The following is a 57,671-nucleotide window of genomic DNA, read 5'->3' as shown; positions in this document are numbered from 1 at the left end:
AATTAAAACAGCACATAAAAAAGCCGCTATTAATATAGCGGTTTTTTTATGTCATCAATAAGCTGTCAATTATACGTAAAGTACAACGAACATCTCTAATTATGGCAACACTCTGTTGAAGTTCATAAAGCATTCGTTACCATCAGGGTCAGCGCACCATTGCATCTGATTGCCATCATGATTGATAAATGCAATTAACGCTTCATCAGTCTGGTCGATCTGATTGCCTGAACAATCTACTTCATTATTATCATAAACGGTCTTGATCGCAATCACTGGCAGTCCTTCTTCACGGTGGGTGACTAGATAGCGGCCGTATGTCCACTCTTTGCCACTGACAGACCACATCTCATTATCCGCACTAAAGTTATATAGCTCACGGCACTGGTTAGACTTGCCAACTGACGCAAGTAAGTTTTTACTAGTAGTTGGTTTAATGTTTAGAACCCGCTCTTCACTTTGAGTCAGTACGCCGCCATCCATGCCCGTCATCACCTTAGGCTCTACACTGCTAGACTGTTGCGCACTATTTGATGCAGACTTGTTAGCTTCCGCTTCCTTGGTCATCATGGCGTGAGTAGAAGGAGCGCTACTGTCCAAGTCTATTTCCCACTGTCCGGCAATGGCTGGACTAATATGAGTGGTGATTGTCGGCTTGGTAATAGCCTCACCATTCGCAGGTATTGAGGCCAAAATAGATGCCAGCGTGAATGAAGCAAATGAGATAGGTTCCATAATTAACCTTTTAATTATAATATTTTGATATATACATTAGCGTAAGTCTTAGACACTAAAAACACAAGTAACATTATGCTATTGCTAATAAATCTATAGTCGGAATTTCATAGCTATTTATAGCAAAAAATAACGCCATCGCTTTACTTGCTAAAGACAAGGAGCGATGGCGTTATTAGCATACAGAATTTTGCGTGATATCACTGACTACTTAACATCAAGCAGCTTCTGTATTTAGCGCTTGAGCAAAAGCTGATAACGCCCCTTTTAGCATGGCTGATACCGTACTGCTACAAGTACCGATGCCAGAGTATACCTCGCCATCTACATTAAGCTGTATATAAGCGGCAGCATTGGCATTGGTTTTGTTATCACTATTGGTATCATCATCGATACCATTACCGCTGTTATGATGCGGATTAATCGCATGCTCTGCATAGTTAATAATATGTAGTGATTTGCCAGTATGCTGTGCAAGTCCATCAATAAACGATGATAATGGGCCATTACCCGTGCCATCAATATCAATAGTGTCGCTATTCATCTGCACTTGACCACTAAAGTAAACCGCGCCGCCTTTGTTGTTGACGCTATAGTCTAGCAGCTCAAACTTGCCTTGCTGCAAGTAAGTATCTTCAAAGGTCTGCAAGATTTCATCATTCTGCAGCTCGCGTGCCGCCGCTTCAGCTTGCTTTTGTACCACACGGCTAAAGTCAATCTGCATCCAACGTGGTAAGTTGAAACCGTAGTTGCGCTGCAAGATATATGCGACGCCGCCTTTGCCCGACTGGCTATTGATACGTACCACATCTTGGTAGCTACGGCCAATATGCGCAGGATCAATGGGTAGATAAGCCACGTCCCAGACGTTGTCTGTTTCGCTCTGATTACTTTCATTGTAGTCGAGAGATTTTTTGATAGCATCTTGATGTGAGCCGCTAAACGCTGTGAAGACCAACTCGCCCACATAAGGATGACGCGGATGCAATGGTAAGTTATTACATTCGCTCACCACCTGTACGATTTCACTCATATTGCTAAAATCAAGCTCAGGATCGATACCTTGGCTAAATAAGTTCATGGCCATGACCATGATATCCATGTTACCTGTTCGCTCACCATTCCCAAGCAATGTGCCTTCGATACGATCCGCGCCCGCAAGCACGCCCAATTCGGCGGCAGCTACCGCACAGCCACGGTCATTATGCGTATGTAAGCTCACAATCACATGCTCGCGCTGGGCCAGATTACGGCAGAAGTACTCTACTTGATCAGCAAAGACATTGGGCATAGAAGCCTCAACCGTCGCTGGTAAGTTAAAAATAACTTCCTGACCCTGCTGTGGTTGCCACACGTCACACACAGCATCGCAAACCTCTACGGCATATTCAGTTTCTGTCTGGCTAAAGCTCTCTGGCGAGTACTGAAATACCCAATCTGTCTCAGGATACTTTGCCGCATATTCTTGTAATAGCTTAGCGCCTGCAATCGCAATCTCTTTGATTTCAGTTTTATCTTTGCCATAGACTTTTTCGCGTTGTACACGGCTGGTTGAATTATAGACATGGACAACCGCACGTTTTGCACCTTTTAACGATTCAAAAGTACGGGCAATCAAATGCTCGCGCGCTTGTACCAATACCTGTAGCGTTACATCTTCAGGTACGTGGTTTTCTTCGATAAGCTTACGCGCAAAGTCAAATTCTACCTGCGCCGCTGATGGAAAACCAATCTCAATCTCTTTAAAACCAACATCTACTAAAGTCTTAAAGAAGCGCATTTTTTGTTCAATGGTCATCGGATCAATCAGTGCTTGGTTACCATCACGCAGATCCACACTTGCCCATATCGGTGACTTCTCAATTGTTTTGCTTGGCCAAGTACGATCTGGCAGCGATGGCGCAAATGCAAATGGACGGTATTTACGGAAGTCAAAAGCGGCACTTTTTGGTGTGATCTTTGCAGTCCCTGTGGCTGCGGTGTGCGTGGCTTGGTCAGACATAATCAATCCTTAGATGATATGGTTATTTATATATTTAGCTAGGCGATTAGCTGTTGATTAGATCAGTATTTATCATACGAGATAACTAGTGTTCATACCATAATAATATCAAAGTTTAGCAGAGAGAAACCTGCTTTCTTTTACTTTATTTTCTGTTATTTTAGTGGAAAAACACAATTTAGACATTATAATCGAATAAATTCACTATTAAGGCTTGAGAAATGCCAGACAATCATATTGATAGTACAGGAACTGCAGATATAGACGAGATAGATAGACAGTTGCTACGCTTATTGCAAACACAGGCGCGTATGAGCATTACTGAACTCGCTGAGCGCGTCAACCTGTCTGCTACCCCTTGCGCACGTCGTATCAAGCGCTTAGAAGATGCGAACATTATCACCGGCTACCATACCAAAACCGATGCGCAAAAACTTGGCTATCCGCTAGCCGTGTTTATCGCTATTAGCATGGATCGACATACAGCAGAACGTTTTGAGCAGTTTGAACGCAAGGTTCAGAGTTTTGAGGAAGTCATTAGCTGTAGTATTGTCACAGGACGCACGGAAGACTATCTGATTAAGGTCAGGGTACGTGATATGACACATTACGAAGAGTTTTTATTGCATCGCCTCAATCGTATCGAAGGCGTGGCCCAAGTTCATACCAGTTTTGAATTACGAGAAGTATTTAGCCGCAGTATGGTTTAGACGATCTAAGCGGCCTTTAGCGACTGTCGACGGAACCATACCAATAGTACAAATCCGATCATCAATCCGATAGCAGCGACAAGCAACCCTGCGTTGAAATTACCATCCTTCCCTGCCAGTGCCACTGTCACCAAAGGTCCCAAAAACTGCCCCAATGCATAAGCCAACGTCGCTAGGGCAATCAGTAAATTAGAATAGGCCGGATTGATATTTTTAAACAGCGTGAGGGTCATCGCCACCATACCGACGAAGGTCAATCCTAAAATCGCAGCATTACCATATAAGCCAAGTGCACCATCAAACCATATCGGCAAGCACATCCCAAATGCTTGCAATACCGTCAGCCCCATTAAGGTTTTTATCTCACCGATACGTTTGGCAAGCGCGCCCCATAGGGGGTTTGACAACATCGCAAAAATACCAACAACCAACCAAATCATGAGTCCAGCATACATCTGTGTTGTTAGACGTTGTGCTGCCATGACGGGCAAAAAAGTTGCTGAGCTAATATAACCAAACCCTGCCAGTACGTAGCTGACAAAAAGCAAAGCAAGCGCTTTATGGTGCCCAGAGATGGCTTCATATAAGGAGCGCTTAAAGTTTACATAGGTCTGGTGCACTGACACGTGTTGTTTGGCATCAATCTGCTGTGAATCAACAGCCCGTACTTGTCTTGGCTTTATCGCATACAGTAGCCATACAAGCGGCAAACTGGTGACACCTGCGACTAGCCAAATTACATCGAAGTGATAGCCTAGTTTTAATAGCCACCACGTCACGATGGCAGAGGCGCTAATGCCAACGCCAATACCTGCATAATGGACTGCTGACAATACAGAACGGCGCTCAGGGCTGAGGTTTTGAATCACAAAAGATGAGCTTAGAATCATCGCCACGCCACTTGCAATACCTGCAATTAAGCGAATAATATACCATAGCGTGAGCGACATATTTGGTATGACGAGTAACATCGTGGTGACAACACTGATAATCGCCCACAGCGTCATCGCTTGCCATGTCGAGCGCTGAGGCACAAACATGGCGATAAGAGCGCCAATAAAGTAGCCGATATAATTGATTGATGCCAGCCAGCCTGCAATCGTCGTTGATAGCGACAATTGCACCATAATATCAGGTAAGGTGGCGGTAAAAAGAAAGCGGCCATAACCCATAACGACTGCCATGCAGTACATACCGATACAGGCAATGGCAGCTTCGTTGGTGATGGTCGGGACCATACGGCTTTTAAAAGCAGTCATCATGACAGAGCCATTTTTGCGGCAATTAGCACACAATCCTTTGTGTTAGACAGTCAGAAGCAGTAATAAATAAACGCAGACATAGAGAAGTTATTAGATATATTAATTCGTCATAAAGTACTAGAAAAACTATGATACATCTAACGCTGGCGTCTCTACCGTATCTTGCCCTAGCATTTGTACCCGCTGATCGCTAAACATGTCCATGTCTGGAGCTAGCGTACGCATAAACCGATCAAAGTACAACATCTGTTTGGTTAGTAGAGCAAAGTCGCGTGGGAAATGGATGCCATGACGTTTACCAACTTCGACAATCTCAAGCATCATTTTATTCAGCTCATCGGCTTGTTCTTTACTATTAAACGGTACACCACTGGTAAAGGTTTTATCTTCTGCCATGATAGCTGTCATCATACGCTGCAAGTCATTCCCTAGTGCAGTCACATCAACTTTATTGCCACCATGTGTCATCTCCATATCAATCATATGGCGAGCCATGGCTTGATAGTCACTGTCTTGCATGGCTTGCATCATGCCCATACATGCACGCCAGCTCTCAGCTTTGAGCTTACCGACAATACCAAAATCCAAAAATCCAATACGGCCGTCGGTCAATAGCATTAGATTGCCCGCATGCAGATCAGCATGGAAGCTGTTACACAGCATGAGGCTGGCAAACCATGTGTTCAAAGTGTCTGCCATGACTTGCGCAGGATCTGCACAGTATTGGCGCATGAGTGACTCATCGACCATAGAAACGCCATATAGACGGCTCATCGTTAGGACACGCTTGGTAGTCAGCTCTTCGTAGACAGTTGGTGCAACGACACGAGTATTACCTGATACCGCTAAGAACTGCTGAAAATCGCGAATATTCTGTGCTTCGGCGATAAAGTCCGTCTCGGCAAGCATACGCAGACGAATCTCGTCAATAATCGGCGCAATACTCGCAAACCTCATCGATGGCATCAGTATTTCGAGTAGCTTAGTCACACCATGCAATACACCCAAATCAGTCTGCATGATGGTCTCGACGCCAGGCTTTTGCACCTTTAGCACCACTTCATCACCATTGTGCAACCGTGCTGCATGCACTTGAGCGATAGAAGCTGATGCTAGTGGCTCTGAGTCAATATGCGCAAACGTAACATCAAGGGTCATACCATCAGTCGCTAGCTCCTCTCTTAGCACTTGCTCGATATAAGCATAAGACAATGGCGTGGTTTGATCCAAACAGCTCTGGAAAGCCTTAACATAATCACGTGGAAACAGCGACGGTGTACTAGCGATAAATTGACCGATTTTGATATAGGTCGTACCTAACTGCTCAAAGGTTTCTTTGAGCAGCATCGCGTCAGGTTTCTCACCTTTTGCCACTCTTAGCGCAGACAGACCTGCCACACTCGCTGTTTGGCGAACACGATTCATGACATTAAAAGTATGCTTTAATAAATGCGGACGATGAATTTTCATAAAAAACAACTATGGTAATAAGAAGGAGGTTTGAAGATAGGCAATACAATATAAAAATGCGTTAAAATCAGATTACTCAGTTATAGTCAGTTCAATATAATTTGGATGCAAGGAAGGCGAGTGAAAGTACTACAACTCGTAGACTAAGCAAGCCTGACACCTTATCCAATTTATAGAGGATTGACTATAGGACTGCTACAGACAGGACACTGTGGGTCTTTTCGATAACCCATCAGCCGCTGCTGCATCTGACTACCATCCCATATGAGCAGCTTGTTTGTCAGTAGATTTTTGGTTAATCCTAAATATTGCAGTGCAGTATTGGCTTGCAAATTGCCCATGACGGCAGTGGTACTGGCTAGCACACCAGAGTTGGCACACGTACGTTCGTCAGCGGCTTCGTCAAGCACTACTGAGCCAAACACGCAATGATAGCAACCAGTATCGAGCTGAGGTTCGAACAGTGCTAACTGCCCTTGCATCGCAATCGCTGAGGCAGATAACAAGGGAATCTGATAGCGTACACTAATACGATTGATGATGTCGCGCGTGGCAAAATTATCAGTACAGTCTAAGAGTAAGTCCGGCTTGCCTGCTGCCATATTAAGCAACTCATAGGCATTATCTTCATCTAACCGTGCCACTGTGCCGTAAGTCTTTATCAAAGGATTGATGCGCGCTAACATATGTGCCGCGGTCAGCGCTTTAGACTGACCAACATCTTCTGGCAAAAACAGCGTTTGCCGTTGTAGATTGCTCGCCTCAATCTCGTCATCATCAATCAGATGGACATGACCCACTCCAGCCCGTACCAATGTCTCAGACGCAGGACAGCCAAGGCCACCTGCCCCTATTATGACCACACGTGCTGCCTTTAATCGCAGCTGAGCATCCATATCCCAACCGTCTAATAATACTTGTCGAGTATAACGGAGCAGCTCATCATCCGATAGCTGTACCAGCTCGTCTACCATATTCATCTACAACCTATAATCAAAGAAATCTACTACCAAAAAACTACCTATTAAACTTGTCCTAGCGTGACACGATCATTACCACCGTAGTCTTTTACGGTATGTACTGATTCAAACCCATTGTCTAGAAACAGCTGCCGAACCGCATCACCTTGATCATAACCATGTTCAATGGCCAATAACCCACCTATACATAGATAGGTCGTTGCTTGCTGGACGATATGCTCTATATCAGCCAAACCCTGATTGGGTGCACTGAGCGCACTAATCGGCTCAGCTGTTAGACCTACCAAATGCTCGTCTTCCTCGTCGATATATGGTGGGTTGGACACGATTACATCAAACTGATGCTCATCGTTAGTAGGTAGCGCTTGATACCAACTGCTTTGAACAAACTCAACATTGGCAACATTATTGCTCATGGCATTGTATTGAGCAACTTTAAGCGCCTCTAGTGATAAATCAACCGCCACGACTTGCCAATTAGCTTTCTTAAGTTCATGGGCAAGACTGATCGCAATACAACCTGACCCTGTCCCTAAGTCTAGCAATCGCTTATTATTGAGTTGCACTGGCTGAACGTTTATCCAGTTTAATACCTGCTCGACCAGTACTTCGGTATCGGGTCTAGGAATCAAAGTATGCTCGTTCACTCTAAAGTTAAGCGACCAAAACTCCTGCTGTCCGGTTAGGTACGCAAGCGGTATGCCTTGCTGCATTTTTACCACGCCGTCATTGAACCGTGCGACCTCACTATCAGTGAGCTGATAATCTTCATCCGTCATCAACGCTATCGCAGGCTTATCAATGACATACAACAACCAATCCGTTAGCCAAAACGACGGTAGCCGATTATTTGACTCACCATTCGTCAGTTGTTGAATCTGCTGCTTGATTTGACGAATGGTCGATATGGTCATAGATAGCTCTTAAATAACAGTGAATGAATAAAGGTAAAATACTGTTTAGCCTACTCTGATGCGCGTGGTGGCTCTTTGGTATCGGTCAGGTTAGGATTGGTTTTGCTCAGTTTGTCACCTACCCCATTGCCGCCGCTACTATCATTATTGTCATCGCCATAAATATCATCGTTATCACCAATGACAATATGTCTATCGACAAAGTAAATCAGTGCCAGAATTGGAATACCGATAGCAAAGGTAAAGATAAAGAAAAACGGATAACCCATATTATCGACGATAGCACCAGAATAACCACCCATTACTTTGGGTATTAGCGTCATCAGTGAGGAAAAAATCGCATACTGTACCGCGGTAAAGCGAATCGATGTCAGTGCTGATAAGAAAGCGATAAATACAGCGCTCGCAAGGCCCGCAGCCAAGTTATCAAATATCACTGCCATATACATGATCGGCAGGCTACCTGGGTTGTATGTCAATACCACAAACAACAGGTTGGTCGCACACGCTAAAATCGCACCAATCATCATGGCATGCATGATACGGAAACGCTGAGCCAAAATCCCGCCCAAGAAGCCACCTGCAATTGCCATAATCACACCGACCAGTTTTACGGCATTGGCGATATCAGTTTTGCTAAAGCCCATGTCTTGATAAAAAACGTTGGAGATCACGCCTGCGACGATATCCGAGATACGGTATAGACCAATCAAGGCTAATAGTAGCAGTGCTTTTTTGCCATAACGTCGGAAAAAGTCTAAGACAGGCTCGATCCATGTTGCCATGGCCACTTCTTTTTTCACCAGTCCTACTTGTACCAGTGCATAACCTGCTGCCATCGCCGCGCCTAGGCTTACTAATAAGTGCAAGGTTTCTACAAAGAAACTAGAAAACGCGCCTTCGAACTCTGGCAGGACTTGCCCCATCAATATGTAAGCAGCGATAAAGGCAATCACTGAAAATACAAACAACGCTACCAGTCTGACGTAATCTTCACGAGTTTCAGCAACCAACGGGGCTTTGTTAATGATTTTTGGTTGGTTAATAATAAAGTACAGCAATAACAATGGTGCGCATGCGACCAATGCTAAAAAGTAAAACTTAATCGCTGGCATTACCATTAGTGGTATCAAGGCCACTGTGCTATCAAATATTGTATTGATCAAAATATTAATTAGGTAAATAACACCAAACAGCAGACCTGGGATAAGTAGTAACGCTGAATAAATCAGGAATACTTTTAAGTTACCCTTCTGCTTTTTACTTTGCAGGGTCTCAGCGGTTGGCTCATAACTGGCAAATGTCGTTAATACCCCTAACGTCATAACCCCTGCCATGATGTAATAGGTGTTGCGCCACGCTTCATAACTATAAAATGTCTCATTTGAGCCGAAATAATCAGCCAAATATAACGCGCCTGCCCCTGCGACAATCATACCGATACGGTAGCCTGACACATAGATAGAGGACAGAATAGACTGCATAGATGGCGGTGCAAGCTCAATACGGTACGCATCAATCACGATATCTTGCGTCGCAGAAGAGAACCCAAGCAGCACGGCCGCGCCTGCCATATAAACCAAGACATCTTCGCTAACAGGATTTACCCTTGCCATCAAAAAGATTGCCAGCACGATAAGCAGCTGTGATACCACCATCCAACTACGACGACGCCCTAGCCACTTGGTCAAAAACGGCACAGGGAGCGCATCAATCAATGGCGCCCAAATAAACTTGAACGAATACCCCAGTGCTGCCCAGCTGAACATAGTGACGACACTACGATCAATGCCTGCTTCTCTCAGCCATAGCGACAGACTTGAGAAAATCAGCAGAATAGGTATACCCGCTGAAAACCCCAGAAACAGCATAATAATGACACGAGGATCGAGATAAGCTTTTGTAGCCTCGCCCCATGACTTTTTGGCAATTGGTTGATTGGGCGGTACAGATTTGACAGCAGACATAATAACTCACCAACAATTCAGACAAAGAACACAACCGCGCACAATTTTTATCAATCTTTAGAATCAGTTATCGACGAAAGGATCGATAAAAATTGCTCTACGTTGCACCAATATTATGATTACAACAAAATCCAGTTATGGTACTTGAGAACCTTTATCTTGACTAGATGTTTTTGCATTAACTTAGCGATTGCAGGCCATGTGCAATCGCTTATATTTCTTAATCGTAACGCAAAAAACCACAGTGTTTTACCAAGGTTATTTTAGCTCTCTTTTTTATTGCTAATTTCTATTTTGAAAGATGTCTGACAATGACATTATTTATAGGTAATATAAAGGTAGTAGTAAAATTGACGCAGGCTTCATTGGTTGGGTGCACTCTATTGGTTTATTCTTAACTGGCGATGATAAGCAAGGGCGTTAATAGCGATTGAGATAAACAAAACATCAAGCTTTTTATGATTAGTAATTTAAAACTTATAATTCTTATATATTAGTTTTATAAATCTACTCAGCTTAGTTATGCTTTGTACATAAACAACGACTACCGAGATTCACGGTTTGTTCTTTCTATTATCATAGCCTAGGAGTTATCCCATGTCCGACTCAACCAATAACACCACCGACAAAAACACTGCCCCAGATGCTGCTCGTTGTCCTGTAGATCACGAAAGCAATAATAATAATGCGCCTACTAACACAACCTATGAGCAGGGTGATGGTCAAGGTCCAACGATCCATAGCGAAAACGTTGATAACTCGCACGAGCCTCAGCGTCCTAGCATGGGTGGCTGCCCTGTTATGCATCAGGCACATACTACCACTGCATCTGCTGCGACAGATTGGTGGCCAAACGCACTAAACTTAGACATATTGCACCAGCAAGACAAAAAGACTGACCCAATGGGTGAAGACTTTGACTATGCTGAAGCTTTTAAACAGCTAGATCTAGAAGCGGTCAAGACTGACTTAAAAAACCTAATGACTGAGTCGCAAGAATGGTGGCCAGCTGACTGGGGACACTATGGTGGTTTGATGATTCGTATGGCATGGCATTCAGCTGGTACGTATCGTCGTTCTGATGGTCGCGGCGGTTCTAATACTGGCAACCAACGCTTTGCACCATTGAACAGCTGGCCAGATAACGTCAACCTTGATAAAGCACGTCGTCTATTGTGGCCAATCAAGAAAAAATACGGCAATAAATTGTCTTGGGCTGATTTGATGATTTTGGCAGGTAACATGGCTTATGAGTCTATGGGTTTTAAAACTCTAGGTTTTGCTGGTGGTCGTGCTGATATCTGGCATCCAGAAAAAGACATCTATTGGGGTTCTGAGCGCGAATGGCTAGCTGCTACCAAAAACCGTTACGACAGTGATGAAGAGCGCGAATCATTAGAAAATCCTTTAGCTGCTGTGCAAATGGGGTTGATCTATGTCAACCCAGAAGGTGTTGATGGCAATCCTGACCCAATCAAAACCGCACAAGATATGCGTACGACGTTTGGTCGTATGTCGATGAATGACGAAGAGACTGTCGCTCTAACCGCTGGTGGTCACACGGTTGGTAAGTGTCACGGTAATGGTGATGCGACGATACTAGAAGATGAACCAGAAGGCGCTGATATCAAAGAGCAAGGCCTAGGCTGGCGCAACCCTAAAGGTCGTGGTAATGCAGGCGATACCGTTTCAAGTGGTATCGAAGGCGCATGGACCACCAATCCGACCCAGTGGGACCACGGTTATTTCGAGCTACTATTGAACCATGAATGGGCACTGACCAAAAGTCCAGCAGGTGCATGGCAGTGGGAACCAACTGATATCAAAGAAGAAGATCGTCCGTTAGATGCTCATGATCCAAGTGTCCGTCGTAACCCAATCATGACTGATGCAGATATGGCATTAAGCAAAGATCCTATCTATCGTGAGATTTCAGAGAAGTTCCATAACAACCCAGAGTACTTCGATGAAGTATTCGCTAGAGCGTGGTTCAAACTGACTCACCGTGATTTGGGACCGAAGTCTCGTTACTTAGGTGCCGACGTACCGAGCGAAGGCTTTGTATGGCAAGACCCTATTCCTACAGGTAATACGGACTTGACTGCTGATGATATTGCAACGCTAAAAGCACAGATTTTAGACAGTGACATTAGTCGTCGTGAGTTGATCATTACAGCATGGGACAGCGCTCGTACCTTCCGCGCTTCCGACTATCGCGGCGGTGCCAACGGTGCACGTATCCGTTTAGCTCCACAAAAAGACTGGGCAGGCAATGAGCCAGAACAATTGCAGCGTGTGCTTGAGACATTGACCAGTATTCAGTCTGGCTTTGAGAAAGACGTTAGCTTAGCAGACCTTATTGTATTGGCTGGTAACGCTGCGATTGAACAAGCAGCAAACGATGCAGGCGTAGATATTACTGTACCGTTTAATCCAGGTCGCGGTGATGCTGACGCTGAAATGACTGACGCCGAATCTTTTGCTGATTTAGAGCCACTACATGATGGCTATCGTAACTGGATTCAGGGCGACTATGCGGTATCGCCAGAAGAGATGCTACTTGATCGCACGCAGCTAATGGGATTGACAGCGCCTGAGATGGTTGTATTGCTTGGTGGTATGCGAGTCCTTGATACCAACCATGGTCAGAGCCAACATGGCGTCTTTACTGAACGTGCTGGCGTGCTTACCAATGACTTCTTTGTCAATTTAACAGACATGAACTACACATGGCACCCTGTAAAAGCAGCCGACAACACTGCTAATAGTTACGAAGTACGTGAGCGTGGTACAGGAAACGTCAAATGGCAAGCAAGCCGCGTAGACTTGGTATTTGGCTCTAACTCTATATTACGTGCTTATGCTGAGCTATACGCGCAAGATGATAACTTAGAGAAATTTGTTCGTGACTTCGTCCGCGTTTGGAACAAGGTTATGAATGCAGATCGCTTTGATATTGCCAAATAGGCTGAGTTTGAAATTGGTCAATACCGACTAATTAATAGTAATAAATAACTTTATAACTAACGAACAGCTATCTTTTAGAAGGTAGCTGTTTTTTTATGCTTAGTTTTTTATGCTTAATAGTGACCGCTCTTTATAAGTTGTTAGGTCAAATGGCTTCTCTGGATAAACAACGCTTACTGACTAAACAACATTTACTGAACAAATAATTTTTTAGCATTGCAAAATACAAATTCTATATTCATAATTATCATAAATTGATAGCTATTTATTATATACAAGAATAATAGCTTTGTTTTACACTACTTTATTACTGTATGTTCAGACATTTTTACTTTCATATACAGACGAGGTTTGTATATTTATACAATAGGATTAAGTTATGGCAATCGACGTAGTGGTCAACCAACGGCATTTGCAGATTCAGCTCAAACAGCTAGAAACAGTATGGCATACGGTGATTAACGGTTATAACTTAAGCCAAGCGGCGACCGTGCTACATACCAGTCAATCAAGCTTATCAAAGCATATTGCTGCACTAGAAAACCAGTTAAAGACGGAAGTGTTTGTGCGTCAAGGCAAACGCCTGACGGGACTGACCACTATGGGCACAGCGCTCATGCCGCATATCGAGTCTATCTTTGCTGAAATTCGTACCATTGAAAACCTCAGTTTAGATTTTAATAATCCTAATATCGGTACGTTGACGATTGCCACCACCCACACTCAAGCGCGTTATGTACTGCCGCAAGTGGTTAAAGAATTCAAAGATCGTTTCCCAAAAGTAAATTTGATTTTACAACAGGCAGATCCTGAGACCATCGCTCAGATGGTCATCCGTGGTCAAGCCGATATCGGTATTGCCACTGAGTCCTTGCTGCATAATAATTATCTTAGATGCTACCGTTACTATGACTGGACGCATCGCGTTATCGTACCAAGTGATCACGAACTGGCTAGCCAAGAGTCTATTGACCTGCCCACACTTGCCAGCTATCCGATTGTGACCTATCACGGTGGTTTTACAGGACGCGGCGCGATTGACAAGACGTTTGATGAAGCAGGACTGGAGCCAGATATCGTATTAGCGGCGCTCGATGCCGATGTGATCAGCACCTATGTCGGTCTAGGCCTAGGTATTGGTATCATCGCAGAAATGGCATTTGAGCCAAGCCATTATCAAAACCTAACGGCCATCCCCGTCGATCATTTTGGTCGCTTTACCAGTTGGATGGCGGTACGTGATGACGCAGAAATCCGTCAATATGGACGTGCGTTCATGGAGCTATGCCAAAAGCAATTTGCAAATTAATGAGCATTTGTTAAATAAAGTATCTCAGACTTGCTCACCCTTACCAGACTGAGCTATGGATGATAAAATAGATTCTAGAACGTTATTCAATGTTTCTTTTATATATTATTCACACTTGTATTGATATTTGGTCGAATGAAATTGATTTGCGACTAAATATCAATACATATTAACTTGCTCTTTTGTAAACAGGTGATACCGCTCATGGAAAAATTCGTAGCGATCATTATGGCAATTTTTGCCGCCCCTCTACTCATTGGCGGCGCTTATTTATTGTCCTTAGGCGGTAGTCCTTACTACCTCATTGCTGGCGTCATTATACTAACGACAGCTTTTTTATTGTTCAAAAAACACTGGAGTGCTTACGGGTTATATGCGCTATTTATCGTAGCGACCATGGCTTGGGCACTTTGGGAATCTGGGTTCTATTGGTGGGCGCTAGCACCTCGAGTTGGCTTCCCGCTTATATTTGGTTTGCTCATGCTATTGCCATGGGTATCCAACAAAATGCGTGGGCCTAAAACTCAAGTAGCTTCAAATAGCACACCAACTATAAACAACGTTAAGAAAAGCCCTCTGTATTATTGGGGACTGCTCGTAAGCGTAATCGTAGGTGCACTACTCTCTTTTGGTAGTCTAGCTAATAATGCCACTGACAAACTCGGTGAGCTTAACTTGACTGCTGCAAATGATGACGAGCAAAACGTCAGCTCAGGTGAGACCTCAGCCAACCTTGGTGACCCGTTATCAAATGGTCAGCAAACGCCAGATGGCGAATGGAGCGCGTATGGTCGTACTGATTATGGTCAGCGCTACTCACCTCTAGATAAAATCAATACCGATAACGTCAAAGATTTAGAACTGGCATGGCAAATCCAAACAGGTGATGTCAAAGGTCCTAACGATGTCGGTGAGACCACTTATCAGGCAACACCATTAAAGATTGGCAACGGTTTATACTTATGTACCCCTCACAACTGGGTACTAGCGCTAGATGCCGACTCTGGTGAGACGCTATGGAAGTTTGATCCTCAAGTAGAGGAAAACTTACAACGCCAGCACCAAACCTGTCGCGGCGTATCTTATTATGCTGGTCAAGCAACCAGTCCTGTGCAAGTACAAAAAATTGCTGGTAATACCTTTGAAAACGCATCTAAGCAATGTGATGCCAAGATATTTATCCCAACGTCTGATGCGAAACTATATGCACTCGATCCAAATACTGGGCAACGCTGCCAAGACTTTGGTGATGATGGTGCATTAGACTTGATGCATAACATGCCGTTCAATCAAGCAGGTTACTATTATTCTACGTCACCACCAGTCATCGCCGGTGATACCATTATCGTAGCTGGTGCTGTCAATGACAACTATGATGTCAACTCGCCTTCTGGTGTAATCCGTGCGTATGATGTCAATACCGGTGAGCTTCTTTGGAACTGGGACTCAGGTGATCCTGATAATACAGCGCCTTTTGATGTCAATGATCCAACTCAAACTTACAAGACCAGCTCACCAAATTCATGGTCAGTCGCTACTGCCGATGAAGAGCTTGGATTAGCGTACTTCCCTATGGGCAACCGCACACCGGATCAGCTAGGAAACTACCGAAATGCCGCTGAAGAAAAGTATGCAACGTCTGTTGTCGCTCTAGATATCGAAACTGGTGAAGCACGCTGGGTTCAGCAGTTTGTCCATCATGACCTTTGGGACATGGATACACCTGCTCAACCGACCTTACTTGATCTAGATACGGCCGACGGTGTACAGCCCGCGCTGGTTGTACCAACCAAACAAGGCGATGTATACGTCTTGAATCGTGCGACAGGTGAGCCTATTGTACCTATTAAGGAGCGTCCTGCACCGCAAGGCTATCTCATAGCGGGAGAGCACGCAGCGCCAACTCAGCCTTATTCTGGCTTGAGCTTTGAGCCTGAACCACTGACTGAAAAAGACATGTGGGGTGCCAGTCTTGTTGATCAAATGATGTGCCGTATTGAGTTTAATAAGCTTAACTATGATGGTCGCTACACCCCGCCATCAACCAATGGTAGCTTAGTCTATCCTGGTAACTTTGGTACCTTTAACTGGGGTGGTATCGCTGTCGATCCTGAGAATGGCGTGATGTTTGGTATGCCGACTTACTTGGCATTTACCTCAAAACTCATTCCTAGAGACACGTTGGGCGATGCAGAAACCAATAAAGGCGAGCAAGGCGTCAATGCCAATGAAGGTGCAGATTATGCAGTAGAATTGGGGCCCTTCTTGTCACCATTAGGCGTACCTTGTCAGCAGCCACCATGGGGCACAATCGCTGGTGCTGACCTAGCCACAGGTGATATCGCTTATCAACGCAAAAATGGTACGGTACAAGACTTGTCTCCTATTCCTATCAAACTGGAACTGGGCGTACCTGGTATCGGTGGACCTATCATCACTAAAGGCGGCGTCGCATTCTTGTCAGCGGCGACAGAAAACAACTTCCGAGCTTATGACTTAAAAAATGGCGACGTGCTATGGAATGTCCGTATTCCAGCAGGTGGTCAAGCCACGCCAATGACTTACTTGAACTCTAAAGGTGAGCAAATGGTCGTATTGGTCGCAGGTGGTCATGGTTCAGTTGGAACAACCATCGGTGATTATGTCTTAGCTTACAAACTTAGCGACCAAGATAAATAATGTTGCATTTGGTTCTTAAGATAACGATTATTTAATTTATCATTATATTATAATCTTATAATTAGAGAAGCAGGTAACTTAGGTTGCCTGCTTTTTTTAATGCCATAGTATAATGCTGCTAAATCCTTTTATTACCTTACTTATGGTTTATTTATCGCTTATTTTGACAAACGACAACCTTTATAAATACACCTTAATAATTGTTAAGCGAGATTAAAAACAGAGTCAACTGACTTTGTTATGATTCATTAACAGTGACTAGCGGCACTTGAAACTACCACTGTCTATAAGCATATCAGTAGAAAATAATTTACACACTACTGGAACATTTATGAGTAATAAAATCCCTTTATCTTTTTTAGATCTTGCGCCTGTACCTCAAGGCAAAACCATCGCTGAAGGCATCGCCCAAACAGTGGAAACCGCGCAGCAAGCAGAAAAATCAGGCTTAAACCGCTACTGGATGGCAGAGCATCATAATATGCCGGGCATCGCCAGTGCAGCCACCTCAGTACTACTATCGCATATCGGTAGTAAAACCGACCGTATCCGTATTGGTGCTGGCGGCGTTATGCTACCGAACCATGCCCCTCTCGTGATTGCTGAGCAGTTTGGTACTTTGCAGGCATTATATGGTGACCGTGTGGACCTAGGCCTAGGCCGTGCACCTGGTACTGATGGTGCGACGTTTCAGGCACTTCGTCGACAAATGAAAGATGCCGAACGCTTTCCACAAGATGTGCAAGAGCTGATGTATTTCTTAGGTAATGATACAGATGGCAGCCCTGTACAGGCATTCCCTGGCGCAAAATCAGGCATACCGATTTGGATATTAGGCTCTTCTCTATTTGGTGCGACTTTGGCTGCACATTTAGGACTACCTTATGTGTTTGCCTCTCACTTCGCCCCGCAAATGCTTGGGCAAGCAATTGAGGCTTACCGTGAACAGTTTAAACCGTCTGTCTATCTAGATAAGCCTTATGTGATGCTAGCTGCAAACTTATTGCTGGCTGATGATGATGCGACCGCCGAGTATCATTTTACTTCAGCACAGCAGAGTTTTGTACGTCTGCGTCGTGGCGAAACAGGTCAAATGCCTAAGCCTACCCACGATATGGACAGTATCTGGAGTCAAGCAGAGAAAATGATGGTAGACAATGCATTGTCAGTATCATTCATTGGCTCTGTCGACACGGTCAAACCAAGACTCGCTGCGTTTTTGGCAACCTATCAGCCAGATGAGCTGATTGTGACGGCCAATATATATGACCAAGCTGCCCGTATCCGTTCACTTGAACTTACACCGGAGCTAAACTTATTTACTTTACAATGAAATGAGACACTTGCATAATTATTGATGAACCTTAACTGGATTTTTAACATGGAAGCAACTCCCATTATCGGTGCATCGCTCATGATTGGCTCGTCGATATTTATGTATATCGTCGCCTTTCTTGCAGTTATGGCTATCGGTGGTTATTTAACCTATCGTACTAGTCCAAAGCGCAAGCAGCGCCGTGAAGACAAGCGTAATAGCGAACGCTAGATTAATACCAGAAGCCCTCTTTTCTTATTTGAAAAGAGGGCTTTTTTAATGCTGTTAAAATTAGATAAGGCGAAAGTACTTACTTATTTAAAGATAGTATAAAATCTGTATTACATTAATCCAAGGGCACGTAACGTCGCTGCCCCAATCGCCATACCAAACATGCCGACAACAGTGGTAAATGCCAAAATATTAGCCGCCAATACATCATTACCACCCATTGCTTTTGCCATGACATAGCTGGCTGCAGCTGTGGGCGATGCGACCATCAAGAATAACACACCCATATGCACGCCTGATAGTCCAAATCCGAGCCCAACAGCGATCGCAATCAATGGTGCAATGACAATTCGCCCAATACTCGCCTGCATAGATAAGCCCGAAGGATGCAACATAGACTTTAGGTTAATACTAGCACCTGCACAGATCAGTGCTAACGGCAGAGCCACCGCTGCCAGTAAATCACCAGTGGTATGAATCACACCAGTGAGTGGCGGTAATGGCAGTGCTTTATAGACGAATGCCCCAACCAATGCCAAAATTAAAGGATTGGTTAGCAACTTTTTCACAATCATCGTACCGCGACTAATCCATGTATCATCCACACTTTTGGATACACGACTCAAGGTAATAACCGCCAAGATATTAAACAGTATCGTTACCACGCCCATATAGACAGCACCGATACTTAATCCTTGTGCGCCGTAAGCGTTGGCCACGGTTGCAAGGCCAATGATGGCCATGTTGCTACGGAATACGCCTTGTACAAACACGCCTTGGTCTTCAGGACGCTTGACGAAGCGTTTGGCATAAAACTCTGCGCCAATAAATAATATAAACGTCACCAAGATACCAACCAGGATAAGCGTAATTTGCTTACCATAATCGACGTCGCTATCGACCACGCTAAAAAACAATAAACACGGCAAGCAATAATTAAAGACAAAACTTGATGCCTGATCGATAAAAGTTTGGCTTGCTTCACCACGTCGTTGCATAAAAAAACCCAACCACATTAAGGCAAGGTTGGGTAAGACAATGGTAATAGCAAAAACAATAGCATCAATCATAAGTAGACTCAGTTCGGTGACAAGCCCATGAATAAATGGACATCAGCGAGACAAATTAACAAGTAGTAAGGAAATTTACTGACCTAGTATAGAGACAAAGTAGCAAGTAGGACAAGGTTACATGTGATTTTCTTTCAAAATCGATCGTTTTTTTGACAAACAAAAGCCCGTAACGAAATATCGTTACGGGCTTTTTATACTATAAGTGCCTTATTATAAAAGGCTTTACTACATTGCTATTACGAGTCCAATGCAGCTTTTGCTTTTTTATGCTTTTTAACCGTCATTGCCAACAACTGAATGGCAGCAGGGGTTACACCGCTTACGCGTCCCGCTTGAGCTAGCGTTGCAGGACGAACTTGCGTAAGTTTTTGTACTATCTCATTTGATAGTCCTGACACGATACTATAATCAAAGTCTAACGGTAGCGCTGTGTTTTCTAGTCGCTTCATTTGGTCGATATCTTCTTGCTGACGGTCGATATAGCCCGCATATTTAACAGAAATCTCTATCTGCTCACCCACTTGCGTATCAACGGCTGAGTCAGTGATAGCGGCGATATCAGCAAAATGTATTTGCGGACGCTTTAGCAAATCAAAGGCAGTAGACTCTTTAGACAACACTTCACCTGTTTGCTCAGTCACTTGCTTACCTAATGCATTAGCAGGCGTTGCCCACATATCTTTTAGACGTGAAGTTTCTGTCGCAATGGCTTCCATTTTTTCTTGATAGGCTTGCCAGCGTACATCGTCTACTAGACCCAGCTTACGACCAGTTTCAGTCAAGCGCTGATCTGCATTGTCTTCACGTAAGAGCAAGCGATATTCTGCGCGACTCGTAAACATGCGATACGGCTCGGTAGTACCGTGGGTAATCAAGTCATCGACAAGCACCCCAAGATACGCTTCATCGCGGCGCGGTGTCCATGTGTCAAACTCACTGTTATTGGTCGTCACCAATGCCGCATTGGTTCCTGCTAGCAAACCTTGTACGCCTGCTTCTTCATAGCCTGTCGTACCATTAATCTGACCTGCAAAGTACAGACGATCGATAGACTTAGTTTCTAGCGTTGGCTTGAGGTTTTGTGGATCAAAGTAATCATACTCAATCGCATAACCCGGACGAGTAATATGCGCGTTTTCTAAGCCTTTCATACTATGAATAAAGTCTAACTGCACATCAAATGGCAAACTGGTTGAGATACCATTTGGATACAACTCATGTGTGGTCAGACCTTCTGGCTCGATGAAAATCTGATGGCTGTCTTTATCCGCAAAGCGATGAATTTTATCTTCGATAGATGGGCAATAACGCGGGCCTACGCCTTCGATTTTGCCAGAGAACATTGGCGAACGGTCAAGGTTTTCACGAATGATGTCATGAGTACGCGCATTGGTATGCGTGATATAACAGTTGACCTGCTCAGGATGCATAGAGACGTCACCCATATAACTCATCACTGGCAATGGCGTATCACCTGGCTGTACCGTCATCGCACTAAAATCAACGCTACGCGCATCAATACGTGCTGGTGTACCTGTCTTTAAACGACCAACTGGCAGCTTAAGCTCACGTAAACGATCTGCCAACTTGATAGAAGGCTGATCCCCTGCGCGGCCACCCTTTGAGTTCTCTAAACCAATATGGATAACGCCGCCCAAGAAAGTTCCTGAAGTCAATACCACTGTTTCGGTCTTAAAGACAATACCTGTAGAAGTAACGACTGCCGTCGCACGACCGTTTTCAACCAAGATATCATCAGCGGCTTGCTGGAATAAATCTAGGTTTGGCTGATTTTCTAGCGTATGACGGATAGCTGCTTTATACAAGATACGGTCTGCTTGCGCACGCGTGGCACGAACGGCAGCCCCTTTACGACTGTTTAGTACGCGAAACTGGATACCTGCTTTATCTGTCGCCAGCGCCATTGCGCCGCCTAACGCATCAATCTCACGTACCAGATGCGATTTACCGATACCACCAATCGCAGGGTTACAACTCATCTGCCCGAGCGTCTCAATATTATGCGTCAACAATAAGGTCTGTGCGCCCATACGTGCAGCTGCCAGAGCAGCTTCTGTACCAGCATGACCACCGCCGATCACTATCACGTCGTAATGTTTTGGGTATTGCATGTGTGCCTCACTTGACTCATAACGCTGCTGATTGCCATATCCTATGTTCAAATAAGAAAACAATCAGCAAATAAACGTCAGTCGAATTTATAAGAAGATAACGACTCAGATAAGTCGTTCATAATTGGTTAGGGCGTGTTCTTATTTTGAAAATGGTGATAAGAATGAGGTAAATTGCAGACAAACAAGGAAAATAGCGCAGATAATATCAGGATATTAACCAGCTATTTGACATAGTTTGGCAATATTTAACCATTTTTAGCCCATTCAGATGCTTTTGTTCAGATTAAGGACACGCCCTGAATAACCCATAATTATAACAATTTTTTGATACTTAAAAAACGTTAGAACAAAAACTATTAAAATTAAGCGAAAAGTTCTCTACTCTAGTTACTGTCTTGCTAGTGCTAGTTGTTGCCTTACTAATTACTGTTTTGATTATCATTTTGGTTATTGTTGCCAGGGCTAAGCGGTACGATCTGATCTGATTGACCACTAGACAGCATATGATGACTACCATACCCTTCTGGATTGATCTGTAGATAGGCATTCATTTGACCAATCGCTTCACCATCATCACTGGCCAAAATCTGCTCCTTGATAAGCTCAACTGGCGGTAATGGTAAGTTTTTAAGCAAGGCCAAGCGCTGATGGTTATCACCCTTGTGGACTACCAATTCGATAAGCTGACGAGCATCGATTGGCAAATCTGGCGTGTTCTGTGCCAGCAGTGCCAAATGATAAGCACCTGCAGGATCTTGGTCTACAATGATGCGCTGCTCGATAGCCACATATGTCGCTTCAGTTGCACCGCCTGCCACACTAAGCTGATGAATACACTTAAGTGCTGAGTATGACTCATTATTAGCAATCTCAATAATGCGTGTCGATTCATTTTTTAAACGTTGACGGCGTTTTTCAATCGCCGCCTGCTCAGCCGCTTCTCTTTGCTCGTTTGACTGTTCGCTGGTTTGGTTATTCATAAAGCTCTCTTACTCATCTGATAATTATTATTTATATCGCTGACATCTTGGACACTATATGGGGGTAAATCCCATAAAAACAACGAAGCCTAATGATATAGGCGCGTGGAAATAATAATAGGAACAAGAATAGATACGCTACTAACAACACTAATAGCGACAATAAAAAAACCCAAATAGCCATTAGATGACTATCTGGGTTTGTTGTGCTCGTCTCTTGCAAAGGCTGATTGGACATTAAAGACATCCAATTCACACTTTTAAGTATTAAGCAGCAGGGCTGTTTGCTTCAACCAATGGCTTTAGCTCGCCCGATTGATACATTTGCAAGATGATGTCTGATCCACCCATTAGCTCACCATCAATCCATAATTGCGGGAACGTTGGCCAGTTAGCGATTTTTGGCAACGTTGCACGGATTTCTGGGTTTTCTAAAATGTTTACAAACGCAAATGGACGACCAATCTGAGTCAACACTTCGATAGAGCGCGCTGAAAAGCCACACTGTGGAAATTGCGGTGTGCCTTTCATGTAGATAATGACTTTATTGTCACGAATTTGATCACGGATCAATTGTTCAACGTCGTTTGCAGCAGTGTTTGGGGTTTGCTCACTCATAAAAGCTCCTATTGATAAAGCGGTTCATTAAAATGATTATTTAGATAAAATAATTGTGTAAAGACGTGGCTGATACATGGGGCGACTGCCGCTGTATTACAAGCACGAATTACGATCTATGTAGGTTCGATAGCATTAGGGACTAATAATACCACGGCATTGGCCATGATGCCCTCTTGACGACCAGTAAATCCCAATTTTTCAGTCGTGGTGGCTTTTACGCTGATATTGCTAATATCCGTTTGCAGGTCACTAGCGATATTGGCGCGCATGGCTGGATTATGCGGCGCTAGCTTTGGACGTTCACACATTACGGTAATATCAGCATTGCCTAGGCTGTAACCAGCCTCTTGCACTTTACTATAAACATAACGCAGCAGGACTCTTGAATCCAATCCAGCATGTGCCGCATCGGTATCGGGAAAATGCTGTCCGATATCACCAAGCGCCAATGCACCAAGTAGCGCGTCAGCCAATGCATGCAAGACCACATCTCCATCAGAGTGTGCGAGCAAACTGTGAGTATGCTCAATAGGCACGCCCGCTAATATGACATATTGTTGCTGCTGACCATTATTATGAAAAGCATGAACATCGATACCTTGACCAATTTTTATCATTATTATTCCAAGATGAGTTAAAGGTGATTAAAATAATTCAAAACCACTATCTGAATTTTCAAAGTGGTTTTACTGGTAGCCAGACACCATCGGTCGCCACCAGTTTCAATTAACTGGTATAATATGACGTTTATTTTATCATAATACCAGATCCAAAAGACAAGCTGACGTTGTTGTGCTGAGACTACCTATTGTAGTGATTGCATAACACTTGGCGTCGGCATGTACTTTGGATAACGTATAAATAGTTGAGCCGTTTTATGTCAGCCATACAAAATACCTCAAGCACAACCGTTTCTGAGTCTTTTAATGCTCATCGCCCTTTAACACTTGCTGATGTCGAAAATCCTAGCACCAAGCATGTGATTGTCGGTATGTCAGGCGGGGTCGATTCTTCTGTATCAGCCGTATTACTTCAACAGGCAGGCTTCAAGGTCGAAGGCTTGTTTATGAAGAACTGGGAAGAAGATGACGGCACCGAATACTGTACGGCGATGGATGATCTAGCAGACGCGCAAGCCGTATGTGACAAAATCGGTATGAAGCTGCACACGGCCAACTTTGCTATGGAATATTGGGATCGCGTATTCGAGCATTTTTTGGCGGAATATAAAGCAGGCCGCACCCCAAACCCTGATATCTTGTGTAATAAAGAAATTAAGTTTAAGGCGTTTTTGGATTATGCGTTGACCCTTGGTGCTGACTACATCGCGACCGGTCACTATACACGCCGCAGTGTGAACTATACCAATGCCGAAGGTGAAGAGGTTGCACAGTTATTGCGCGGGCTTGATAATAATAAAGACCAAAGCTATTTCTTGCATGCGGTTGGCGGTGACAAAATCGCCAAAACGCTATTCCCCGTTGGTGAGCTTGAAAAGCCAGTGGTACGTCAGATTGCTGAAGAGCATGACCTAGCGACGGCTAAAAAGAAAGACTCTACGGGTATTTGCTTTATTGGTGAGCGCCGTTTTAAAGACTTCTTACAGCAATATTTGCCTGCCCAAAAAGGCGAGATACTTACTGATGATAATAAAGTCATCGGTACTCATGATGGCCTCATGTATTACACATTGGGTCAACGCGGCGGCATCGGCATTGGCGGCGTTAAAGACCGTCCGGAAGAACCATGGTTTGTATTGGCAAAAGACTTAGAGAAAAACCGTTTAATCGTCGGTCAAGGCCATGAACATCCCATGCTAATGAGCAACGAGCTAAAAGCCTATAAGCTCGATTGGATTTACGGCCTACCGCCTGCGGATGTGTTTAGCAACGAAGGTCTAGCCTGTATGGAAAAGTCTCGCTATCGCCAGCCAGACCAAGCGTGTCGCGTATTTGCGACCAATGGTGATGGCAGCGAAGTGCGCGTGGTATTTGATGAGCCACAGCGCGCCGTCACCCCTGGTCAGTCAGCGGTATTTTATATCGATGAAGTATGTCTAGGCGGCGGCGTGATTGAATCTATCGATGCACCTTGCGGATTTTAATTGATTCCTAAGACCCAACTTAAAGCAGAGAGGTTGATGCAGTGAATAGATTGATTTTAACGAGGATCAACATCGCTTTATTTGCATAGACCGCTTTTTTAATATCATATTTCTGCTATATTACGCGCAACGATTTCGATGTCGTTTTTTATATGGTAATTTTTTATCTAGACTCTTGCAGTTTTTTATTTCATAACTACTGAGGCATAACCATGACCCCACTTACCGCTCTCTCTCCAATTGATGGTCGTTACGCATCAAAGGCTGACAGCTTACGTCCTTATTTATCTGAATTTGGTCTAATCAAAGCTCGCGTTACGGTAGAGATTCGCTGGTTGCAGTCTTTAGCTGACAACAGCGCAATTGGTGAATTAGCAGCATTTGATGACCAGACCAACGCTTTTTTGAATGCAATCGTTGATGACTTTAGCGAAGCGGATGCTCAAGCTATCAAAGACATCGAAGCGACGACCAATCACGATGTAAAAGCGGTTGAGTACTTTATCAAAGACAAGTTCCGTGGTCAGGATGCCTTGATTGACTCACTTGAGTTCATTCACTTTGCTTGTACCAGTGAAGATATTAACAACCTATCATATGCATTGATGCTCAAAGACAGCCGCGAGCTAGTCGTTGCCAAAATGCAGCAAGTGACTGATAGCATCGTTGACTTATCTATTGCTCACGCTGATCAGCCAATGTTATCACGTACACATGGTCAGACAGCCAGTCCAACGACACTGGGTAAAGAGATGGCAAACGTAGCCTATCGCCTAGCCCGTCAAATCAAGCAAATCAATCAAGTAGAGCTATTAGGTAAAATCAACGGCGCAGTCGGTAACTATAATGCGCATTTTTCAGCGTATCCTGATGTCGACTGGCAGAGCCATGCTGAAGCGTTTATCAATCAGCGTCTAGAGCTAACGTTTAACCCTTATACGACTCAAATCGAGCCACACGACTATATCGCTGAATTGTTTGATGCTGTTAAACGCTTCAATACAATCTTGATCGATTTTAACCGTGATATTTGGCAGTATATTAGCTTAGGCTATTTTAAACAGCGTCTAAAAGACGGTGAAGTTGGTTCTTCTACCATGCCGCATAAAGTTAATCCAATCGACTTTGAAAACTCTGAAGGTAACTTAGGCGTTGCCAATGCGATGCTAGCCCATTTGGGTGAGAAGCTACCAATTTCACGTATGCAGCGTGACCTATCGGACTCAACGGTGTTGCGTAACATCGGTGTTGGCCTAGCACAGAGCATGATTGCGTTTGATGCTTGCCTAAAAGGTGTGGGTAAACTTGAGCTAAATGCACAGCGTTTAAATGATGACTTGAATCAAGCGCAAGAAGTGTTGGCAGAACCAATTCAAACAGTCATGCGTCGCTATCGTGTTGAAAATCCGTACGAGAAACTAAAAGCTTTGACTCGTGGTAATGCCATGACTCGTGAAGCCATGCTAACGTTTGTCGAAAGCGATGAGCTATCGGCAGTTAGTGATGCGGATAAAGAACGCCTACGTGCATTGACGCCTGCTACTTATATCGGTAATGCCGCTGAGCAAGCACGCGCTATTAAAGAATGGATTGCCAAGCTTTAATAGCTAATAAGAGCATACTGATAATGGAATCAGTCTAGAAAGGTAGGAGCGCCTAGTATTATTTACTCGCTCCTATCTTGATAGTAATTTTATCTTATTCACTTATTATCTTAATAGCTATTATCTGAATAAACAGTAACCTTACTTTGAACGCTATGATTGGTTTTGATTCGATTGCTTTTGATTCAAAACCCATAGTTGATAAGTAAGGTTTTATTTTTTATCATCATCGTCATCACTGTCGCCCGGTATGATGGCTTTACCCACAGCAACGGTTCCTTTGACCACGCCTTTGGTAGTTTTATAAGCGATTTTTGCGGGTACTGTGACGATTTTATGGACACAGGCTTGTAGCAAAAACACGCTAGCGATAATGACAACAAAATGCAGCTTTTTCATAACGTTCCTACGATTGAGTGGATGCTCTGATGACAGCTATTATTTTGATAATCGTTATTGTTTATATGTACTATATAAACGTCACCAAAATAATAGACATCAAATAGATGACAATCTTAAACTATTAAAACCTTCCTATAAAGCATCCCTTATTATTAATCTTGTACACCGCCAAAATATGGATTTATCAATGACTTCTATTCCTTTTTGTTTACCCGACTCTATCACGCCTGAGCAATTCCTGACTGAATACTGGCAAAAGAAGCCACTGCTTATTAAGCAAGGGTTGCCGCAGCTAGTTGATATGTTTGAGCCAGATGACATGATTGGTCTTGCACTTGAAGAAGATGCTAGCGCAAGACTGCTGACTCAAGCAGCCAGTAAAAAAGAAGGTCAGGCACAGTGGCAACTTAAAAAAAGCCCACTGAATGAGACTGATTTTGAAAACCTACCAGAGCAATGGACCGTATTGGTACAGAATCTTGAGCAATGGTCGCCAGAGCTTGGTCAGTTGTGGCAAGCGTTTGACTTTATTCCGCAATGGCAGCGCGATGACATCATGGTCTCTTATGCGCCAGCAGGTGGTTCGGTCGGTAAGCATTATGACGACTACGATGTGTTTTTGGCACAAGGCTATGGCTCTAGACGTTGGCAGTTAGGCAAATTCTGTGATGACCAGACAGAATTTGTTGCTGATGAGCCGCTTCGTTTATTTGACGACATGGGCGAGCTTATTTTTGATGAGATACTAGAAGCGGGTGATGTGCTTTATGTACCGCCGAAATTATCACATTTCGGTGTAGCACAAAATGACTGTTTGACTTTCTCGTTTGGTTGCCGCCGTCCAAACCTGATGCAAATCATCGATAGTGTGGCCGATATTGCGACTAACGACAGCAAGCTATTTATCCCGATGCTACTACCGCAAGCGCTACAAGCGTCAGGTGAATTGCAAGCAGATAGTATTGCCGCTATCAAGGCGCAATTGCTAGAGATGCTACAATCTGATCGCGGTGATGATATGACTCGCCAAGCAGTTTCTGAAGTAGTTAGTAAACGCCAATATGATGCGCTGATGCCAGAAGAGACGTTAGATACCGATGAGCTAATACAGGCCCTATCAGAAGGGGCCACATTGCAGGCGGACTATAGCAACCGCCTACTCTATAGCCAGACCGATGATGGCACTGTACTGTATGCTAATGGTCAACGTATCGATGGGCTTGATGAATCGGCGATAGCAGTACTAGTACGCTTGGCCAATGGTGAAGCATTACAGCATAGCGACGTCACCGATGTTGATGCAGATGATTTGAGCGAATGGCTAGAGAACGGCTGGGTATGGGTTGATATTGCTGAATAACATCCTGTCATCAGGCTTCAGTTAAACAGCATAAACAAAAAAAACCGCTATCTGATAATTACTCAGATAGCGGTTTTTTCTTATACATCTTATGCAATCACTAGTTTGGTAGTTATAGCGCTACCAAACACCGCTTAGCCTTTATAAAAGTTGATATAAAAGCGAAGCGGATTCGTAATTAATGCAGTGATTCTACTCTGTACCAAGCTCAAGCAAGCTCGCGTTACCACCGATTGCTGTGGTATTGATAGTCTTGACTCGCTCAGTGACAAAACGATGTAGGTAGTCAGGCGTTAGCATTTCTGACAAGCCTTCCATATCAGTGACACTGATAACCTGTGTCAAAATACCGTCAGTATTGGCAAGCTCTTGACTGATGGCTTGCACTTCGCTGCGGCTACCAGAGACAGCCACTTGTGCTAGACGATCGATATATAAAAGCGTGACTGTTTGCGAATCGTTAGCCACACTCAATACATCTTCGCTGATACCTGTGTCGTGCAGTATCTTAGCAGCTTCATTACACATCTCATCTTGGCTTGGGCAATGCAATATAACTTCATTACCTGTTAGGAGTGCCGCGATGAGCTGACCTAATACTGCCATGGCTCTAGCAGTTTCGCTACCGATGACCATCGTCTTACCACGACCAGTCACATACAAGTCATTGGACTCGCCTGTTGCCCCTGTCATACGATGCATCTCATCCAAGCTAGGCGCAGCGCTCAACAAATGGTTGAATAAACGCTTTGCTTTATTGGCATCACCAGTGAGCAATGCCAGTTTTGGAACGGCTGCTTGTAGATACGTTGCGCGATTCACTGCGCCGAGTAATCGCCAAGATTCACAAACCTGGGCATGATTTTTTTTGAATTCAGTCGCCATTTTGCTACTCCTTATGCGAGTTCTGTTTGAGTGGTAGTTTGGGTTTCGGTCGCTGTCATATGAGCAGCTGACTGTTCAGCGTTGACTGCTTCTGAGCTAAGTTGCATGAGACGCGCGACATAGTGCGGGCCACCAGCTTTAGGACCAGTACCTGATAGACCACAACCACCAAATGGCTGTACGTTTACGACCGCGCCGATTTGGTTACGGTTGATGTAAGTGTTGCCGACAAATGCGCGGCGCTCAATGTGCTCAACAGTATTTTCGATACGACTATGGATACCTAACGTCAAACCAAAGCCTGTGTTGTTGATAGCATCAATCAGCTTATTCAAATCACGCGCTTGATAACGAAGTACGTGTAGAATTGGGCCAAAGTGCTCACCACTGATCACATCAATGCTCTTCACTTCAATTGCGGTTGGCAATACAAAGGTAGACTTCTCTTGACTGACGACTGAGCTTGAGCTCATTGGCGTCTGTGCCAAGATAGTAGCAGTCGGCTCGACACTCATACGTTCGATGTGCGCCTCTAAACCATGCTTAGCATCCGCATCAATTACTGGACCTACATCTGTGGCAGCATATAGAGGATTACCTACAGACAGCTCAGCCATATTACCTTGCAATAGCTCGATTAAATCATCCGCCATCTCTTCTTGTACACACAATATGCGACAAGCTGAACAACGCTGACCTGCTGAACCAAAGGCTGATAGTACCGCATCTCTAACGACTTGCTCTGGCAATGCCGTTGAGTCAACGATCATTGCGTTTTGACCGCCAGTCTCAGCGATAAACACAGGCAATTCGCCACTGGTTTGTGCATGGTCATTTAGGCTTTGGTTGATACGTTGGGCTGTTTGAGTCGAACCGGTAAATATCACACCTGCGATATTGTCAGCAGCCGTCAAAGCACCACCTACGTCACCTGCACCAATGACCAATTGCAATGCTTCTGCTGGTATACCCGCTTGATACATTAATTGTGCACCAAAGTGAGCGACCAAACTGGTTTGTTCAGCAGGTTTCGCTACTACGGTGTTACCTGCAGCAAGTGCAGCTACAATCTGTCCCGTATAGATAGCCAATGGGAAGTTCCATGGACTGATACAAACGAAAGTGCCACGTGCTTTATACACTTGACGAGACTGCTTACCAGCCAAGTCTGTAAACTCATGTACGACATCATCTAGACGCTCTGCTTCGTCAGCATAGAAACGACAGAAATCAACAGCTTCTTTGATTTCATCGATGCCATCTTGCATGGTTTTGCCCGCTTCAACTTGGCATAGTGCCATTAGTTCAGCGTAGTTTTCTTCGTATAGCTCAGCAATCTTGCGTAATATCTCAGCACGCTTAGCAGCTGGTACATTTTTCCATACCTCTTGACCAGCAACAGCAACGTCAATCGCTTGGCGAGCCACTTCAGCGTTAGCATAAGTTACTTTACCAGCACTAACTTCGTGGTTCCAAGGCGCAAGTACAGTTTGCGTATCAAGTTGATTCGTTTGACCATCCACTTCGTAGGTATCAACAGCTTTACCATTAATAATAGAGGTTGCTGACCATGTTTTGTGTAGATGGCTATCAATAGCTGATTTGAACGGCAGCCATTGTGACTCTACAAAGATATTAGGGCCGAAACTTGCACGGCGTTGACCGTAAATCTCTAACGGTAACGGGATGTCTGGATTGTGCAATGTTGCATTACCAAGCAGCTTGTCGTATGGATGGACCGTTAGCTTTTCGATTGGGTAAGACTTGTCTAGCAACTGATGAACAAACGAGCTGTTGGCACCGTTCTCAAGCAAGCGGCGTACCAAGTACGGTAGCAAGTCTTTATGCGCGCCCACCGGAGCATAGATACGTACAGGAATCTCATAAGCTTGCAAAATATGATCATAAAGCGCATCGCCCATGCCGTGCAGACGTTGGAATTCAAAGTCTCTATGTGCACTCATGGTCATGATTGATGACAGTGTATGCGCATTATGCGTCGCAAACTGTGGCCAGATTAGCCCGCGCAGATGGTCTGACAATAAGAAGCGCGCACAAGCAAGGTATGCAGTATCCGTACCTTCCTTACGTGTCCAAACGGGATAGCCTGATAGACCTTTTTGCTGAGCAAGTTTGATCTCAGTATCCCAGTAAGCGCCCTTAACTAGACGTACTGGAATACGATCACCGACTTCAGTAGACAAACGAGCAAGCCACGCTAATACAGCAATAGCGCGTTTAGAGTACCCTTGTACAACGATACCTAAACCATCCCAGTCCGCCGTTAAATTATCACGGTACAAAGACTCAAACAGTTTTAGAGAAATCTCAAGGCGATCTGCTTCTTCAGCATCAATACTGATATCGACATTGACTTCACGTGCCGCTTCAATCAATAGCAGGCAGCGCTGACGCAATAAGCCCATTACTTGCGCCTCTTGCGTGGCTTCATAGCGAGGATGCAGTGCTGATAATTTGATAGACACTGACGGCTTTGGCATGCCTTCTTTTACTTTTACGTTGGCCGTGGCTCTGATCGCATGTAGATAGTCATTGAAGTATTTTTCCGCATCTTTATGCGTGATGGCCGCTTCACCTAACATATCAAATGAGTAGGTATAGCCTCTATTACGATATGGCTGGCTGTTTTTATTGGCGTCTTCGATGGTCTCGCCCAATACAAACTGATGGCCCATGATACGCATGGCTTTTTGCATGGCACTACGAATGACAGGCTCGCCCATCTTCTTGGTCATGCGATCCAAGAAACCTGATGCAGTGGTGCTGCTATCGATACTGACAACACGGCCTGTCATCATCATGCCCCATGTAGAAGCATTGACCATAAAGCCATTGTCGTTTTTGATGTGTTTTTTCCAATCAGCGATACTCATTTTGTCATGAATCAGCGCATCAGCCGTGTAATTATCTGGTACACGAATCAAGGCTTCTGCCAAACTCATGAGCAAGATACCTTCTTGGGTATCAAGGCTATACTCAAGCAATAATGAGTCAACCATCTTGACGGCTTTACCATCATTACGCACGTGCTCGACCAGTTTGCGCGTTTGCTCAGCAGCAGCATCGCGTTCTTCTATACTGGGTTTGGCAAGTGGCAATAACTCAGACAACCAACGTTCTTCATCGGCGCTATATAGCGGCGAAATACGCTTATTTAGTTCTTCTGCTGACTGGGCGAGATACTCAGGCGACAGCATATCAACAGGATTAAACAAGATCGGCTCTTGCGGGGTAAACTGGTCTACTGGGTTCATAATAACTCCATAACTATCGTTTAAAAACCATAATAAATGGTGCTTTAGGAAGTCTGATCGTTCTGTATAACTGCTCATAACCGCTATCAAAAAATAGTGGTTATTGACGGATATTCACAGCAATAATCAAAAGACCAAACGGCGCCATCACAAAACTAAAAATCCAGCATAGGCTGGAGACGGTTAAGTAGGTCGTTCGACTGTTAAACGGGCTACGTTAACAATACAAAGGCAACAACGAAAAGCTAAGCGGCATTAGTGCCTTCTTCTTGTTAGTAGTGAAAGGAGTGTGATGACCAAATATCGCCTTATTGAACCGAAAAATCGCTCTAATAATCACAAATCTGTCATCTTTTATGATGCTAATTCACTGTAAGAAAAACCTCTACGGCGTTGATTGAGGTGATGCGCTTAACTCGGCTATAATATCACGAAATTTTTTTTCAAACTAACGAAATTAATCATTTTCAAATAATTAATTTCTATCTAAATAACAATAACTTACAAGCAATTTACTGACTATGACTCTTTGGTTACGTTTTTTTGTTTGCTATTGCCTATAGTTTGGCATCACGCTGCTTAACACCAGTAACAAAAATACCAAACATTCATACTAAAGATACTGAGCTCAAATTAAGACCATAGTCTTATAATGCTGACAAAAAAACCCTCCTTATCATCAGCTGATAAGGAGGGTTTCTTGTTTAAGACACTATTAATGTCTTATAACGCCTTGCATTATAAGAAAATAATCTTGAACAACAATATAGCAGTCAAAATCCAGACAGCGATACTGATATCTGCAAACTTTCCTGCAATTGCTTTTACAGCTGTAAAGGTAATAAAACCAAGTGCGATACCATCAGCGATAGAGTATGTAAGCGGTGTGAATAGCAATACCACGACCACTGGTGCCGCTTCTGTTAAGTCGCTCCAGTTAATGTCCTTTAGAGTACCCATCATAAGTACGGCTACATAAAAGATAGCGCCAGCCGTTGCATAAGCTGGAATCATACCTGCTAGTGGCGAGAAGAAGATACTGAACAGGAATAACACACCTACCGTAACAGCCATCAAGCCTGTACGGCCACCTGAGGCAATACCAGAGATACTCTCAATATAACTGGTCGTTGATGAAGTACCTAGTAAAGAACCTGCTACTGTCGCTGTTGAATCAGCGAGTAGTGCCTTGCCCATGTTCGGGATATTACCATCTTTGTCCGTTAGTTTTGCTTGGCTAGTGGTGGCAATCAAAGTACCAGCAGTATCAAATAAATCGACAAATAAGAAAGCAAAGATAACACTAATCATGCCCACATCAAATGCACCAGCAATGTCTAACTGCATCAGCGTCGGTGCAATAGAAGGTGGTGAAGAGATGATACCTGTGAACTGCGTATAGCCCATTAATAAGCTAATCAGTGCAACCAATAAAATACCAATGGTTACCGCACCTGGGACTCTCTTATAAGACAGGCCAATGATAACAACAAAACCTAATGAAGCCATGACAGGACCAAATGATGTCATGTCACCAAGGCCAACTAAGGTTGCATCATGATTGACGATGATGCCTGCGCTTTGCAATGCAATAAACGCCAAGAACGCACCAATACCAGCGACTACGCCGTTTTTGAGAGACGTTGGAATGGCATTAATGATTGCTTCACGAATCTTGAATAGACTCAGTAGTACGAAGATACAACCAGACAAGAACACCGCACCTAGCGCTGTCTGCCATGCGTAGCCCATACCAAGCACCACACCATAGGTAAAGAAGGCATTAAGACCCATACCTGGTGCGAGCGCAACTGGTAGTCGGGCGTAGATACCCATGATGAAACAACCTACTGCTGCTGCTATACAGGTCGCTACAAATACAGCTCCTTTATCCATACCTGCATCGGCTAAGACGTTAGGGTTGACAAAGATAATATAAGCCATCGTCAAGAACGTGGTTATACCAGCGATGATTTCTGTTTTGATCGTGGTATTTTCACCATTAATCCCAAAATAGCGTTCAATTGCATTCATAAGTGTCGCCCCCGACTGGCTAATAAAAAGTCATCATTACCTAAAATTAAACATGACCTCAGCGAAAAAATAACGATGCCACAATAAGAATAATGTAGTAACAAAGCGTAACATATTAGACCAGTTATCTTACAAACTCAATCGTTGATAATGTCTATCTCGTACAAAATGCGATTTTGAGAGACTTCAAGACTATTGGTCAGAAAAGCCATATGAAAAGCCACATACAGCCATGTTGCCCTACGCTATTCGAAAAAATACTTTCTATTCTTCATTAAGGTAATATTCGGTTTGAGTCATGAGTTTTAGGTGATAAGTGTTTGCTATGTCATTATTCATGTTATCCAACTAGCTATTGAATGAATCAGTAGCAGCCTAACTAAATAGTCGTTTAACACATTAATAATGACCTTTCTCTCATTTAGAAGTAAACTAGGGGGTTATTATACCGATACCTAAATCGCGATACTTACTGTTGCAGCATTTTTCTAAGCACAGTTACAAATTTTTAGTAAAGAAACGTGCTGCGTATTAAATAATAAAAAGTAAATAGTGTTTGTTTAGGGGTTGTCTGGTTCGGATACCACTATTCCAGCCAGCTGTTATCAATTATTCGTGAGTCCATTACATGCCTGAATCATTAAATATTGTCGATCTTATTACCCAAGCCAGTCTATTGGTGCAGATTGTGATGGCACTATTGTTATTAGCTTCTTTGCTCAGCTGGGTTATTATCTTTCGCATGAGTGCTCGACTTGGTACAGCCAAAAACTTTGATCAACAATTTGAGACTTGGTTTTGGTCAGGCGAAGACTTGGCCAAACTATATCAAGGCATTCAAGGCTCTCCTGATCGTCAGGGACTTGAGCAGATTTTTTATGTGGGCTTTTCAGAATACCTAAGAATGCATAAAAAGCGTCAACCTAAAGACGACATTATCGATGGTGTTGAACGCAAATTGCGCGTCGGCCTAGGTCGCCAGCAGCAATTGCTAGAATCAGGACTGACGACGCTAGCCAGCATTGGCTCCGTTGCTCCGTACATCGGACTGTTCGGTACAGTGTGGGGCATCATGAATGCCTTTTTGGGACTGTCTCAAACTGAGCAAGCCACCCTCGCCTCTGTCGCTCCCGGCATCGCCGAAGCACTGATTGCCACAGCCATGGGTTTGTTTGCCGCTATCCCTGCGGTATTGGCATACAACCACTTCACAGCAAAATCGAGCCGACTATATGACTCGCGTGCCTTATTCTGTGATGAGATGACAGGCATGCTACAGCGTGAGACCAGCGTACAAGCTTCTATTAGCAAAGAAACCCAAGTTAATGCAGGTCAGGTGACAGGGCTATGAAACCAAACCCCTACGGCCGTGAAAAAAAAGCCCTTAATGCAGAAATGAACGTCGTACCTTATATTGACGTCATGCTGGTGCTACTGGTGATATTTATGGTGACAGCGCCAATGCTGATTACAGGTGTCGACGTTGATCTGCCAAAAGAGCAAACCAATACTATGAGTCAAAGCCAACTACCTGTGATTGTCTCGTTGACTGACAAGGGTGATATTTTTATCAGTTATGAAAGCAATGTTGACGTGCCTGTAAGTGAGCCTGAGCTGATTAATACATTATCTAACCTACAGTCTCAGAGCGCTAATAGTAACGCTGAGCCAGTACAGGTAATGATCAATGCCGATCAAAACAATCAGTACGGTGCCATCATGACACTCATGGCAACCTTGCAGCAAGCAGGTATCGAAAAAGTTGGATTACTGACTGGTGCACCACTACCCACGCCTTCTTTATAGTGATAAGCGTCCTTTAGTAAATATCTTATATCATAATAGCAAATTCTAGTAGTCAATCTGACAAATCACGTTCATGAGTATCCTTACCATGCATAATGCTCCTGCCGTCTATGTACCTACCGAACCAGAAAGCAACGGGCTAACACTGCCGACGTTGCTAAGCTTGCTGGCGCATGGCCTTGTCATCGGCATACTGGTTTATAACTATCAAACCACTGAGGTTGAGACTGCTGGTAGTATCGAGACGGTCATGGTATCTCCCGAGCAACTTGCTGAAATGCAAGGACAAATACTGGCCAACCGTGCAGCAGCTAGCGCAATGCAGATGGATAGTAGCACTAGCGACTCGTCTAGTAGTGCTCAACCAGAAGTATCTGGTGGTAGTGTTAGTGCGCAAAATCCAAGCCAGACAACCTCTCAGCGCGTGCCTGTATTTACACGATCTGAGGAGCCAGCTGGTCAACCCATGCTTATGAGCGAAGACCATCAACAACGTCTGCTTGAGCAAAATCAAGAATATGAGCGCAAAATGGCTGAGTGGGCAGCACAACTAGACGAGTCAGCCATGGAAGAGCTTGACCAAGTCGATCAAAGCAAACGCGACCAGCTTATAGAAGAACAAAAAAGGCTGGGAGAGTTTCGTCAAAAGCAAAACAATCCACCAAAGATAAAACGTCCCACTGCTAGCGATCGCAATATTGAGATTGATACTGCCGGCTCTGGCAATGCAGGAAAAACCTTTAGCCTATCAGATGGGCAGTCTACTATGTCTGGTGATACGTCAACCTCTAGTACGTCCAAGGGCAGTAGTCGTTCTGCATCTAGTGGCAGTCGCGGTGCTAGCAACAGCGAAATCATCAATTTAATCAAGCGCAACTATACGCCGCCTACTGCTGCGCGAGGCTCTACTCAACGTGCCACCCTGACCATCACTGTCAATGCAAATGGCGATGTGATCAATGTGACTGCCTCTGGACCTGATAGCACTGTCAACGAAGCGGCAAGACAAGCGGTACTCAATACTGGCAGCCTCCCGATTGATGCTGATGACCCCAAATACCCGACTTTCACCATACAGTTTAAAGGCAGCAATTAATCAGTTGCTAGGTCCTTATAATATTGGTAACGTGACGTTAAGCGGCTTGTATCGCACAGGTTGCTGCCTCATCTAGATGCTTGTCTCATTAAATAAAAAATGAATGTCATACTAATTTTAGGAGCTCCATTTACTCATGCGCACCCACAAAAAACTACTAGTCTCATTACTCGCCAGCACTTCAGCATTGCTGATATCGCAAAGCGTGCTCGCTGCACCTGTTGTACTAGAATTGGACTATGAGATTCCGGTTCAGCAAAACCAAGTTGCGTTTGTATCGTTTGCGGGTGACTCGGTTTTGTCGCCGATTGTATTAAATGACTTGAGTAAAACCGAGCTAAAAGTAACCAATCAAGATCTACCGCAGCAGCTACACAGTAGTAAAGAGCTGACAGGTACATTACCTGTTTGGCAAAGCATGGGCATACCGTATCTGGTCGTCGGCAGTACGCGTACCAATCGTGGCAAAATAATCACCGATTATGAAGTCATCGATGTCAAATCTGGTCGCGTGATAGAAGGCAAGCAGAGCCTAACCGCTGACAACAATAGAGAAAGCATGCGTTATGCCGGTCATGTCATTGCAGACAAAGTATACGAGCTGATTACTGGTATTCCAGGAGACTTCTCAGGACACATTGCTTATATTGAGGAAACAGGGACTGGCAAGCAAAAGATCTCTCGTCTCAAAGTGATGGACGCTGATGGCGAAAATGCTAGAACCATTACTGAAGTCGCAGGCTCTATTTTTTCACCAGCATGGTCACCTGATGGCAACCGTATCGCCTACTCAGTACAACGTGAAAAATCATATCCCGTCATCTACGTGCAAAACGTCAGTGGCGGCGGCGCAACTGCCCTGACGCCTTTTTCAGGTAGCAACCTAAGCCCCTCGTTCTCTCCTGATGGCAGCAAGATATTATTCTCTAGCAGCTTTGAAGGTAGCGCTGATATCTATGAGATGAGCGCCAGCGGCGGTACACCTAGAAGGCTCACTAATTTACCGAGCAGTGAAGTGCAGCCAAGCTATGCACCAGACGGCAAATCTTTCGTTTTCGTCAGTGATAAAACTGGCTTTAACAAGCCGCAAGTCTATCGCTACGAGTTTGCTACGGGACAAACGACTAAAGTATCAAACGGTGGTTATGCAACCAGCCCGCAGTTTAGCAGTGACGGTACACAAATTGCCTTTTTGAGTGGACGCTCAGCCGCGATTATGAATAGCAATGGTGCGGTGACGACCAACCTTGGTAATACGGGTATCGATGAAGCCCCAAGCTTCTCACCCAATGGCAAGCGCGTGGTCTATGCGTCAACCCAAGGCGGCAAAGGTGTACTAACGATTAAATCATTGAATGGTGGCGAAGCGTTCGGTAAATCAGGACAAGGCATCATCCGCTCACCCGTATGGTCATCAAGCCCAAAGTAGCAATTTTGGTTATAGTAGAATAAATATCAAGTAAGCAAAATTGAAATGCCCCAATCATAGTCGTTATGGTTGGGCTTTTTTTGTTTAAAAAACAGCAATAGATATAACGATAGGTCTTAGTACTTATTCGTTCTCAATGGTCAGCACCCCTCTTCTTTGATCTGCTTTCCAATGTTACCTAACCCTCTCTCCTTCGTAACAAAACTGTAAACGCACTAGTATCAAAAAAAAACATTGCATTAACTTTCATTTTACCTATATCCTAAATAGGTCTGACTAATTGGTCAGGTTATTTAGATATTGGCCAACAAATATAAACTATTGCTGTTGTCTATTTTAAGGTCGGGAACTTACCCCTATTATTTGAATCGATAAAAAACAGGTCAAGGATTGGGTTTTAATTTTTATCTAATGATTTGTTACATTGTCTGATATCTACAGTTAAGCGGGTGCTAAGCAGTTATTTTAGGAGGAAACCACCATGAGTGAAAACGTTCCAGCGAATACTGATTTACTGTATAGACTGCATGACCGTCCCACCCCCATTAAAGCATTTTTAGGTGCTATACAGCACGTACTTGCAGCGTTTGTAGGTATCATCACACCCTCTCTTATCATAGGTGGCACATTAGGTTTAGGAGAGCATATCCCCTACCTTCTCAGTATGTCATTGATAGTATCTGGCGTTGCAACCTTTATTCAGACTCGTAAAGTAGGCCCTGTTGGCTCTGGTCTTATGGCATTACAAGGCACCAGTTTTGGTTTTTTGGCAGCGGTACTGACAGCAGGGTTTGTGGTAAAAAATCGCGGTGGTGGTCCAGAAGAGATATTATCCGTTATTTTTGGCGTTTCATTTCTCGGTGCATTTGTTGAGATATTTTTGAGTCAGTTTATTACCAAACTCAAATCTTTTATGAGCCCTATTGTTACAGGCTGCGTGATTGTCACGATTGGTTTGTCCCTAACAAAGGTAGGTCTCACTGATTTGGCAGGTGGGTTTGGTGCTGAGGATTTCGGTAGTATTCCAAACCTACTCTTAGGTGGTGGCGTACTCGTCAGTGTGGTGCTCATTAGCATTATTAACAATAAGGTTATTCGCTCAAGTGCTATCTTTATCGGTCTGATGTTAGGCTTGCTCGCTGCCGTATTTATGGGGCGCATTGATTTTTCATTGGTGTCTGAAGCGGATTTTTTCACCGTTCCCATTCCCTTCAAATATGGTTTTGGTTTTGATTGGCAGGCATTTATTCCCATTGCCTTTATGTACATCATTACCAGTATTGAGACCTCGGGTGATTTGACCGCTACCTCAATGATATCAGGTGAACCGATCAAAGGCCCTCTCTATGAGAAACGCATCAAAGGCGGTGTACTAGGAGATGGTGTTAACTCTCTGATTGCGGCGATATTCAATACCTTCCCTTTGACAACCTTTAGCCAAAACAACGGTGTAATCCAGATGACGGGTATTGCCAGTCGCTATGTGGGTTTCTATGTGGGCGGCATTCTATGCCTGATGGGGCTATTCCCCGTCCTTGGTGCTATTTTTACCCAATTACCGAAGCCTGTTGTTGGCGGCGTCACGCTACTGATGTTTGCGACGGTAGCGACTGCTGGTATTCGTATCTTATCTACCGTGCAATTCACGCATCGTAATGTCTTAATCATTGCTACCTCACTGGGTCTGGCAACGGGTATCGCCTTTGTCCCTGATGTACTGTCACAAACGCCCCAGTTCTTTCAGAATATCTTTGGCTCAGCGGTAACGATGGCAGGGATTGTGGCCATCACCCTTAATATGATTTTACCTCAAAACTATGGCATCGAGTTTGATACCAAAGCACAGCATGCAAAAGACAAATTAGAACCAACGCAAGAAGTCGCTTAATGCTAAACACAAGCTAGGGCTGAACATATCGAAGTGTTTCGCCGTAAACGAGGTGCACAGAAAAATAGAAATAATCTGTGCACTTCGCTGATTAAGCACCTGACTTATTAAATAGGCACCCTGTCAAATAGGTACCTTGTCATTATTCAAGGCCACAGCCTTTTAAAATAAAAGGCACCAGAAAGTCTGCCGCACGTGCTTCATCTGCTGCGTCATACGCCGTCTTATCCATTAATCCAACGATTTCAATCTCGAATTCAGCATAACGTTGGGTAGTCGCCCAAATCAAAATCAGTAGTTGTAGAGGATCAGTAATCCCAATTTTGCCTTGCTTGTGCCACTCTTTCATTACCTGTGCTTTATCGTGTACCCACTCCTTCATCGTAGTGGACATAAATTCATGCAAATGCGGTGCACCGCCGATAACTTCAATCGCAAACAATTTATGGCGACTTGGATTGACAAAGGCTTGATGTAGCTTGGTACGGACGAATTTTTCGATGACTGTTTTTGGGTCGCTATCTACTGTAATGGTTACCAAACCTTCGTTCCATTCTTGAATGATCGAACGCAGCACTGCCATGTAGAGATTCTTTTTGTTTTTAAAGTAGTAGTGAACATTGGCTTTAGGCAAGCCTGCTCTATCGGCAATACCCTGCATCGTGGCGCCGCGATAGCTTTGGAGCACAAACTCTTCTTCAGCTGCCGCTAAGATAAGCGCTTGGTTCTGTGCGCGAATGGCTTGTTGGCTACGGTGCGAGGGCGTATCAGTCACTGAGGTTTCTTCCTTTTGATTATTTTGAGTCATAGCAGTGGTATCTCACTTTAAGAGACAGGTTCGACAAAATAGTCGCTATATTTTGCTGTGTATTCTTGTATAAATACATAGATTTGATCAGCATAACCTGTTAAATAAAAATATTTCGCATAAAACAGTTGACCAATTAGTCAGGTTTTAGCAAAATGGGAACTGTAAATCAATTACGCCGTCATTAACTACCTCTTGCCAGACGTTTTAGACGGCCAAAATATCAGTGTTTCCTTAGCAAATCTGTTTCATATTGTCAGTTCACTATAACTTGAAATTATGCAAAGCGTATATAAGCGCCAAAGCTCTGACTACGAACACATAGATTATCGACTTTTGATTTTATGCAAATTAATAGCGATTAGCTTAATCAAAGCAGCCATAAAACTGAAACAGCCGCTGCTTATCAAGATTACTGCTTATACCTGTAAGTTTATGCAAATAACCATAAGGTATAAACCTCTATCAAACATTTATCGCCCGACACAGATAACGGGCTACCCTATTAGAAAAGGATGTCATCGTGAGCTTAACCTTAGCGCAATTCAACGATTTATCACAAGAAGTCGCCATCGCTCAGCTATTGACTTGCTGCACCAGTAAAAGCTGGGCTTATAAACTTGCAGACGCCCGCCCTTTTGTAGACGTTGATGCACTGCTAACAAGTAGCGACGCTATCTGGAACAAAGTACAAAATGATGAGGCTAACTTATTAGAAGCGTTTGATGGGCATCCACAAATCGGCAACGTAGCATCTCTAAAAGAGAAATACCGCAACACACAAAGTAGCGCCGCACACGAACAATCAGGCGCTAACGATGCAGCAGACGAAGTCCTCGAAGCACTTGCCAAAGGAAATCGCGACTATCTTGATAAATTTGGTTTTATTTTTATTGTCTTTGCGACGGGTAAAAGCGCGCAGCAAATGCTGGATCTACTATTAGCGCGCTTGCCTAATGATCGTGCCACAGAGCTTGCCAATGCAGCCGCTGAGCAAAATAAAATTACGCGTCTACGTTTAAACAAACTACTAGACAATGCTTAGACAGGCAAATAGTAGTCGCAGAGTTAGACTAGCATTTTTATCCTATTTATATTTCTCACAAATTTAAAGGAAGCATTATGTCTGCCACCCTATCATCACATATCTTAGACACTCATCTTGGCAAACCTGCGGCTGATGTCGCCGTTACCTTACACCGCATACGAGACAACGGTGCCGCCACATTATTGGCACATGGCACAACCAATAGTGATGGCCGTGTCACACCAGACGCTTGGCAGTTTGATACAGCCATCGATAGCACAGAGCATCAGCTAAATATTGGCCGCTATACCGTAACGTTTGATACTCAGTCTTATTTTAATGCTCAGCAGCTAACAGCATTTTACCCGCAAGTGGTTATCGACTTCGTGATAAACGATGCCAGTCATTATCACGTACCGCTCCTGCTTAGTGCGCACGGTTATAGCACCTATCGCGGATCGTAACTTTGGTGCTATTTAGCTCTCTGCGTTGTTATTAGCTTGCAAAAAATACTATCAAAAGAAATTATCAAGACATTTTATCAAGACACTGTCATATTAAAGGACATTTATTACATGGGCGCCTATCTTCTCGAATGGTTGAGTTTATTTTTCCGCTGGTTTCATGTTATCGCTGGGGTAGCATGGATTGGTGCATCGTTTTATTTTGTGTGGCTAGATCTAAGCCTACGCAAGCCGCCACAGTGGAAAACAGACAAAGGCATTTCGGGTGATCTTTGGGCCGTCCATGGCGGCGGGTTTTATGAGATTGCCAAATACAAACTCGAACCAGAAGAGATGCCAAAGACGCTACATTGGTTTAATTGGGAAGCTTATACCACTTGGCTGACGGGTGCGGCGATGATGTCTATCGTCTATTATGCCAATGCAACTGCCTACCTAATTGACCCAAGTAAAGTGCCTTTTACTAGTATCGGTGCCATCGCCACCAGCTTGCTTTTCTTGTTTGGCAGTTACTTCATTTATGAAGTTATCGTACGCAGTCATTTGGGTAAAAACGCCTTTATCTTTAGTACGCTGATTTTTATCTTGTTGGTCATCGCGAGCTGGGGTTCTTATCAGCTGTTTAGTGATCGCGCTTCGTTTATTCATATCGGTGCCATCTTGGGCACGGTGATGGTAGGTAACGTATTCTTCGGTATCATGCCGGCTCAGCGTGCGCTCGTTGACTGTGTGCGTCGCGGCGAAAAACCAGGTAAAGAAGTGGCTGAATTGGCATTACAAGCCAAAAATCGCTCACTGATGAATAACTACTTTACCCTACCGCTGATTTTTACCATGATCAGCAACCATTACCCAATGATGTATGCTCATGAGAAAGGTTGGTTGGTATTGGTCTTCGTCGGTATCATCACCGCGACTGCCCGTCATTACTTTAACCAAAAGCATTTGGGTCATAAAAAACCGCGCTACTTTGTCATTCCAGCCGTATTAACTGTATTATTAATTATCTGGATGCGACCTGAGCCGATTGAGCCAGCGCCAGCAATGCCTGCTACTACTTCAGTAGCACCTACGACAACTGATAGCACGCCGCCAGCTACGAGCGCGACTACTGACTCAAACACTGATACTGTTGCTAACGCTAATAACAGTTCTATTAGCACTGATGCAGCTACTGCTGAAGCCGTACCCGTGAGCGCGTCAGCAGATGACGCTATGATGGATGTCGTGCATACGCGCTGTAGTACTTGTCATGCTGTGCAACCGACACAACAAGGCTTTGCCGCACCGCCAGCAGGAATCATTTTGCAGACACCAGAAGACTTAAAAATCCATAAGGCGAAAATCGTCACTGCGGTACAAACTGGCTATATGCCGCTTGGTAATATTACTCAGTTGACGGATGCCGAGCGCCAACAGCTCGTAGCATATGCATCATCACTTTAATTTGTGATAAAAAATAACTGTCCTTTACGAGCAATATTTTAATAAACATTTAAGGCTCTAAGCGATATAGGAATATAGATAATGAGCAAAAAAATTACCAGTGACTTTGATATCAGTACATATCCCCGCGACCTAAAAGGCTATGCTGGCAATCCACCAAAAGCGAACTGGCCAGGCGGCGCAAAAATCGCCGTACAGTTTGTATTAAACATCGAAGAAGGTGCAGAAAATAGCGTCATCCATGGCGATGGTCAATCAGAGCGTTTTTTATCTGATATTTTAGGCACACCAGAATTTAACAACCGTCACCAGTCTATTGAATCTGCATTCGAATACGGTAGCCGTGTCGGCGTATGGCGTGTGCTAGATGTCTTTAAAGATTATGGTATTCCTATCACCACGTTTACCTGTGCCGCCGCTGCTGAAAAAACACCGCATATTATCGAGCGTGTATTAGAAGACGGTCATGAGATTGCCAGTCATGGTCTACGCTGGATTACTTATCAGGATATGTACCGTGAAACGGAGCGCGAACACATTCGCTGTGCCACCCAAATATTTAAACGTATGCTCGGTGGTCAACCTCTCGGCTGGTATACAGGACGCGATAGTCCAAATACTCGTGAACTGGTCGCTGAACAAGGTGGCTATACCTATGACTCTGACTCGTACGGTGATGAATTACCATATTGGCTCAATGTAAAGGTCCAAGATGGTAATCTGATCACGCGCAAGCCGCATTTGGTCATACCTTATAGCCTCGAGACCAATGACATGCGTTTTTCTTCTAGCCCAGGATTCACCCACGCTGAACCATTTTATCAATATCTCAAAGACAGCTTTGACACCTTATACGAAGAAGGCGCACACACCCCTAAAATGCTGACTATTGGCTTGCATTGTCGCATTATCGGGCGTGCAGGACGCATCAAAGCGCTAAAACAGTTTTTGCAATATATCACCGCTAAGCCCGACGTATGGATATGCCGCCGTGATGATATCGCCAAGCACTGGTATGAAAACCATCCTGCCACGTCAGACAATACTTCCAACTGGATGTAAGCTAGGCTATCGTCCTAGTACTAGTTCTGCTTAGCTGAGCGAGTGCGAATTGGCATAGATTAATATATAAAATAAGCCATACGTTATTAATAAACACCATTATTAAAAAAGGAATCATTGTGAGTCAACACACTTCAGAAGTTGGACAAATTATCTCTGCAAACAATCTACCTGATGCCCTGCCAGCATTTACCAAAAAATCAAACGTCGCCGACAGTCGTTTGGGCGCAAAATCGCTATTCGCCACCGACGATTTTTTTGCGGATAAAAGCCGTATTCTAAATCCTGATGCACCTATCTTTGTCGTGGGTAAATTCGATGACAACGGTAAGTGGATGGATGGCTGGGAAACTCGTCGCAAGCGCCACTTGGGTTACGATTATTTAGTTATCCAGCTTGCTCGCCCAACCAAAATTGCTGGTCTTGATATTGATACCAGTCACTTTACGGGTAACTTTCCCTCTTCAGCTAGTGTCGATGCCTTGTACGCGCCCGAGCTGCTGCAGCAAGATGAAGCTGAACTTACCAGTCTAAGCAAAGAAGATTGGGACAATAAAAACTGGCAGGCGCTAGTAGGTATGACCCCACTTCAAGGGCACAATCATGAGCTTATCGAGATTGATCATGGGCAAACGGTCACCCATGTTCGTTTAAACATTTATCCAGATGGCGGCGTTGCCCGACTACGTGTCTATGGTGATATCCAACTTGATGCCAGCCTAAACATACAAGGCGAGACACTTGACTTGGCAGGCGCGTTAAACGGTGGTCGTGCGATTGCTAGTAACGATGCACATTTTGGTGCGGCTAGTAATTTACTACTACCAACTAAAGCGCCTAATATGGGTGATGGTTGGGAGACTCGTCGTCGCCGTGAGCCAGGCAATGACTGGTGCATCATTGCGCTAGGTCAAGCAGGTATCGTTGATTCCATCGAGATAGATACTGCCCACTTTAAAGGCAATTACCCTGATAAGGTCTCGATCCAAGCCGTCTACTCACCAAATACGCCAGAGCAAACTTTAGTGACTCAAAGTATGTTCTGGGAAACTCTGCTTGAGCCGCAAAAAACCAATGCTGATGATATTCATCACTTTGGTAAAGACAAGCTTCAACTTAATAAACCCATTACTCATATTCGGGTCAATATCTTCCCAGACGGTGGCATCAGCCGCGTGCGTGTATATGGCAAAATTGCTGAGGTTGATACTGGTGCTGGTACTAACAGTAAAGAGGCTAAATAATGAGTGTCACTCTAACGGCTAAGCCTTTGACCAAGGCAAACTTTGCCCCCTATGGCTCGGTCATCGAGCGCTATAGTGATAATGAGCAAACCGCTGATAATACTTATGAGATCAATAATGGCTATGCGGTTCGTCATCATGCACTTGCCGAAAGTAAACTAGACGGTGGTGCAGTTGGCATGAGTATCTTTCGAGCCAAAAAGCGTGAGAATCCGATTGCCCTTTCGGTCATGGAATATCATCCGCTTGGGACACAAGCATTTGTATCTATGGAAGGCCAAGACTATATCGTCGTCGTCGCTAAAGCTGGTGTGCCGCCGCAGTCGCCTGATGACCTAGCAGTGTTTTACGCGAAATCTCACCAAGGTGTACAGTACGACGCTAATGTCTGGCATCACCCTCTACTCGCGCTTGGTCGTGACAGTGATTTCTTAGTTATTGATCGTATCAATGGCGAGGGTAATAACTGTTATGAGATTGATATCACGGATTGGCATGTGTTTATTGAGTTAAAAGGCGAATGCAACTAAGCTGTCATTAAGCACAAATCAATTTGATAAAAGCCCTGTTTATGTTTAACATAAACAGGGCTTTTTCTTTATTCATATTTTTCGCTAATTTATTAAGCAGTTGATTTACGATAACGACTCACGCCTGCGATTACCGTCTGATCAATTACTCTATCATCGCCTAGCATCATTAGCACAAACAACTGTTCTTCCAGTGTCTTGGTCTGCGCCATACGTCGCTCAAGCAATTCCGTTGCACCCATATCGATGACCACAAAATCCGCTTCTTTATTTGGCATAAAGTTACCGATTTTATTATCCCATAATAGCGACTGGGCATTACCCAACGTAATTTGATATAGCCCTTGGTGAGCGGATAGTTGATTGCTTTGTAGTTGTTGGATTTTATACGCTTCTGACAGAGTCGTCAGCATCGACAGACTCGTCCCTGCTCCAACGTCAGTGGCGATACTGACACCGGTATAACTTAACGTCTTGGGTAAATCGAATAGTCCACTACCCAAAAACAGGTTGGACGTCGGACAGTGTGATATTTGTGTGCCAGTTGCGCGCAGACGCTCATACTCAGATATTTCAAGGTGAATACCATGTGCCAAAGTCGTACGTCGACCCAGTAATCCCATCGTATCATAGACGTCTAGATAGCCTTTATGATTGGGATACAGCTGTTTCACAAAAGCTATCTCATCATGATTTTCTGCAAGATGCGTCTGCAGATAAACACTCTCGTAACTGGCATACAGCTCACCTGCCATTTGTAGTTGCTTGGGTGTCGAAGTAATAGCAAAGCGCGGGGTAATCGCCACATGCTGACGGCCGCGCTCATGCCAGTTATCAATGATGTTCTGGGTATCTCGAATGCCTTGCTCAGCAGGCACACACAAATTATCAGGCGCATTTTGATCCATCAAGACATTACCCGTGATCATACGAGTATTGAGCTTGTGACTTTCCGTAAAAAATGCGTTCACTGATTCAGGATGACTGGTAGAAAACACCATGGCGCTCGTCGTACCATTGGCAAGCAATTGGTTTAAGAAGAACTGCGCCGTATCATGTGCTACTTTTGGATCGCCAAAATTGGCCTCAGTGACGAAAGTATAATTGTTAAGCCAGTCAAGTAATTGCTCGCCGTAAGCAGCAATCATATCTATTTGCGGATAATGTACATGAGTGTCAATAAAGCCTGGCATGATAAGCTTATCACTATAGTCATGCACCTTGACCACTAACTGGTCTACTTGCTCAGAGGTATTAGTATATTTCGCTAATATTGTCTCGTTATGCCCATACTCTACAATGCACCCTGTCACATCATTTACGACAAGCGCACCATCAGCGATATATTCAGGATAAACCTGTACACCTTCAATCACTGGTAGTAACGTTACGTCTCGTTCCACAGCTAATGTCTGTGAATGATCAGAGGTTGTACGCTCAGTACGATCGCTTTCGGTCAAGTAGTGCAGCAGTCGAGCTTGATAAATATGTAGGGTCATTCGTAGATCTCACAATGGCTTGGTAGTCCTGAGCGTTTTGATAAATAGTACTGAGCGCTTTAATAATTTGATAAAAAGTATAAAAGTTATATGAAGTGAGCCGTTCAAGGAGTAGCCTGATGATACTGTTGTAGGAGCTGTGCCACGATAGAAACCGCCACCGCCATCGGCTCTTTTCCGCCAATTTGCAATCCAATTGGCATGACCAACTGATTGACCAGTTGCTCACTGTAGCCACGCTGCATCAAGCGATCTTTAAAACGCTTGGCTTTGGTTGCCGAGGCAATGCAACCTACGTAAGGTGTCGAGATATCTGAGCATTTATCGTGAGGTAAGCTAGTATCAGAAATAGTATCTAATGCTGCTCGTACTAGCTCAAAATCAACACTATGGTCATGAGTCATAACCAGAATAAAACGCTGACCACCCTGCTCGATAAATGGGCGCACAAAATCTACAGGCTCATCATCGATATGCGGACGGATATGCGCTGGTAAGTTATAAAGTTTGGATTTGCTTAATGCTGATTGTAGTTCTGCAGTTTGATTGTGTAGCTCTGTACTTTGATAAGTAAAATCTGTTTGACCAGATTTATTGGTGCTAAGTTTATTAGTGCTTGCTTGGTTAATATTAGATTTATCCACTAAATAACGCTCAAACATCTCTGGGCGACTGTCTACCCAATCTACCTGACAAGGCAACTCAGCGAGGATGGTCATTAGCGCTGATGCTACATGCCCTGCACCAAACACTAGTACTGACATCGGCGGTGTCACGTTAAAGCATTCGAACATAACGGTGACGCTACCCCCGCAACACTGCGCCAACTTTGCACCTAGCGGGTAGTGCTTAGTATAGACAGCTTCACGGCGCACTGCTTTAGAAGATACTGACGCGCTTTCACTGTCAGTTTCAGAAACTTTTGGTTTGACTTGTTTGGATACCGTGGCTGCTATTTCACCGTTTAGTAGTTGACGAGCAGTAGTAATCACATCGTGCTCAAGACCGCCGCCGCCCAAGGTGTCTACGATGCCATCTTGCGTGACGATCATCTTTGCCTGTAGCGCTCGAGGCGCAGATCCATTTACGGCTACGACTGTCGCCAACACGTGAGCAATGCCTTGCTGCTGATATCGCGCTAGACCTTCATACCAGACGACTGGCGGTGCTAGCGACTCATTCACTGTGTGCAGGACCTCTTGCCCCTGCTACATTTGGATGCTCTATCGCATTAGGCTGGTCATCAGTTTGTTTCCCTTTAACTTCTTTTGGATCGATGTCTTTGGCATGACGTACGTCTTGTGGCATTGCTTTTTCATTGTAAAGGTCACTGTTCTCTTCTGCGCCTTTTACTAAACTATCAACCGTATCTGTATCTGCTTTAGTTGTTAAATCCCACGACGTGCCTTGCATGCGCATCACTGCTTTTAATACCGCTTCTGGCGTCGCAGGCATGGTCAGCTCTGGATTCTTTTTATAATCACCAAGGCTCGCGACCGCATTATTGAGGGCACACCAAACACTGGCTGCCAACATAAACGGCGGCTCGCCAACGGCTTTAGAGTTATAAATAGTCTGTTCTTCGTTTTTGCGATCGTACAATTTGACATTCCACTGCTTAGGCAAGTCATGCGCGGTTGGGATTTTATAATTAGCAGGACTATCAGATGCGAGCTTACCTTTATCATTCCAGATCAGCTCTTCTGCCGTGAGCCAACCCATACCTTGCACAAAACCCCCTTCAATCTGACCAATGTCAATGGCAGGGTTGATCGATTGTCCTGCATCATGCAGCACATCACAGCGTAGTACTTTGTACTCACCTGTCAACGTATCAATCTCAACCTCAGCGCAGGCAGCGCCTAAGGCAAAGTAGAAGAACGGACGTCCCCATGCTTTAGAGCGATCATAAAATATCTTAGGCGTTTTATAGTAGCCAGTAGACGACAAGCTGATACGGTTCTGGTACGACAGTTGAATCATTTCAGCAAAAGTCAGTGTTTCTTTATCGCCAATATAGACATGGTTCTTTTCAAAACGTATGTCTTCTTGCGCTACGTCGAAATGCTCAGCGGCAAATTCAAGTATGCGAGCTTTAATGCTTAGACAAGCGTTCTGTGCTGCCTTACCATTAATATCGGTACCTGATGACGCAGCTGTTGGTGATGTATTAGGCACTTTATCCGTACGTGTCGCTGACACCTTAACCGTGTCCAGATCAACATCAAATTCATTGGCAACAATTTGGGCGATTTTAATATACAGCCCTTGCCCCATCTCCGTACCACCGTGATTGAGGTGGATACTGCCATCGGTATAAATATGTACCAATGCACCTGCCTGATTGAGCGTTTGTACCGTGAATGAAATACCGAATTTTACTGGCGTTAAAGCAAGACCCAAACGTTTATCACTGCCTTCAGCGGCAGCTTTTTGATTGGCTTTTAGGATTTGCTGACGGCGGTTGTCATAATCGCAATCGTCTGCCAGTTTGGTCATGATGGTCGCTAAATCAAAGTGCTCAATCGTCTGACCGTAATGCGTGCTTTGACCATCTTGATATAAGTTTGCTAAGCGAACTTGTAGCGGATCCTGCCCCAGTGTATAGGCAATATGGTCCATCATATATTCAGCAGTCATCAGACCTTGCGGACCACCAAACCCTCGATAGGCAGTATTGGATACGGTATGCGTTTTGCAGCGATGACCTGCTACATGAGCAGCTGGATAATAATAGGCATTATCACAATGAAACATCGCTCTATCAACGATGGCATCAGACAAATCTGGCGCATAGCCACACAAGCCAGCCAACTGCATATCGACGCCTAATATACGACCAGACTCGTCTAAGCCGACTTCGTAACGATTAGCAAACTCATGGCGTTTACCGGTCACCACCATGTCATCTTGGCGATCTAAACGCATACTGACAGGGACATTATGGCGTTTGGCGATGATACCGCATAGACACGCCCAAGCAGCGGCTTGCGTTTCTTTACCACCAAAGCCGCCACCCATACGGCGCACGACTGTGTTTACCGCATGAAATGGTAGATCTGTCACTTCGGCGACCAGCTGCTGTACTTCGCTTGGATGCTGTGACGACGTATACACTTCTAGCCCGCCATCATCACAAGGCACGACATAAGACACTTGGCCTTCGAGATAAAAGTGCTCTTGCCCGCGCATATGAATATGGCCTTCAATGCGAATCGGTGAATTCTCAAGTGCAGTCGCCGCGTCACCACGCTTCATAAAATGACTCGGACGCACAAATAACTCTTGCTCTAACGCTTTATCAATACTAAGTACCGCTGGCAATGGCTCATACTCCACCACTGCCTTTGTCGCAGCTTTTTTGGCAGCGCGATGACTACTTGCTACTACTACAAATAACGTCTGACCCACATACTCTGTGATGTCATCCACCATCAGTGGCTCACCGTCGAACACCGCACCGATATCCGTCTGCGCAGGCAAATCTTTAAAACTTAAGACATCTACCACCCCATCCGCATCTCTAACAGCGCTCAAGTCCATACTCAGTACACGTGCATGAGCGTGGCTGCTTTTACCTACTGCCAGATGTAGCGTGCCTTGCGGTTTTGCAATATCATCCACATAAGTCGCCGTCCCCATGACATGGCTAATCGCACTATCATGCTTAGCCGAGGTACCAATTTTGTTTTTTGGCGGACGCACGCGGCGGATACTATAACTGTCAAATAAAGACGAATGATGGCTCATGGCGGATCTCTTTTATTAGGACGCTTTTATTAATGCTCTTTTTTTTGGCAAATATAACGATAAGGCGGTATTAGCAATTTACAACTCTGCTAATTAAGCAGTCTCAGTCTGTCTACCTGCTACCAATTGCTTACCGCACTTCACCAGTAGACGCTGTACCACATGTGAGCGATATTCGCGGCTGGCTCTGACATCGGTCATAGGCGTAACGTCTGCAGACAAGACTTGTGCTGCTTGCTCAAAACTCGCAACTTCAGCCGCTTGCCCAACGAGCGCTTGCTGACAGGTTGTAGCTAATAACGGTATGGCAGCCATGCCACCAAGCCCAAGCTTTGCATTCTCTATCGTCATGCCATCTGCTGATACATCGATTCGCGCAGCCAATAGACACGCTGAAATATCATCTTCGTAGCGTTTGCTAATTTTATGAATAAATAAGTGCTGATTGTCATGCATCAGAGGAATATGGATAGCGACTACGTAACTGCCTGCTTGCAGTTTGGTCTTTTTATAATCTAAGAAAAATTCTGATAACAGTATGATTTCATCCGTATAAATCGAATCGCTATTATCTAAATTTTCACCTGATTCTTTACGATTAGGCGCGCAATAACGCAGCTGAATTGACGCATCTAACGCTAATAAAATCGGTGGTAAATCACCAATTGGAGAAGCGTTGGCTATATTGCCGCCGATGGTGCCCATATTACGGATTTGCGGAGAGGCAATACGCTCAAATACTTGCGCAAAGCTTGGAAAATACTGCTCAAGCACAGGCAACATCTGCTGATAGCTCATGCCAGCGCCCAGTACTAGTATTTGACTAGAACTTTGCTCGTTATCCGATTCTTCATTGCTTGAGTCAGACTTTGCGTCAAATAATGACCATGATTTTAGTGCCTCAACAGCTGAAAGCTGGATAATGACCTCGTGATCGACTAAGTGCTGAGTTACGCTCAATCCCAAGTCCGTACCGCCTGCCCAAATCGTAGCCTGCGGATAGGCCGCTAATACTTGATTAAGTTCATCTAGTGACTTGGGCATATATAACTGTCGCCCAGCATCACTGATTACAGGTGCAATCGCTTGCGACTCTTCATTCTTTAATTCGACGTTATCTGGCACGTTTCCAGATACTGCTGATTCTTTTGTACTACGCATCGCGTCTGTGGCTAGACTGATAGTCAAGTCTTTCACCGCTGAATGCTCCGCCTCTCTCTGCTGACCGATATCGCTCATCAATAGGCCTGCCTCGATAATCGGTCGATAGCCTGTACAGCGACATAGGTTGCCAGATATTGAAGCAACCACTTCATCGTAACTTAATTGCTTGGTATCCTTCTGACTTGCTGCTTCTTGACTTGTCTGCATACGATTGTTTTCGTAAACACAAGCCAGCGACATCACAAACCCAGGCGTGCAAAAACCGCACTGCGACCCGTGACATTCAACCATCGCTTGCTGCGCTGGATGCAGCAGAGCACGTTCTGGATGATGCTCAGGATTATCTGCCAAATAAGAAGCCGTCATCAGATGATGACCATCCATGAGCGACACTAGCGTAATGCAGGAGTTGATCGTATAGAACGGTGGCGTAGCATTTTTTTCGTCGCCATTTTCATCATTAAGCGCTGGCTGGCTAGCATTAGGCAGGCGCTGAACCATCACAGTACAGGCACCACAATCACCACTACCACAACCTTCCTTCGTATCCGTTTGGCCTTCATGCAATCGTAGATACTCAAGCACCGTCGTATTAGGGTTAAGCTGGGTTAGCTCGTGGCGTTTCCCATTTAAGTAAAAACTAATCATAGCAAGACTCGGCTAAAATAAAATAATGAAGATAAGCATAAGGCTTAAAGAATTTGATGGCTCAAATGCTGAACGTAAGCACTTGGTTTGTATCTTGCTAACACATTCTTAAGAGATAAAAAAATCAGCACAACGCACTTTTTTATATCAAGTAAGCTGGTTGCAAATATGAGCATTCATCGAACAAATTTGTTAGAAAACTCGTACTATAGGATACTTGACTATTTAGTCAGCTTTCAACATATTATCACTATTCTTATTTATAACACAACCCGTTAAAATGCCTATAGGTACTATCAAACAGTTGGCTAATTTTATATATAGCGAGTAAAGCTGAGCGTTAGATAAGCCATATTACAAACAGCGAGATAGCCTGCGTAAGAACAGTACCGAATACATATATCTCCTTTAAACTGCTATCAGCAGCTGATTTTTATATATAATGTCTGCAAATAAGCCTGACTCTACACTACTATTATTACTAATGATGATTAGTCGTGATATATCGTTGGGCTGAAATCGTTTTTGAGATATTACTATGAAGTCATTTGCCTTTACCTATTTGCTAGTAGCAACGATGCTACTAGGAGGTTGTCAATCATTTCAATTCGTTGACAGTCCTATCCCCGTGAAGCCCGCCCCTACTAAGCTTGTTGCTCCATAAAAAGCCTAGCGCTTAATCGCACTTATCGCTCAATAAAAATCGGCACAAAAAAAAGCAGACATCAATAATGTCTGCTTTTTTATTTAATTGCTCTGTCGGTTCTAGCTTTTTTTAGAGCTTAGCATCAGCTGGTTGATGCTTAATAATCGTTTTGGCTAGATGATCTCCAAACCAAATAGCAGTATCAATATCGCCCGAACCTGGTGTCTCTTCAGGTGGCCCATCAAGCGACTGAGTCATTAGTCCCAAAAAGCTAGACAGACGGTTTAAGTCGTGAGCCTCATGACCTGTTGGCATCAATGGCAGACCAATCCAATTCATACCATGTTGCATCGCATATAGAGAAATCTGCTGCAATACAGCAAGTTTATCACCACTCAGTCCACCCGAATTGGCAAACGCTGCTGCCCACTTACCTTCCCATTTGCGATGATACCAACGCTTAGATGTCTCATCCATAAAAGTCTTAAATTCAGCCGTCACACTGCCCATATACACTGCGCTGCCGAAAACCAGCAAATCTGCCTGATCTAAATAATCCCAATCAACATCATACACATCGACAGCCTTGGCTTGCGCTTCTGGCAACTGCTGATGCGCACCTTGTACTATCGCCTCAGCGACACGCTTGGTATGACCATAATTACTATGGAAGATAACAGCGATTGAGACATTAGGCGCGTTATCAGTAGATGTAGAGGTGTTAGACGATTTAGCAGGTGTATTCATACGTACTCTAATAATAAATAATTGGTTGAATAATAAAACTTATAAAATATTGGATACTTAGCCACAGTCGATAGCTAGTGACTTCACTTTCACGATAAATGCTTATCGATAGCTCAAGCTCTTAAGCTTTCAGGCGATATAACAGAATCAAGCAACGCTTCTTTGAGTCAATTTAACTGGCAGAAATATCAATGACGATAGAGCAACCGCATAGTCTTTAATTGCACAGTCTTTAACTGCACTATCTTTAATTACATAGTGTTTATACGGCAGCATATACATACCAGTATATATGCGATGAACTTTATTGAATTCAAGTCCATTGTATCAGACGTATTTTTGTTTTTAAGTTATTTATTAAAGTCTGACTAATCAGAGCACATGTACTTTTAATATATTTTATATAAATGGGTAAGTCGCCTTAACTGATAATATGACACAAACAACTTCCTGATACCTAATAAACCTATAATTATCAGTAGTATAGACAATTATTAATATCAGATCGTACACACAACAGCCCGTTTATTCCATATAGTCATATATTAATTCTATTTTTCTAACTACTTCGTATTTACATTAATGACAATAGGATTATGATGTAACGCTTGTTACTGCTTAACCAAATCAATCGAATTAACAGAAATACAGTTTCCAATTCTGCAAACCTGCGTAACTATACTCATATAAATTATTATAAAAATGATATCTGATAACATCATCGGATAAGGAAGCTATTACCTTGACTACTCTCGTTCAACCTGTAAACGACACAAAAGATCCTATCGTCAGAGATGATCTGGCGTTAAATGCACCACAAAAATCCTTAATTATGGGAGGTGGCATCGTAGGATTGATGATGCTTGCGTATCTATTAGCCACTCAACATATCTCTCAATCATTGCTACTTGGCATAGGTCTTTTGTTAGGCTATACCCTTTTTCATGCCCGCTTTGGCTTTACCTCTGCTTTTAGACGTATGATGGCAGTGGGCAATGGTCAAGCGATGCGCTCTCACATGCTAATGTTGGCGGTTGCTGTCACGCTGTTTGCGCCAATCCTTGCTTATGGCACGACGCTATTTGGCGGTCCTGTCGCAGGTTATGTCGCGCCATTAGGGGTCAGTCTAGTTGTAGGTTCATTTGTATTTGGTATCGGCATGCAATTGGGCGGCGGCTGTGCCTCTGGTACGCTCTATGCGGTAGGCGGTGGACGCTCTGTTATGTTCATCACCTTTATTTTCTTCATAGTGGGCGCCACGATTGGTGCTTATCACTTGCCATTCTGGACAGAAGAGATGCCCGCTTATGCGCCTTTCTCTTTGGCAACCTCTACAGGTCTTGGTTATACAGGGGCATGGCTGGTGTCGCTGGCCATATTCGGCATTATCGCATGGGTGACGT

General features: G+C 44.1%; 43 protein-coding genes. 21 read left to right on the top strand and 22 right to left on the bottom strand.

All coding sequences use genetic code 11. The features are described from left to right. Positions 1-99: 99 nt before the first annotated feature. Complete coding sequence (locus tag CXF60_RS12415) at positions 100-735, bottom strand: hypothetical protein (protein WP_102092180.1); 636 nt, start codon at positions 733-735, stop codon at positions 100-102. A 217-nt stretch (positions 736-952) separates the two neighbouring features. After that, positions 953-2,737: a 2-isopropylmalate synthase gene (leuA, locus tag CXF60_RS12410; protein WP_102092179.1), complete on the bottom strand. Its 1,785-nt coding sequence runs from the start codon at positions 2,735-2,737 to the stop codon at positions 953-955. A 221-nt stretch (positions 2,738-2,958) separates the two neighbouring features. Between leuA and CXF60_RS12405 the strand changes: the two genes are divergently transcribed. Continuing rightward, positions 2,959-3,447: an Lrp/AsnC family transcriptional regulator gene (locus CXF60_RS12405; RefSeq protein WP_102092178.1), complete on the top strand. Its 489-nt coding sequence runs from the start codon at positions 2,959-2,961 to the stop codon at positions 3,445-3,447. 5 nt (positions 3,448-3,452) lie between these two features. Here the strand turns inward: CXF60_RS12405 and CXF60_RS12400 are convergent, their stop codons facing one another. The 5 genes from CXF60_RS12400 to CXF60_RS12380 form a co-directional block, all read right to left on the bottom strand. After that, the gene (locus CXF60_RS12400) at positions 3,453-4,709 is read right to left on the bottom strand and encodes a YbfB/YjiJ family MFS transporter (RefSeq protein WP_102092177.1); all 1,257 of its coding nucleotides are present in this window, start codon (positions 4,707-4,709) and stop codon (positions 3,453-3,455) included. Between the two features lie 126 nt (positions 4,710-4,835). Beyond that, complete coding sequence (locus CXF60_RS12395; RefSeq protein ID WP_102092176.1) at positions 4,836-6,179, bottom strand: ABC1 kinase family protein; 1,344 nt, start codon at positions 6,177-6,179, stop codon at positions 4,836-4,838. A 170-nt stretch (positions 6,180-6,349) separates the two neighbouring features. Next, a complete protein-coding gene (locus CXF60_RS12390) occupies positions 6,350-7,153 on the bottom strand; it encodes a HesA/MoeB/ThiF family protein (protein ID WP_416376889.1) in 804 nt (267 codons plus the stop codon). A 50-nt stretch (positions 7,154-7,203) separates the two neighbouring features. Then, positions 7,204-8,073, bottom strand: a complete 870-nt coding sequence (prmC, locus tag CXF60_RS12385; RefSeq protein WP_102092174.1) for a peptide chain release factor N(5)-glutamine methyltransferase — start codon at positions 8,071-8,073, stop codon at positions 7,204-7,206. Positions 8,074-8,123: 50 nt separating this feature from the next. Beyond that, positions 8,124-10,040 (bottom strand): AmpG family muropeptide MFS transporter, encoded by a 1,917-nt coding sequence (locus CXF60_RS12380; protein ID WP_102092173.1) that lies wholly within the window; start codon positions 10,038-10,040, stop codon positions 8,124-8,126. A 783-nt stretch (positions 10,041-10,823) separates the two neighbouring features. On the opposite strand from CXF60_RS12380, the gene katG reads away from it, so the two are divergent. The 5 genes from katG (at position 10,824) to CXF60_RS14500 (ending at position 18,541) form a co-directional block, all read left to right on the top strand. Beyond that, the gene (katG, locus tag CXF60_RS12375) at positions 10,824-13,007 is read left to right on the top strand and encodes a catalase/peroxidase HPI (protein WP_102092231.1); all 2,184 of its coding nucleotides are present in this window, start codon (positions 10,824-10,826) and stop codon (positions 13,005-13,007) included. Positions 13,008-13,386: 379 nt separating this feature from the next. After that, positions 13,387-14,316 carry a LysR substrate-binding domain-containing protein gene (locus CXF60_RS12370; protein WP_057759664.1) on the top strand — a complete coding sequence of 310 codons (930 nt, stop codon included), beginning with the start codon at positions 13,387-13,389 and terminating at the stop codon, positions 14,314-14,316. Between the two features lie 204 nt (positions 14,317-14,520). Further along, on the top strand, positions 14,521-16,995 hold the full coding sequence (locus CXF60_RS12365; protein WP_102092172.1) for a membrane-bound PQQ-dependent dehydrogenase, glucose/quinate/shikimate family: 2,475 nt from the start codon (positions 14,521-14,523) through the stop codon (positions 16,993-16,995). Positions 16,996-17,326: 331 nt separating this feature from the next. After that, positions 17,327-18,328 (top strand): LLM class flavin-dependent oxidoreductase, encoded by a 1,002-nt coding sequence (locus CXF60_RS12360; RefSeq protein WP_102092171.1) that lies wholly within the window; start codon positions 17,327-17,329, stop codon positions 18,326-18,328. Positions 18,329-18,376: 48 nt separating this feature from the next. Continuing rightward, positions 18,377-18,541, top strand: a complete 165-nt coding sequence (locus CXF60_RS14500; RefSeq protein ID WP_156410686.1) for a hypothetical protein — start codon at positions 18,377-18,379, stop codon at positions 18,539-18,541. A gap of 110 nt (positions 18,542-18,651) precedes the next feature. Here CXF60_RS14500 and CXF60_RS12355 read toward each other — a convergent pair whose 3' ends face one another. From CXF60_RS12355 to ispF, 5 genes are all read right to left on the bottom strand, one after another. After that, complete coding sequence (locus CXF60_RS12355) at positions 18,652-19,611, bottom strand: AEC family transporter (protein WP_101204815.1); 960 nt, start codon at positions 19,609-19,611, stop codon at positions 18,652-18,654. Positions 19,612-19,850: 239 nt separating this feature from the next. Beyond that, positions 19,851-21,746, bottom strand: coding sequence for a tRNA uridine-5-carboxymethylaminomethyl(34) synthesis enzyme MnmG (mnmG, locus tag CXF60_RS12350; protein WP_102092170.1), 1,896 nt, complete (start codon positions 21,744-21,746; stop codon positions 19,851-19,853). Between the two features lie 422 nt (positions 21,747-22,168). Beyond that, on the bottom strand, positions 22,169-22,729 hold the full coding sequence (locus CXF60_RS12345; protein WP_102092169.1) for a hypothetical protein: 561 nt from the start codon (positions 22,727-22,729) through the stop codon (positions 22,169-22,171). 267 nt (positions 22,730-22,996) lie between these two features. Then, a complete protein-coding gene (gene grxD / locus CXF60_RS12340; protein WP_057759647.1) occupies positions 22,997-23,347 on the bottom strand; it encodes a Grx4 family monothiol glutaredoxin in 351 nt (116 codons plus the stop codon). Positions 23,348-23,463: 116 nt separating this feature from the next. Then, positions 23,464-23,967 carry a 2-C-methyl-D-erythritol 2,4-cyclodiphosphate synthase gene (gene ispF / locus CXF60_RS12335; protein ID WP_102092168.1) on the bottom strand — a complete coding sequence of 168 codons (504 nt, stop codon included), beginning with the start codon at positions 23,965-23,967 and terminating at the stop codon, positions 23,464-23,466. Between the two features lie 374 nt (positions 23,968-24,341). Here ispF and mnmA point away from each other — a divergent pair, with 374 nt between their 5' ends. Both mnmA and purB read left to right on the top strand, forming a co-directional pair. Continuing rightward, on the top strand, positions 24,342-25,454 hold the full coding sequence (mnmA, locus tag CXF60_RS12330; protein ID WP_416376888.1) for a tRNA 2-thiouridine(34) synthase MnmA: 1,113 nt from the start codon (positions 24,342-24,344) through the stop codon (positions 25,452-25,454). Positions 25,455-25,666: 212 nt separating this feature from the next. Continuing rightward, the gene (gene purB, locus CXF60_RS12325) at positions 25,667-27,058 is read left to right on the top strand and encodes an adenylosuccinate lyase (RefSeq protein ID WP_057759636.1); all 1,392 of its coding nucleotides are present in this window, start codon (positions 25,667-25,669) and stop codon (positions 27,056-27,058) included. Between the two features lie 213 nt (positions 27,059-27,271). On the opposite strand, the gene CXF60_RS12320 is transcribed toward purB, so the two are convergent. Next, a complete protein-coding gene (locus CXF60_RS12320; protein ID WP_057759633.1) occupies positions 27,272-27,457 on the bottom strand; it encodes an NF038104 family lipoprotein in 186 nt (61 codons plus the stop codon). Positions 27,458-27,647: 190 nt separating this feature from the next. On the opposite strand from CXF60_RS12320, the gene CXF60_RS12315 reads away from it, so the two are divergent. Next, positions 27,648-28,820, top strand: coding sequence for a cupin domain-containing protein (locus CXF60_RS12315; RefSeq protein ID WP_102092166.1), 1,173 nt, complete (start codon positions 27,648-27,650; stop codon positions 28,818-28,820). A 192-nt stretch (positions 28,821-29,012) separates the two neighbouring features. On the opposite strand, the gene CXF60_RS12310 is transcribed toward CXF60_RS12315, so the two are convergent. From CXF60_RS12310 to CXF60_RS12300, 3 genes are all read right to left on the bottom strand, one after another. After that, the gene (locus tag CXF60_RS12310; protein ID WP_102092165.1) at positions 29,013-29,705 is read right to left on the bottom strand and encodes a 1-pyrroline-5-carboxylate dehydrogenase; all 693 of its coding nucleotides are present in this window, start codon (positions 29,703-29,705) and stop codon (positions 29,013-29,015) included. An 11-nt stretch (positions 29,706-29,716) separates the two neighbouring features. Continuing rightward, positions 29,717-32,980 carry a bifunctional proline dehydrogenase/L-glutamate gamma-semialdehyde dehydrogenase PutA gene (gene putA / locus CXF60_RS12305; RefSeq protein ID WP_102092164.1) on the bottom strand — a complete coding sequence of 1,088 codons (3,264 nt, stop codon included), beginning with the start codon at positions 32,978-32,980 and terminating at the stop codon, positions 29,717-29,719. Positions 32,981-33,718: 738 nt separating this feature from the next. Further along, positions 33,719-35,014, bottom strand: coding sequence for an NCS2 family permease (locus CXF60_RS12300; RefSeq protein ID WP_101204806.1), 1,296 nt, complete (start codon positions 35,012-35,014; stop codon positions 33,719-33,721). A gap of 628 nt (positions 35,015-35,642) precedes the next feature. On the opposite strand from CXF60_RS12300, the gene tolQ reads away from it, so the two are divergent. The 5 genes from tolQ to CXF60_RS12275 all read left to right on the top strand — a co-directional run bounded on the left by tolQ (position 35,643) and on the right by CXF60_RS12275 (position 41,233). After that, entirely contained in the window at positions 35,643-36,365 is a 723-nt protein-coding gene (gene tolQ, locus CXF60_RS12295) for a protein TolQ (RefSeq protein ID WP_102092163.1), read from the top strand. Then, positions 36,362-36,820 (top strand): protein TolR, encoded by a 459-nt coding sequence (gene tolR / locus CXF60_RS12290; protein WP_102092162.1) that lies wholly within the window; start codon positions 36,362-36,364, stop codon positions 36,818-36,820. The genes tolQ and tolR overlap by 4 nt, the downstream gene beginning before the upstream one ends. 73 nt (positions 36,821-36,893) lie before the next feature. Then, a complete protein-coding gene (locus CXF60_RS12285) occupies positions 36,894-37,916 on the top strand; it encodes a cell envelope integrity TolA family protein (RefSeq protein ID WP_228707126.1) in 1,023 nt (340 codons plus the stop codon). A gap of 136 nt (positions 37,917-38,052) precedes the next feature. Next, positions 38,053-39,345: a PD40 domain-containing protein gene (locus tag CXF60_RS12280; RefSeq protein WP_102092160.1), complete on the top strand. Its 1,293-nt coding sequence runs from the start codon at positions 38,053-38,055 to the stop codon at positions 39,343-39,345. A gap of 481 nt (positions 39,346-39,826) precedes the next feature. Next, positions 39,827-41,233: a nucleobase:cation symporter-2 family protein gene (locus CXF60_RS12275; protein ID WP_102092159.1), complete on the top strand. Its 1,407-nt coding sequence runs from the start codon at positions 39,827-39,829 to the stop codon at positions 41,231-41,233. Between the two features lie 142 nt (positions 41,234-41,375). Here the strand turns inward: CXF60_RS12275 and CXF60_RS12270 are convergent, their stop codons facing one another. Continuing rightward, complete coding sequence (locus CXF60_RS12270) at positions 41,376-42,041, bottom strand: TetR family transcriptional regulator C-terminal domain-containing protein (protein ID WP_102092158.1); 666 nt, start codon at positions 42,039-42,041, stop codon at positions 41,376-41,378. A 523-nt stretch (positions 42,042-42,564) separates the two neighbouring features. Between CXF60_RS12270 and uraD the strand changes: the two genes are divergently transcribed. From uraD to CXF60_RS12240, 6 genes are all read left to right on the top strand, one after another. Then, positions 42,565-43,086 (top strand): 2-oxo-4-hydroxy-4-carboxy-5-ureidoimidazoline decarboxylase, encoded by a 522-nt coding sequence (gene uraD, locus CXF60_RS12265; RefSeq protein ID WP_101204800.1) that lies wholly within the window; start codon positions 42,565-42,567, stop codon positions 43,084-43,086. Positions 43,087-43,163: 77 nt separating this feature from the next. Continuing rightward, positions 43,164-43,532: a hydroxyisourate hydrolase gene (gene uraH, locus CXF60_RS12260; RefSeq protein WP_102092157.1), complete on the top strand. Its 369-nt coding sequence runs from the start codon at positions 43,164-43,166 to the stop codon at positions 43,530-43,532. A 111-nt stretch (positions 43,533-43,643) separates the two neighbouring features. After that, positions 43,644-44,978, top strand: coding sequence for a urate hydroxylase PuuD (locus CXF60_RS12255; protein ID WP_102092156.1), 1,335 nt, complete (start codon positions 43,644-43,646; stop codon positions 44,976-44,978). 81 nt (positions 44,979-45,059) lie between these two features. Then, the gene (gene puuE / locus CXF60_RS12250) at positions 45,060-46,040 is read left to right on the top strand and encodes an allantoinase PuuE (protein WP_102092155.1); all 981 of its coding nucleotides are present in this window, start codon (positions 45,060-45,062) and stop codon (positions 46,038-46,040) included. Positions 46,041-46,159: 119 nt separating this feature from the next. Beyond that, on the top strand, positions 46,160-47,284 hold the full coding sequence (alc, locus tag CXF60_RS12245; RefSeq protein WP_416376887.1) for an allantoicase: 1,125 nt from the start codon (positions 46,160-46,162) through the stop codon (positions 47,282-47,284). After that, entirely contained in the window at positions 47,284-47,814 is a 531-nt protein-coding gene (locus CXF60_RS12240; protein ID WP_102092154.1) for an ureidoglycolate lyase, read from the top strand. Before alc ends, CXF60_RS12240 begins: the two co-directional genes overlap by 1 nt. Before the next feature lie 92 nt (positions 47,815-47,906). Here the strand turns inward: CXF60_RS12240 and guaD are convergent, their stop codons facing one another. From guaD to CXF60_RS12215, 5 genes are all read right to left on the bottom strand, one after another. Next, positions 47,907-49,313 (bottom strand): guanine deaminase, encoded by a 1,407-nt coding sequence (gene guaD, locus CXF60_RS12235; protein ID WP_102092153.1) that lies wholly within the window; start codon positions 49,311-49,313, stop codon positions 47,907-47,909. A 104-nt stretch (positions 49,314-49,417) separates the two neighbouring features. Further along, positions 49,418-50,497: an XdhC family protein gene (locus CXF60_RS12230; RefSeq protein WP_102092152.1), complete on the bottom strand. Its 1,080-nt coding sequence runs from the start codon at positions 50,495-50,497 to the stop codon at positions 49,418-49,420. Further along, positions 50,490-53,063, bottom strand: a complete 2,574-nt coding sequence (xdhB, locus tag CXF60_RS12225; protein WP_102092151.1) for a xanthine dehydrogenase molybdopterin binding subunit — start codon at positions 53,061-53,063, stop codon at positions 50,490-50,492. The genes CXF60_RS12230 and xdhB overlap by 8 nt, the downstream gene beginning before the upstream one ends. 93 nt (positions 53,064-53,156) lie before the next feature. Continuing rightward, entirely contained in the window at positions 53,157-54,875 is a 1,719-nt protein-coding gene (locus CXF60_RS12220; protein ID WP_102092150.1) for a xanthine dehydrogenase small subunit, read from the bottom strand. A gap of 775 nt (positions 54,876-55,650) precedes the next feature. Next, on the bottom strand, positions 55,651-56,268 hold the full coding sequence (locus tag CXF60_RS12215; protein WP_102092149.1) for a flavodoxin family protein: 618 nt from the start codon (positions 56,266-56,268) through the stop codon (positions 55,651-55,653). A gap of 742 nt (positions 56,269-57,010) precedes the next feature. Between CXF60_RS12215 and CXF60_RS12210 the strand changes: the two genes are divergently transcribed. After that, positions 57,011-57,671: YeeE/YedE thiosulfate transporter family protein (locus CXF60_RS12210; protein WP_180958150.1), on the top strand; the 661-nt coding region annotated here is incomplete at its 3' end.

The organism is Psychrobacter sp. 4Bb, from assembly GCF_002836735.1.
GTDB lineage: Bacteria > Pseudomonadota > Gammaproteobacteria > Pseudomonadales > Moraxellaceae > Psychrobacter.
Note: the sequence above shows the minus strand (reverse complement) of the source record. Positions and strands in the feature narration are given on the sequence as shown.

Excerpts from the sequence above, each read along its gene's own strand:
- CXF60_RS12285 (WP_228707126.1), top strand. The coding sequence starts at position 36,894 with ATGAGTATCCTTACCATGCATAATGCTCCTGCCGTCTATGTACCTACC.
- prmC (WP_102092174.1), bottom strand. The coding sequence starts at position 8,073 with ATGACCATATCGACCATTCGTCAAATCAAGCAGCAGATTCAACAACTG.
- CXF60_RS12275 (WP_102092159.1), top strand. The coding sequence starts at position 39,827 with ATGAGTGAAAACGTTCCAGCGAATACTGATTTACTGTATAGACTGCAT.
- CXF60_RS12395 (WP_102092176.1), bottom strand. The coding sequence starts at position 6,179 with ATGAAAATTCATCGTCCGCATTTATTAAAGCATACTTTTAATGTCATG.
- CXF60_RS12215 (WP_102092149.1), bottom strand. The coding sequence starts at position 56,268 with ATGAATACACCTGCTAAATCGTCTAACACCTCTACATCTACTGATAAC.
- CXF60_RS12415 (WP_102092180.1), bottom strand. The coding sequence starts at position 735 with ATGGAACCTATCTCATTTGCTTCATTCACGCTGGCATCTATTTTGGCC.
- mnmA (WP_416376888.1), top strand. The coding sequence starts at position 24,342 with ATGTCAGGCGGGGTCGATTCTTCTGTATCAGCCGTATTACTTCAACAG.
- ispF (WP_102092168.1), bottom strand. The coding sequence starts at position 23,967 with ATGATAAAAATTGGTCAAGGTATCGATGTTCATGCTTTTCATAATAAT.
- CXF60_RS14500 (WP_156410686.1), top strand. The coding sequence starts at position 18,377 with ATGGAAGCAACTCCCATTATCGGTGCATCGCTCATGATTGGCTCGTCG.
- CXF60_RS12255 (WP_102092156.1), top strand. The coding sequence starts at position 43,644 with ATGGGCGCCTATCTTCTCGAATGGTTGAGTTTATTTTTCCGCTGGTTT.
- CXF60_RS12315 (WP_102092166.1), top strand. The coding sequence starts at position 27,648 with ATGACTTCTATTCCTTTTTGTTTACCCGACTCTATCACGCCTGAGCAA.
- CXF60_RS12300 (WP_101204806.1), bottom strand. The coding sequence starts at position 35,014 with ATGAATGCAATTGAACGCTATTTTGGGATTAATGGTGAAAATACCACG.
- grxD (WP_057759647.1), bottom strand. The coding sequence starts at position 23,347 with ATGAGTGAGCAAACCCCAAACACTGCTGCAAACGACGTTGAACAATTG.
- CXF60_RS12405 (WP_102092178.1), top strand. The coding sequence starts at position 2,959 with ATGCCAGACAATCATATTGATAGTACAGGAACTGCAGATATAGACGAG.
- uraH (WP_102092157.1), top strand. The coding sequence starts at position 43,164 with ATGTCTGCCACCCTATCATCACATATCTTAGACACTCATCTTGGCAAA.
- CXF60_RS12380 (WP_102092173.1), bottom strand. The coding sequence starts at position 10,040 with ATGTCTGCTGTCAAATCTGTACCGCCCAATCAACCAATTGCCAAAAAG.
- CXF60_RS12400 (WP_102092177.1), bottom strand. The coding sequence starts at position 4,709 with ATGATGACTGCTTTTAAAAGCCGTATGGTCCCGACCATCACCAACGAA.
- guaD (WP_102092153.1), bottom strand. The coding sequence starts at position 49,313 with ATGACCCTACATATTTATCAAGCTCGACTGCTGCACTACTTGACCGAA.
- CXF60_RS12360 (WP_102092171.1), top strand. The coding sequence starts at position 17,327 with ATGAGTAATAAAATCCCTTTATCTTTTTTAGATCTTGCGCCTGTACCT.
- CXF60_RS12310 (WP_102092165.1), bottom strand. The coding sequence starts at position 29,705 with ATGGCGACTGAATTCAAAAAAAATCATGCCCAGGTTTGTGAATCTTGG.
- purB (WP_057759636.1), top strand. The coding sequence starts at position 25,667 with ATGACCCCACTTACCGCTCTCTCTCCAATTGATGGTCGTTACGCATCA.
- tolR (WP_102092162.1), top strand. The coding sequence starts at position 36,362 with ATGAAACCAAACCCCTACGGCCGTGAAAAAAAAGCCCTTAATGCAGAA.
- xdhB (WP_102092151.1), bottom strand. The coding sequence starts at position 53,063 with ATGAGCCATCATTCGTCTTTATTTGACAGTTATAGTATCCGCCGCGTG.
- CXF60_RS12320 (WP_057759633.1), bottom strand. The coding sequence starts at position 27,457 with ATGAAAAAGCTGCATTTTGTTGTCATTATCGCTAGCGTGTTTTTGCTA.
- CXF60_RS12280 (WP_102092160.1), top strand. The coding sequence starts at position 38,053 with ATGCGCACCCACAAAAAACTACTAGTCTCATTACTCGCCAGCACTTCA.
- mnmG (WP_102092170.1), bottom strand. The coding sequence starts at position 21,746 with ATGCAATACCCAAAACATTACGACGTGATAGTGATCGGCGGTGGTCAT.
- CXF60_RS12240 (WP_102092154.1), top strand. The coding sequence starts at position 47,284 with ATGAGTGTCACTCTAACGGCTAAGCCTTTGACCAAGGCAAACTTTGCC.
- CXF60_RS12370 (WP_057759664.1), top strand. The coding sequence starts at position 13,387 with ATGGCAATCGACGTAGTGGTCAACCAACGGCATTTGCAGATTCAGCTC.
- CXF60_RS12270 (WP_102092158.1), bottom strand. The coding sequence starts at position 42,041 with ATGACTCAAAATAATCAAAAGGAAGAAACCTCAGTGACTGATACGCCC.
- tolQ (WP_102092163.1), top strand. The coding sequence starts at position 35,643 with ATGCCTGAATCATTAAATATTGTCGATCTTATTACCCAAGCCAGTCTA.
- CXF60_RS12355 (WP_101204815.1), bottom strand. The coding sequence starts at position 19,611 with ATGATTGATGCTATTGTTTTTGCTATTACCATTGTCTTACCCAACCTT.
- leuA (WP_102092179.1), bottom strand. The coding sequence starts at position 2,737 with ATGTCTGACCAAGCCACGCACACCGCAGCCACAGGGACTGCAAAGATC.
- katG (WP_102092231.1), top strand. The coding sequence starts at position 10,824 with ATGGGTGGCTGCCCTGTTATGCATCAGGCACATACTACCACTGCATCT.
- CXF60_RS12390 (WP_416376889.1), bottom strand. The coding sequence starts at position 7,153 with ATGGTAGACGAGCTGGTACAGCTATCGGATGATGAGCTGCTCCGTTAT.
- CXF60_RS12345 (WP_102092169.1), bottom strand. The coding sequence starts at position 22,729 with ATGAATAACCAAACCAGCGAACAGTCAAACGAGCAAAGAGAAGCGGCT.
- CXF60_RS12220 (WP_102092150.1), bottom strand. The coding sequence starts at position 54,875 with ATGATTAGTTTTTACTTAAATGGGAAACGCCACGAGCTAACCCAGCTT.
- puuE (WP_102092155.1), top strand. The coding sequence starts at position 45,060 with ATGAGCAAAAAAATTACCAGTGACTTTGATATCAGTACATATCCCCGC.
- CXF60_RS12365 (WP_102092172.1), top strand. The coding sequence starts at position 14,521 with ATGGAAAAATTCGTAGCGATCATTATGGCAATTTTTGCCGCCCCTCTA.
- putA (WP_102092164.1), bottom strand. The coding sequence starts at position 32,980 with ATGAACCCAGTAGACCAGTTTACCCCGCAAGAGCCGATCTTGTTTAAT.